Genomic DNA, 55,894 nt, shown 5'->3' on the forward strand with positions numbered 1-55,894 from the left:
ACTGCCGGCCCAGCTGCGCCGCTCCCTGGCCTGGGACCAGGGCCTGGAGATGCGCAACCACAAGAAGATCAGCATCGCCGCGGACTTGCCGATCTACTTCTGCGACCCGCACAGCCCCTGGCAGCGCGGCACCAACGAGAACACCAACGGACTGCTCCGCCAGTACCTGCCCAAAGGCACCGACCTCTCGGTGCACAGCGCCGAAGACCTCGCCGCCATCGCCGCCGAGCTCAACGATCGACCACGCAAGACCCTCGGCTGGCTCAAGCCCGACGAGGTCATCGGCCCACTACTGTCAGGCGATCAAACCGCGGGTGCTGCGTCCGCCCCTTGAATCCGCCGTCGCTGATCATGGCGGGGCGGGATCGTGGCGGGCGGCAGCCGGGCGGGGCGGGATCGTGGCGGGCGGGAGCGAGTGGCGGGGGCGCGACCCGGCGGCGACGATGGCCGGGTGACGATGCCCGACGAGGAGAACGCCGGTTCCGACCGGGACGCCGCTCCGCTCGGAGCCGACACCGCACCACCGGGGGACCCCCGATCGCAGGGTGGCGAGCCCGGGCCGGCCGACGGCGTCGCCGGGCCGAGCTACCCGCCGGCGGAGACCGAGCCCGACGCGAACTGATACCGGATCGACGCCGACCGGGTGCGCGCAGGTGCTGCGCGGACCGGCCCCGAGCAGCACACTCATGGCGTGAGCACCCCCGAACCGCGCCCCGCCGGAACGCCCGGATCCGACCCGACCCTCGGCTCGCCGGCGAGTGACCGGCCGAGCCCGCCGCCGGAGAACGGAGCGGGGCCGGACGGACCGGCGCCGGAGACCCGGCCCAGCCGGAGCCCCGGCCGCGCGATCGGGCGGACCCTCGCGCTCGCGCTGCTGCTCTTCGTCACCGTCGTCCTGGTGCTGTTCGTCGTGTTCAACACGCAGACGGTGGAGATCAGCCTGGTCTTCACCGACGTCCGGGCACCGCTGGTCGTCGCCCTGCTCATCGCCGCCGCCCTCGGCGGCGCGATCGTCGGGCTGCTCGACGCGGTGATGACCGTGCGGGGACGCCGCCGCAACCGCTGACCCGCAGGAGGGAGACGGGGTCGGCCCGGCGTGTTGCCGACCCCGGCTCTTGCCGTTGCTACCGGTGGGTAATAACGTTTGTTACTGGCGAGTAGGACTACGCCAGCCGCCGCACGGAGCACGGGAGCCAGCTCGATGACGCACTACACCGCCAACCTCCGGGACCTCGAGTTCAACCTGTTCGAGTTCCTGGACACCAAGGACCGTTTCGGCACCGGGCCGTTCGAGCAGATGGACGCCGACACCGCCCGCGGCGTGCTGGCCGAGATCCGCAAGCTCGCGGAGGGCCCGATCGCGGCCTCCTTCACCGACGCCGACCGCAACCCGCCGGTCTTCGACCCGGCCACGCACTCGGTGACGCTGCCGGAGTCGTTCAAGAAGTCCGTCGAGGCGCTCAACGCCGGCGAGTGGTACCGGCTGGACCTCTCCGAGGAGCTCGGTGGCTTCGGCGCACCCGCGGCGCTGACCTGGGCCGCCTTCGAGATGGTGCTCGGCGCCAACCCCGCCGTCTTCATGTACGGATCGGGTCCCGCGTTCGGCCAGACGCTCTACGACCTCGGCACCGAGGAGCAGAAGAAGCTCGCCCGCCTGATGATCGACCGGGGCTGGGGCGCGACGATGGTGCTCACCGAGCCCGACGCGGGCTCCGACGTCGGCGCCGGCCGCACCAAGGCCGTGCAGCAGCCCGACGGCTCCTGGCACATCACCGGCGTGAAGCGGTTCATCACCTCCGCCGAGCACGACCTCAGCGACAACATCATCCACCTGGTGCTCGCCCGTCCGGAGGGCGCGAAGGCCGGCACCAAGGGGCTGTCGCTGTTCGTCGTCCCCAAGTTCCACGTCGACGTCGAGACCGGCGAGCTGGGCGAGCGCAACGGCGCCTACGTCACCAACGTCGAGAAGAAGATGGGCCTCAAGGTCTCCACCACCTGCGAGGTGACCTTCGGCGACGGCCCGGTGCCCGCCCAGGGCTGGCTCGTCGGCGACGTGCACGACGGCATCGCCCAGATGTTCAAGATCATCGAGTACGCCCGCATGTTCGTCGGCACGAAGGCGATCGCCACGCTGTCGGCCGGCTACCAGGTCGCGCTGGACTACGCGAAGAACCGGGTCCAGGGCGCCGACCTCACCGCGACGAGCAAGGACGCGCCGCGGGTCACCATCACCCACCACCCCGACGTGCGCCGCTCGCTGATGCTGCAGAAGTCCTACGCCGAGGGCATGCGCGCGCTCTACCTCTACGCGGCGAGCTTCCGCGACCAGGTGACCGAGGCCGAGGCGGCCGGCACCGCCGACAGCGAGCAGGCCGTGCTGGCCGCCAAGGTCAACGACCTGCTCCTGCCGGTCGTCAAGGGCTTCGGCTCGGAGCGGGCCACCCAGCTGCTGACCGCCGAGTCGCTGCAGACCCTGGGCGGCTCGGGCTTCCTGCAGGACTACCCGATCGAGCAGTACATCCGGGATTCCAAGATCGACACCCTCTACGAGGGGACGACGGCGATCCAGGGGCAGGACTTCTTCTTCCGGAAGATCGTCAAGGACGGCGGGGTGGCGCTGACCTGGCTGGCCTCCCAGATCCAGTCGACGATCGAGGCGGAGGCGGGCAACGGCCGGCTCAAGGAGGAGCGGGCGCACCTGGCCGCCGCGCTGTCCGACGTCCAGGGCATGCTCACCGCGATGTTCGGCCACCTGTCGGCCGCGCAGGAGGACATGTCCAGCCTGTACAAGGTCGGCCAGAACACCTCGCGCCTGCTGCTGTCCGTCGGTGACCTGATCACGGCCTGGCTGCTGGTCCGCCAGTCCGAGGTGGCCCTGGCCGCGCTGTCGGGCGAGGTCCCGGAGAAGGACCGCCTCTTCTACGAGGGCAAGCTGGCCGCCACCCGCTTCTTCACCTCCCAGGTGCTGCCGCGACTGTCCTCCGAGCGGGCCATCGTGGAGAGCACCGACAACGCGCTGATGGAGATCGACGAAGCGGCGTTCTGAGCCCGGCACCGCGGTGGAGGCCGCCTTCCCGACCGTGGGGAGGCGGCCTCCGCCGTTCCACGGCGGGCCGGCTCGGCCGTTTCACGGGGAGGACGGCGGGCATGGCCACGGGGACGACCCGACCGAAGGAGGCCGGCATGACCGACCCGCAGGGCAGCGACCGCATCCAGCAGGACATCCCGACGTCGTCCGCCACCGGAGCCAACAGCGACCTGGACTCCTCGTTCGACGACGTCCCCCTCACCGCGGACGAGGCGGTCGAGCGCGACGCCGCGCAGGGCGACGACCTGCCCGCCGGCGCCGACGGTGACGTGGCCCGTGCCCGGCGGGCCGGCGCGTCGGGAGAGGTCCAGGCGCCGACCGACCGTTCCGGGGACGACGGCCGATGACCGAGTCGCAGCCGACCGGCTACCGCGAATCCCCCGACACCGCCGACGACGGGTCCACCGAGGACCGCCACGACGACGACGTCGCCCTGACCACCGACGCCGACGCGCAGCGCGAGGACTCGGTGACCCGGCCCGGGAACGAGCCGGACTGAGCCAGGCCCCTCCGCCCGCCGGCGCACCCGCGGGGCGCCGGGCGGAGGGCCCCTACCCTGGACGCCGTGCCGCCCCCGTCCCCGACCGTCCTGGCCGAGGGCGAGTGGCGGCCGCGCGCGCAGGCGCACGCCGAGCGGGTGGCCGTCTGGACCGTGCCGCACGGTGCGCGTCGCCGCGCCGGGGTGGCGCACCCGGTGCTGGACTTCCTGTTCACCTACTACTCCGAGCCGCCGGGCCGGCTGGCGCGCTGGCACCCCGGGCCGGGTGTGTCGCTGACCGGGTCGGCGCCGCACGCCGGCTGGCGCTGGTACGGCCCCGACGGCGGCGGGGTGCGCCTGGACGTCGACGCCTTCCTCGCCGACCGCGGCGACACGGTCCGCTTCGTCCGCGGGCTGCTGGCCGCCACGGCTTCGCGGCCGGCCTTCACCGGCTGCCTCGGGCTGCACGAGTGGGCGATGGTCTACCGGGACACGGGCACCCGGCACGCCGTCCCGCTCCGCCTCGGGCAGGAGGGCACCGACGCCGTCGTGGAATCCCACCCGATCCGGTGCACGCACTACGACGCGTTCCGCTTCTTCACCCCCGCCGCCGTCCCCCGCAACCGGGTGCGACCGACCCGCGAGACGCAGTCCCGGCTCGAGCAGCCCGGCTGCCTGCACGCCGGGATGGACCTCTACAAGTGGGCCTACAAGCTCAGCCCCGCGACGCCGGGTGAGCTGGTCGCCGACTGCTTCGAGCTGGCGGCGGAGATCCGGGTGCTGGACATGCGCGCCTCCCCGTACGACCTGCGCGACCACGGGTACGAACCGGTCGCGATCGAGACGGCGGAGGGCAAGGCCGAGTACGTCAGCGCGCAGCGCGGGTTCGCCGAGCGCGGCGCCGTCCTCCGCACCCGCCTCGTCGAGGTCTGCGACGACCTGCTGACCGCGGGACGTACCGTCGTCGGGTGACCTCCACGCGCACCGGCCGCTGGGTGCGGCTCGACGGCACCACCAACACCCGGGACCTGGGCGGGCTGCCCACGTCCGACGGCGGCCGCACCGCGGCCGGGCGCATCCTGCGCAGCGACAACCTGCAGACCCTGAGCGGCGACGACGTCGAGCGGCTGGTCCGCGGCGTCGGCCTGCGCCAGGTGATCGACCTGCGCACGACCGCGGAGATCCTGCTGGAGGGCCGCGGCCCCCTGCGCCGGGTCCCCGACGTCGAGCACCGGCACTTCAGCCTGCTCCCCGAGCGCGGGCACCACACGGACGTCTTCGCGGTGGAGGAGGACGACGTCGCCCTCGACCTCCCCGCCGGCTGGGCCGAGTCGCTGCTCCCCCGCCAGGTCGCCGAGCACGACGAGGGGGAGCACCCCGCCGTGCGCTCCTACCTGGGCTACCTCGGCCACCGCGCCGACAACGTGGTCGGCGCCCTGCGCGCCCTCACCCGCGCGCCCGGGGCGTCGGTCGTCCACTGCGCGGCGGGCAAGGACCGCACCGGCGTCGTGTGCGCGCTGTCGCTCGCGGTCGCGGGCGTGCCGCACGAGGAGATCGTCGCCGACTACGCCATGACCGCGGAGATCATCGACGCCCTGGTCGCGAAGCTCGCCGCGTCACCGACCTACGCCGACGACATGGTCTCCCGGGACGTCGCCAGCCACACGCCGCGGGCGGAGACGATGGACCGCGTGCTCACCCTGCTCGACGAGCGGCACGGCGGCCCGATCGGCTGGCTGCACGCGCACGGGTTCGGCGCCGACGAGCAGGCGGCGTTGCGCGCCCGCCTGCGCGACTGAGAGACACCCCCGGAAGGACCCCCCGTCCTCCTCCCCGCTCGCAGGCTCGCGTCGAGCCTCTGAACGGGGCCATCAGCCCTCGCCGGCTCGGGGCGAGCCTCTGGACGGGGCCGGGGCGCGGGCGGGCGACCTAGGGGGCTGCGCGGGTGGTCCGCCGACCGCGGCCGCCGCGCTGCTTGTGCCGGTACATCGCCGCGTCGGCCTCGCGGAGCAGCTGCTCGGCCGTGCGCGGTCCGCCGTCGCCGTGCACGGTGACGCCGACGCTCGTGCCCATCGTCACGTCGGTGCCCTCCAGGCGGAACGGCTCGTCGAAGCAGCCGGTCACGCGGGCGGCGAGCCCGTGCGCGTCGTCGGGGTGGACGAGGCCGGGCAGGACGACGGCGAACTCGTCGCCGCTGAGCCGGCCGACGGTGTCGCCCGGACGCACGGCCGACCCCAGCCGGGCCGCCACCTGACGGAGCAGCTCGTCACCGGCGGCGTGGCCCAGGGTGTCGTTGACGTCCTTGAAGCGGTCGAGGTCGCAGAAGAGGACGCCGAGGTGGGCCCCCTGGCTCGCGCCGGGCAGGGCGGCCTGGAGACGCTCCAGGAAGAGGACGCGGTTCGGCAGGCCGGTCAGCGCGTCGTGGGTCGCCTGGTGGCGGACGGTGTCCAGCAGCCGCGCCTTCTGCAGGGCGCTGGTCGCCTGGTCGCCGACACCCCGCAGCCGGGCGAGGACGTCGCCGTCCAGCCGGGTCGGCGCCTCCCCGGCGCGCCAGCCGGCCGTGGCCACGCCCAGGAACGTCGTCCCCGACAGCAGCGGCACGGCGACGACGTCCGCGGTGCCGGCGCCCCGCAGCAGGTCCCGCAGCGCCGGGCTGCTCGTGGCGGCGCTGATGATCCGGGGCTCCCGGTCGGTGAGCATGCCGACGAGCTCGGGGGCGTCCTCGGCCCGCAGCGTGGAGCCGAGCAGGAAGTCGGTGCCGTCGCCGGACAGCCCGACGGACGAGTGGGAGCGCAGCGAGGCGGTGGCGGCGTCCCAGAGCAGGATCCCGGCGCTGGTGCAGCCCACGATCCGCGGCAGCGCCTCGCTGACGACCTGCGTGACCGCGCCGGCGTCGGTGGTCGCGGCCAGCGCGTGGGCCAGCGACAGCAGGGCGCCCGCCCGGTCGGCCTGCTGGCGGGCGTCCTCCAGGGCGATGACCAGGTCCAGCGCGGCGGCCGCGTGGCCGGCGTAGGCGGCCAGCATCGAGGCCTCGTCACCCATCGCCCCGCCGTCGCTGGTGGGGTAGATCGCCGCGAGCCGGCCGTGGGAGTGCCTCGCGGAGGCGACGTCGACGACGACGGCGCCGGGGCCGAGGTCCCCGCCCGCGAGCAGCGTCGCCGCCATGCCGGCGACGTCCGCGGCCGGTAGCCCGGCACTGTGCACGTACGGCTCCCCGCGACCCGGCGGGCGCACGGCGAGGAGGTAGGCCGGCGCCAGGACCGCCTCGGCGGCCCGGGCCACGATGCGCTGCAGGGCGGTGGCGACGTCGTCACTGGCGACCAGTTCCGTGGCCGCGGACTGCAGGATGCGCAGCTGGCCGCGGAGGGCGTGCAGCTCCAGGCTCTGGGCGGCCCGGTCGCGGCGACGCCGGGGCAGCCGGGTGCGCCGGTCCCACGTGATGCGGTAGACGCACGCGCCGTGGCCGTCGGACTCGCACTCGTCGTGCTCGATCCGGGCGGCAGGCAGCCCGAAGACCGTGGGGACGACGCTGAACAGGCCCTGGGCGTAGCTGCAGTCGAGGCGGGAGTGCCGGTAGCCGGGGTGCAGCGTGTAGCGGATGGTGGCCGACGTGGCACCGGAGTCCAGCACCTCCATGGTGGACGTGGTGCTGAACTTGGCGACCGCCCGGGGCAACTGGTTGATCACCTGGCGCGGGCTGCCCAGCGCGCGCAGCAGGATGACGATCGAGTGGGCCAGACCGGTCTGCAGCGCCGCCGCGCCGACCTTGAACATCAGCGCCGGGTCGCCGACCACCTCGGTGGCCGCGGAGAACAGGCGGATCCGCGTCTCGTAGCTCCACCAGAGCGACTGGTCCTCGAGCTGCTCGGCCGTGTGCGGGACGCCGGACCGCGCCAGCAGGCGGTCGACCGCCTCGGGACCCGCGGTGGAACGGACGTAGCGCAGCAGTCCACCGGTGGTCGCTCCCGAGGTCTCCCGGGGCTCGGCGACGGGGGCGGTCATCGGGTCCGTCCGGCGGCGGGCGTGCCGGAGGGCGCCGGGGCGGGCCGCCGCTCAGGGGGCGCGCCGCAGCGGGTCGCCGTCCCTGCGAGGTGCACGTGGGGATGGTCGGCGGTCACGGCGTCCGACCTGAGCGCCGTGACCCGTTGTGATGAGCCGGTACACGCACCGCAGCAGCATGCCAGCACTGCCCGCCCCACCGGACGGGGCGCCCGCCCGGCTCCGGCGCGGACGGCCCCGGACAGCGAACGACCCCGGACAACGAACGACCCCGGACAGCCGCCGGCCCGGCTCCGGCGCGGACGGCCCCGGACAGCAGACGACCCCGGACAGCGAACGGCCCCGGACAGCGAACGACCCCGGCCTCCAGGGGGAGGTCGGGGTCGTGCGGGGCCGGGCCCCGGGGGTCAGCGGTTGGCGAGCGTCAGGAGCTCGTCGCGCATCGCCGGGCTGCTCGTGCGCGCCAGGGCCTGGTTCAGGGCGCGCCGGGTACGCGCGGCCTGCCGCCGCTGCTGCCACCGGGTCGTCACGCTGCTCATCTCGTACTGCCTCTTTCATCGGAGTGGTGCGCCTACACCCTTAGCAATGCAGGCTGACACCACTGTATTCCGACGAATCACAGGTAGAACTGAAGCTCGACCGACGTTCTCTCACCATTTCGGGTGAGAGTGGTCACCCGGCAAGGATGGTCCGGGCGGCCGCCCGAGCCGCCTGGGGGTCGTCGGTGGCCAGCGCCGCCTCCGCCGCGCGCTCGCACGCGGAGCGGTCGACGGTCGACAGCCGGGCGCCGACCCGCGCCACGGCGGACGTGGCGCACGACAGCGAGCTGATGCCCAGACCGACGAGGACGCAGCCCAGCAGCGGGTCCGCGGCCGCCTCCCCGCAGACGCCCACCGGCTTGCCCGCCCGGCGACCGGCCGCCGCCGTGAGGGCGACGAGCTCGAGGAGCGCCGGCTGCCACGGGTCGGTGAGCTCGGCCAGGTCGGCGGACAGCCGGTCGGCGGCCAGCGCGTACTGCGACAGGTCGTTGGTGCCGATGGACAGGAAGTCCACGTGCGCCAGCAGCCGCTCGGCGTGCAGCGCGGCCGAGGGCACCTCGATCATCACGCCGGGCACCAGCCCGCGGGCGCGGACGGCGGACGCGAAGCCGGCCGCCTCGGGGACCGTGGCCACCATCGGCGCCATGACCCACGGCGTCGACCCCGTCCGTTCCGCCGCCTCCGCCACGGCGTCGAGCTGGCGTTCCAGCAGCCCGGGATCCCGGCGGGCCACGCGCAGGCCACGGACGCCGAGCGCGGGGTTGGCCTCGTCGGGCGGCGTGGCGAAGGCCAGCGGCTTGTCCGAGCCGGCGTCCAGCGTCCGCACCACGACCTTGCGACCGGGGAAGGCGGCCAGGACCTCGGCGTAGCCGGCGGCCTGCTCCTCGACCGACGGCTCCTCCGGCCGCCCCAGGAAGGCGAGCTCGGTGCGGAAGAGCCCGACGCCCTCCGCGTGCGCGGCGACGGCCGCCCGTGCACCGGCGCCGTCCTGCACGTTGGCGAGCACCTGGACGACGTGCCCGTCCCGGGTGGCACCGGGGCCGCGGTAGCCGGCCAGCGCCTCGATGGCCACCCGCGCCGCCGCCACCCGCTCCTGCGCCTCCCCGGGGTCGGGATCCACGGTGACGGTGCCCTGCTCGCCGTCGATTAGCACCGTCGCCCCCGCCGGGACGTCGTCGAGGCCGCCGACGCCGACGACGCAGGGCAGCCCGAGCTGGCGGGCGATGATCGCGGTATGGCTGGTGGTGCCGCCCAGCCGGGTCGCCAGACCGAGGATGCGGGCCGGGTCCAGGCCGGCGGTGTCGGCCGGCGCGAGGTCGTCGGCGAGGAGCACGGAGGGGATGTCGGGGGCGGGGACGCCCGGCTCCCCCTGCCCGGTGAGCTCGGCGACGATCCGGTCCCGCACGTCGCGCACGTCGGGCACCCGCTCGGCCATGAGGCCACCCAGCGCCGCGAACATGTCCATGAACTGCGCGGCGGCCTCCACCGCGGCGACGGGGGCGGGCGTGCCGCCGTCGATCCGCTGCTCCGCCGCACTGCGCAGCGCCCGGTCGCGGGCGATGCCGGCCGTGGTGCTGAGCACCTCCGCGCTCACCCCCGTCGCGGCGGCCGCCCGCGCGGTCAGCCGTTCGGCGACGGCCTCGGCGGCTGCGCCGTAGCGCGCCTTCTCCGCCTCCCGCCGATCCTCGGGGATCGCGGCGCCCGGCTCGTCCGGCAGGCGCACCGCACCCGTGGGCCGCACGGCGGGACCGACGGCCGCACCGGGCACCACCGGGGTACCGGTGAGGACGGCCGGCCCGAGGGTCGCGGGCGGGGAGACGGTGCTCGACATGGGGACCTCGCTGCAGGGGCCGGGTGCGGAATGGCGGGCTGGTGGTGACCAGAGTCACGAACAGGTGTTGACTTGTCAACGGAACAGACGTAAAACAACACAAAAGCAATGGCAAGTCCACACGGTCGGACATCCCCCTCGCCGCGTCGGTCGGAGGACAGCGTGCTCTATCCCGAAGAACGCCAGCAGGCGATCGCGGCCCTGGCGAGCGACCGCGGGCGGGTCGCCGTCACCGCCCTCGCCGAGGAGTTCGGGGTCACCACCGAGACCGTCCGGCGGGACCTGGCGGTCCTGGAGCGGGCCGGGATGCTGCGCCGCGTGCACGGCGGCGCGGTGCCCTCCGGTGCCCTGACCCTGGCCGAGCCGGGACTCGGCGAGCGGCACCGGTCGCACGGCGAGCAGAAGCGGGCCATCGCCCAGGCCGCGCTCGACCTGCTGCCCGGCGCGGACGGGAGCATCGTCCTGGACGGCGGGACGACGACGGCCGCCCTCGCCGAACTCCTCGGCGCCGAGCACCGGCTGCTCGCCGTCACCTCCTCCATCCCGATCGCCTCCCGGCTCTCCGTCCCCGCCGGCGTGACCCTGCACCTGCTGGGCGGGCGGGTGCGCGGCGTCACCCAGTGCGCGGTCGGGGAGGCGACGGTCCGGACCCTGGCCGAGCTGCGGGTGGACGTGGCCTTCCTGGGCGCCAACGGCATCGCCCCCGACCACGGCTTCAGCACGCCGGACGACGCCGAGGCGTCGGTCAAGCGGGCGATGGTCCGGGCGGGCCAGCGGGTGGTGGTGCTCGCCGACAGCAGCAAGCTGGGCCGCGAGCACCTGGTCCGCTACGCCGCCCTGGAGGACGTCGACGTCCTGGTCACCGACCAGGGCGCCGATCCGGGGATCGTCGCCGAGATCGAGAAGGCCGGCGTCGAGGTCGTGCTCGCATGACCGCCCGGGGGATCCCGGGCCGGGTGGTCACGCTGACCGCGAACCCGAGCCTGGACCGCACGCTCGAGCTCCCCGCCCCGCTCACGGCGGGCGGCATCGTGCGGCTGGCCGGCAGCGGCACCGAACCCGGCGGCAAGGGGGTCAACGTGGCCCGCGCGCTGGCCGCGGCCGGCGGTGACGTGGTGTCGGTCCTGCCCGCCGCCGCGTCGGACCCGATCGTCTCGGCGCTGCGCGCCATCGGCCTCGAGCTGGCCACCGTGCCGGTACCGACCCCGGTGCGCACCAACTACACGCTGGTCGACCCGGCCGGCACCACGACGAAGCTGAACGAGCCCGGCGCCCCGCTGACCGAGGCCACGCGGGCGGCGCTCTCCGACGCCCTCCACCGGCACGCCGCCGGCGCACGGTGGGTCGTGCTCTCCGGTTCGCTGCCGCCGGGGACGCCGGTCGGCTGGTACGCCGACCTCGTCCGCTCGCTGCGCGACACCGGGGCGCGGATCGCCGTCGACACCAGCGAGGCACCGCTGCTCGCGCTGCTGGCGGCAGGGCCCGCCGCCGCCCCCGACCTGCTCAAGCCCAACGCCGAGGAGCTGGCCCAGCTGGCCGGCGTGCCCGAGGGCGACCTGCTGGGCGACCCCGCCGCGATGCTCTCGGCGGTGCGCTCGCTGCACGACCGCGGGGTCGCCGAGGTGCTGCTCACGCTCGGCGGCGACGGGGCGGTGCTCGCCACGGCCGACGGCCGGCTCTGGTCGGCCCGGCCGCCGGAGATCACCGTCCGCAGCACGGTCGGTGCCGGCGACTGCAGCCTGGCCGGCCACCTGCTCGCCTCCCTCGCCGGACAACCTCCCGCCGAGCGGCTGCGCAGCGCCGTCGCCTACGGAGCGGCCAGCGCATCGCTGCCGGGCTCCGCCGTGCCCGCCCCCGCCCAGGTGGACGGCTCCGCCGTCCGGATCACCGCCGGATTCCCCGGTTCCGCACCGACCGCTCCCGTTCCGGCCGCCGGCCGGGACGCCCGCTGACCCCTCCGGGAGAGGACCCCATGCCCGCACTCATCACCCCGGACCTCGTCGCGCTCGACGCCGATCTGGGCACCGACAAGGCCGCGGTCGTCGGCCGGCTGGCCCACCTGGTCGCCGCGGCCGGCCGGGCCACCGACGCCGCCGCCCTGCAGGCCGACGTCCTGGCGCGCGAGGCGCAGGCGGCGACCGGGCTCCCCGGCGGCATCGCCATCCCGCACTGCCGCTCGGAGGCCGTGACCGAGGCGTCCCTGGCGTTCGCCCGGCTCTCCCCGGCGGTCGACTTCGGCGCGCCGGACGGCCCGGCGGACCTCGCGTTCCTCATCGCCGCGCCGGCGCACGGCGACGCCGACCACCTGACCCTGCTGACCGCCCTGGCCCGGGCGCTCGTACGCCCGGAGTTCGTGGCCTCGCTGCGGTCGGCGAGCTCCGACGCGGAGATCGTGGCCCTGGTGGAGGACGTCGTCTCCCCCGCCCCGGCCGGGCCGTCCGCGGGAGCCACCGCAGCCACGGAGGCCGCACCGGCCGCGGAGGCCGCACCCGCCGGGCGCAGGAGCATCGTGGTGGTCAGTGCCTGCCCGACCGGCATCGCGCACACCTACATGGCCGCCGACAAGCTCGCCGCCGCCGGCGAGGCCGCCGGTGTGGACATCCACGTGGAGACGCAGGGCTCATCGGGGTCGACCCCGCTGGACCCGGCCCTCATCCGGACCGCCGACGCCGCGATCTTCGCCGTCGACGTCGGGGTGCGGGACCGGGAGCGGTTCGCCGGCAAGCCGCTCGTGCAGAGCGGCACCAAGCGGGCGATCAACGAGCCCGACGTGATGATCCGCGAGGCGCTCGCCGCGGCGGACGACCCGAACGCCCGCCGGGTGCCCGGCACGGCCGCCGCCGAGGCCCCGGCCGCCGGCGGTGGTGGCGGGGCGCGCACCGCCACGGAGATCCGCCGCTGGCTGCTCACCGGCGTCAGCTACATGATCCCGTTCGTCGCGGCCGGTGGCCTGCTGATCGCGCTGGGCTTGGCCCTCGGCGGCTACCAGATCGTCAACGGCAACCCCGACGTCGAGGGGCAGAGCTACGCCCTCAGCTGGGTGCTGAACAACTCGCTGTTCGACCTCCCGGCCGGCTCGAGCACCGAGGAACTGCGGTTCGGCATCCTCGGCTACCTGGGCGCGGTCTGCACGGTCCTGGGGCAGGCGGCGTTCGCGTTCCTCGTCCCGGCGCTGGCCGGGTACATCGCCTACGCCATCGCCGACCGGCCGGGCATCGCGCCCGGCTTCGTCATCGGCGCGGTCTCGCTGACCGTGGGCGCCGGCTTCCTCGGCGGCCTGGTGGGCGGCATCCTCGCCGGGCTCGTGGCGCTGTGGATCAGCCGCTGGCGGCTCCCCGCCGGCGTCCGCGGGCTGCAGCCGGTGGTGATCATCCCGCTGCTGGCCACGCTGATCTCCAGCGGCATCATGGTGATGGTGCTCGGCCGACCGCTGGCGGCGGCCCTCGAGGGCCTCGGCGACTGGCTCAACGGCCTCAGCGGCTCCTCCGCCATCCTGCTCGGGATCATCCTCGGCCTGATGATGTGCTTCGACCTCGGCGGCCCGGTCAACAAGGCGGCCTACCTCTTCGCCACGGCGGGCCTGGCCTCCCAGACCAGCGGTTCGTTCGTGATCATGGCGACCGTGATGGCGGCCGGGATGGTGCCGCCGCTGGCGATGGCCCTCAGCACCGCCGTCCGCGGACGTCTCTACACCGCCGCCGAGCGGGAGAACGGCAAGGCGGCCTGGCTGCTCGGACTCTCGTTCATCTCCGAGGGCGCGATCCCGTTCGCCGCGGCCGACCCGGTCCGCGTCATCCCGTCGATGATGCTCGGCGGCGCCACCACCGGGGCGATCGTGGCCGTCCTGGACATCGAGGCGCGGGCGCCGCACGGCGGGGTGTTCGTCTTCTTCGCGATCAGCAACGTGCTGCTGTGGCTGCTGGCGATCGCGATCGGTGCCGTCGTCGGGGGAATCGCGGTCACCGTCGCCAAGAGCATCGGCCGCAGCGACGCCGACGACGCCCCCGAGGACGCCGTCGACCTGCAGCACGCCCACACCCCGGGCGTCGTCCCGGCGCGCGCCGCCGGCGCGTGACGGGCATCCTTCCGCCCACACCCATCGTCCGGTCCCCCGTCCCAGCAGCGAGAAGAGGAACGATGCCCAGTCAGACCGTCCCCGTCGGATCACGGGTAGGGCTGCACGCCCGGCCCGCAGCGCTGATCGCCGAGGCCGTGGGCAAGGCCGGCGTGCCGGTCACCCTGGCCACGGTCGGAGGCAACCCGGTCGACGCCGGATCGCCGTTGATGATCATGACGCTCGGCGCCAAGCAGGGCATGGACGTCGTCGTCACCAGCGAGGACGAGGCCGTGCTCGACCGGATCGCCGGCATGGTCGCGCAGGACCTGGACGCGGAATGAGCTGAGCGACGACGACGGCGCCCGTCCCCTCGAGGGACGGGCGCCGTTTCCGCGCCATGATCAGCTGACCTGATCGTGGCGCGTCCTCCCTCACGGCAGACGGTGAGGGAGGACGCTCGATGATCAGGTCACCTGATCATCGAGGGGGGTCAGGACTCGTCGGGGCGCTGCACGTCCCCGCGCCAGGCGCCGGTCTCGGTGCCCTGGCTCTCGATGAACTCCTTGAAGCGCTTGGCGTCGGCCTTGACCTGGTGGTCGTCGATGCCCACGGCCGCGCCCGCCTTCTCGACCAGGCCTTCGGGCTCCCAGTCGATCTGGATCATGACGCGGGTCTTCGCGTCGTCGAGGCGGTGGAAGGTCACCACACCGGCGTGCTTGGCCTCACCGGTCGTGCTGGTCCAGGCGACGCGCTCCTCGGGGTGCTGCTCGGTGATCTCGGCGTCGAACTCCCGCTCGACCCCGCCGATCTTCGTCACCCAGTGCGTGTGCGTGTCGTCGAGCTGCGTGATGCGCTCGACCCCGCCCATGAACTGGGGGAAGGACTCGAACTGCGTCCACTGGTCGTAGGCGACCCGGATGGGGACGTCGACGTCGACGGACTGCTGCACGCTGGCCACGTTCTCACTCCTCTGTGTCGCGAACTCGATCGCGCACCACCTACCCCGGTGCCCGCCCCCCGACACCTGTACGGGCAGGTCAGCGGAGCGCGGCCGCCACGCTGCCCCGCACGGGGCGGCCGTCGAGCAACAGCATCTGGGCCAGGTGGTAGGCGTCCGGCTGACCCGCCCAGGTGCCGGTCGCGACCTGCCCGTCCGGCGTCAGCTCGTGGTGCCAGCTGCCCGTCCGCGGGTCGGCGAAGCGCCGCTCGCCGTGCTCCCGCCAGCTCCGCGCGAGCTCCCGGTACCGCGGCTCGCCGGTGACCTCCGCCAGCACGGCGGCGGCGGCCACGGCCTCGCACAGCACCCAGTGCATGCGCGCCCCGACGACCGGCCGGCCGTCCCAGCCGAGCGTGTACGGAAAGCCGTCATGCCCGTCCGCCGCCCAGCCGCGGGACGCCGCCGCGTCGAACAGACCCACCGCGTCGGGGAGGAGCCAGCCCGGCGGGTCGTCGACGACGGCGCGCAGGTGCAGGGCCAGCCGGGCCCATTCGAACTGGTGCCCCACCGTCACGCCGTACGGGCGGAACGGGTCTGCCGGGCGCTCGCGGTTGTAGTCGGGCAGCGGCTCCCAGTCAGCGGTGAAGTGCTCCGGCAGCCGCCAGTCGCGCTCGCGGGCCCAGCCGTGGACCACCCGCTCGGTCGCCCGGAGCGCCTGTCCGCGCAGCCGTCGGGCGGTCGCCGCGTCGTCCACCGCGTCGGCGGCGGCCAGCATCGCCTCGACGCCGTGCATGTTGGCGTTGGCGCCGCGGTAGTCCGCGCACGTGGTCCACGCCCGGTCCCACTCCTCGACCGCCAGGCCGGCGTCGTCGTCCCGGAACCGGCGCTGCCAGACCTCCAGCGCCTCGTCGAGAAGTGCGCGGCCGCCCGGGATGCACGCCGTGGTCGCCGTGGCGCCGGCCAGGACGACGAAGGCGTGCGCGTAGGCGGCCTTCGCGTCGTCGTCGGTGCTCCCTCGCCAGCCACCGTGCCCGGCGTCGTGCAACGGACCGTCGAGCAGCGCGCCGACCCCGTGCGCGGCGAGGTCGTGGGCGCCCGGTCGGCCCAGCAGGTGCGCCAGCCCGAAGACGTGCGTCATCCGCGCGACGATCCAGGTCTCCTGGGGCCGGTCGGGCAGCACCCGGCCGTCGGCCCCGAGGTAGCCGAAGCCCCCGCCGGCCAGCCGGGAACGGGCGGCGAAGGCCAGCAGCCCGTCCAGGTCGGTCACCGGGCGCGCTCCCCGGCGATCCCGAGGGCGAGCCGGATGGTGGCCACCATGATCACGACGAGCCCGACCAGCTGGACGAAGCCGGCCCCGATGTTCGGCCCGGGCTCGGCGAGGAGATCGAGCAGGACGAGGACGGCGAGCGAGCCGAGCACCACGCCGCCCAGCCGGCTGCCGTTGCGCTCGTCCGCCGAGGAGACGAGGAGCAGGCCGGCGACCAGCGCGAACCCGTAGCCGACGGACTGGACCAGCGCCGGCGCGAGGCCCTGCTCGAGCCCCGGCCGGCTCCCGCTCACCACGATCGCGACCCCGCTGCAGAGGACGAAGAGCAGCAGGAGCACGAGGGACGTGCGGCGTCGATCCATCAGGTCACCTTCGGTCAGGGCCCGGTCAGAACGCCAGTGCCGCCCCCGGATCGTGCAGCAGCGCGCCGATGTCGGCGAGGAACCGGGAGCCCAACTCGCCGTCGACGATCCGGTGGTCGAAGGACAGCGCCAGCTGGGTGACCTGCCGGGGCACGATTCTCCCCTTGTGCACCCAGGGCATCTCGCGGACCGCCCCGAAGGCCAGGATCGCCGACTCCCCCGGGTTGAGGATCGGCGTCCCGGTGTCGACGCCGAAGACGCCCACGTTGGTGATCGTGATCGTCCCGCCGGTCATGTCCGCCGGTGCGGTCCTGCCCTCGCGTGCCGTGGCGGTCAGGTCGGCCAGCGCCTGCGCCAGCTCGGGCAGGGTCATCCGCCCGGCGTCCTTGATGTTCGGGACGACGAGGCCGCGCGGGGTGGCCGCGGCGATGCCGAGGTTGACGTCGTCCTTGACGACGATCTCCTGCGCCGCCTCGTCCCAGGAGCTGTTGACCATGGGGTGCCGGCGGACGGCGAGCAGCAGCGCCTTCGCCACGAAGAGCAGCGGGCTGACCTTCACGTCGGCCAGCTCCGGGCGCGCGGCGAGCCGGGCGCGCAGCTTCATCGTCCGCGTCACGTCGACCGTGAGGAACTCCGTCACGTGCGGTGCGGTGAACGCGCTGGCCACCATCGCGGCAGCCGTGTGCTTGCGCACGCCCTTGATCGGGATCCGCTGCTCGCCGCCGGTCGAGCGGCTCTCCGCGCCGGACGTGCCCTGCGCGACGACCTCGGTGCCGCCGTCCGCAGCCGCCGCGTCGACGTCTGCCCGGGTGATCACGCCGCCGTTCCCGGTCCCGGCGACGGTGGTCAGGTCCACGCCGAGGTCCTTGGCGTACTTGCGCACCGGCGGCTTGGCCAGCGGGCGCGGCCGGCCGCGGCCGGGTGCGGCCGCGACGACCGGTGCGCCGGCGGCGCGGGCGGCGTCCGCGCGGAGGGCGGCCGCCTCCGCCTGCCGGCCGACCTCGAGACCGCCGTGCCGGACCGGCTTGGAGCCGGCGTCGGGCGCGGTGCTGAGCAGTGGCGGGCGGTCACCGCCGCCGGAGCCGTAGTCGGCGCCGGGCGCGGGCGCCTCCTCCGGCGCGGCCGCCGCCACCGGGGCGTCGGTGCGGCGGGGGCGGCGGCGGGCCTCGGTCGTGCGCGGGCCGTAGCCGACCAGCACGGCCGTCCGCCCGCCCGGGGCCGAGCCGCCGATCAGCCCGGCGGCCGGCTCGGCATCCGCTGCGGGCGGGGCTTCGGCCGCAGCGGGTTCCGCGGCGGGGGTTCCTCCGCCCTCGCCACCGACGTCGATGGTGATGATCGGCGTGCCGACGTCCACCATCGTGCCGGCCTCGAACAGCAGCTCGGTGACCGTGCCGGCGAACGGCGAGGGCAGCTCGACGGCGGCCTTGGCCGTCTCCACCTCGCACAGCGGCTGGTTCACCGTCACCGTGTCCCCGACGGCCACGAGCCACTGCAGGATCTCGCCCTCGGTGAGTCCTTCACCGACGTCGGGCAGCTTGAACTGTCTGGTGGCCATGGCTCAGAACCCCATCGAGCGGTCGACGGCGTCGAGGACCCGGTCCAGGTCGGGCAGGTACTCCTCCTCGAGCTTCGACGGCGGGTACGGGGTGTCGTAGCCGCCCACCCGCAGCACCGGCGCCTCCAGCGAGTGGAAGCAGGCCTCGGTGACGCGGGCGGCGATCTCCGCGCCCACACCGAGGGTCACGGCCGCCTCGTGCACGACGACGCATCGGCCGGTGCGGCGGACCGACTCGAACACCGGGACGAGGTCCAGCGGCGAGACGGTGCGCAGGTCGATGACCTCCAGCGACCGCCCCTCCTCCTCCGCGGCCTGGGCGGCCTGCAGCGCCGTCTTCACCATCGGCCCGTAGGCCAGGACCGTGACGTCGTCACCGCCGCGCAGCACGCGGCTGGCGAACAGCGGCTCGGGGGTGGCGTCGGTGTCGACCTCGGCCTTCTCCCAGTACCGGCGCTTGGGCTCGAGGAAGACGATCGGGTCGGGGTGGGCGATGGCCTGCTGGATGCCCCAGTAGGCGTCGACCGGGTTGCTGACGGCGACGACCTTGAGTCCGGCCGTGTGCGCGAAGTAGGCCTCGGGGCTCTCGCTGTGGTGCTCGACGGCGCCGATGCCGCCGCCCATCGGGATCCGGATGACGATCGGCATGGCCAGGGTGCCCTTGGAGCGGGCGTGGATCTTGGCGACCTGGGTGACGATCTGGTTGTAGGCGGGGAAGACGAAGCCGTCGAACTGAATCTCGCACACCGGGCGGTAGCCGCGCATGGCCAGGCCGACGGCGGTGCCGAGGATGCCGGCCTCGGCCAGCGGGGTGTCGACGACGCGGTCCTCGCCGAAGTCCTTCTGCAGGCCGTCGGTGATCCGGAAGACGCCGCCGAGCTTGCCGATGTCCTCCCCCATGAGCACGACCTTGGCGTCGTCCTCCATCGCCTTGCGCAGGCCCAGGTTGAGCGCCTTGCCGATGGTGAGGGTCTGGGTCACTTCTCCCCCTCGAAGCTCGCGTGGTAGGCCTCGAACTCGGCCTGCTGCGCGGCCAGCGGCGGGGTCTTCTCGGCGTAGACGTGCTCGAACATCGAGCTGGGCGCCGGGTCGGGCATGTCCACCGTGCCGCTGCGGATGCGCGCGGCCAGCTCGTCGCCCTCGGCGTCGACGGCGGTGAAGAAGGCCGCGTCGGCGATGCCGCTGCGCGCGAGGTGCGCCTTGAGCCGGGCGACCGGGTCGCGCAGCTTCCACTCCTCCAGCTCGCTGGCGAGCCGGTAGCGGCTGGGGTCGTCGGAGGTGGTGTGCGCGCCCATCCGGTAGGTGAAGGCCTCGATGAAGGTGGGCCCCTGCCCCTCGCGCGCGGCCTGCAGGGCGGCCCGCGTCACGGCCAGGACGGCGAGGACGTCGTTGCCGTCGACCCGGACCCCGGGGAAGCCGAACCCCGCGGCGCGCTTGAACAGCGGCACCCGCGACTGGCGCTCGAGCGGCACGCTGATGGCGTACTGGTTGTTCTGGCAGAAGAAAACCACCGGGGCGGAGAAGCTCGCGGCGAAGATGAGCGCCTCGTTGACCTCGCCCTGGCTGGTCGCGCCGTCGCCGAGGAAGGCGAGGACGGCGTTCTCGGCGCCGTCGCGCTGGATGCCCATGGCGTAGCCGGTGGCGTGCAGGCACTGGGAGCCGATGACGATCGTGTACAGGTTGAACGCGTGGTCGACCGGGTTCCACCCGCCGTTGTCGACGCCGCGGAACAGGCTCATCACGTGCAGCGGGTCCACGCCCCGGGTCCAGGCGACCCCGTGCTCGCGGTAGGTCGGGAAGGCCATGTCGCCGTCGACGAGCGCGCGGCCGGCCCCGACCTGGGCGGCCTCCTGACCCAGCAGCGAGGCCCAGATGCCGAGCTCGCCCTGGCGCTGCAGCGCCGTCGCCTCGACGTCCCACCGGCGGACGAGGGCGAGGTCGCGGTACAGGCCGCGCAGCTCCTCGTCGGAGATGTCGAGGGCGTAGTCGGGGTGCTCGACCCGCTCGCCCTCGGGGGTCAGCAGCTGCACCAGGTCCGGCTGCTGCGGGAGGTGGGGGGATGAGGCCCCCGGGACGGGATCGACCACTTCGGTGGCCTGACGCATCGCGGTCATGGGGCTCTCCTCGCCGTCTCCCGCGGCTGCCGGGGTCTCCGGCGGGTGCGGTCGGTGGACGTGTCGCGGACGCCGGGGTGTGGCGCCACTCACACATGGTGCACGTCACCCCGGTGCGAGGACAAGACCACCCCGATATCGATCTGCGCAAGATCCCGCGTGCTGATTGCGCACTTGTGGCACTACTAGGACGTCCACGCATGTCAGACTGAGCACCATGGCCGATGTGGACGCCACCGACGCCCGGTTGCTGCTCGCCCTGGGCGAAGACCCCCGGGCGAGCGTCATGGCCCTCTCCCAGCGGCTCGGCCTGGCCCGCAACACCGTGCAGAGCCGGCTCGCCCGGCTCGAGACCAACGGCGTCCTCGCCCCGCTGGACCGGCGGGTGCGGCCGGAGGCCCTCGGCTACCGGCTCAGCGCCTACGTCACGGTGCAGGTGGTGCAGCGCAGCCTGGCCGACGTCAGCGGCGCGCTGGCCCAGATCCCCGAGGTCGTCGAGGTCACCGGCCTGTCCGGGGTCGCCGACCTGCTGGTCGAGGTCGTGGCCACCGACGCCGACGACCTGTGGCGGATCACCGAGCAGGTGCTGGCCATCCCGGGCGTGCAGCGCACCGACACCGCGCTGGCCCTGCGCCGCTTCGTCGAGCACCGCGTGGCTCCGCTGCTGGAGCGGGCGGCGGGCGGGGCACGCGACGAGTGACGTCGGCCGTCGAGTCCTGCGAACTCGTGGCCATCAGCCGCTGATCACCACGAGTTCGCATGACTCGACACGCCCACGCCGTCGTCAGCCGGGCCGGCGGATGCGTACCGGCCCGCCGGCGGTAGCGACGCCGCCCGTGACCGGCGACCGAGGTGCGGGATGTGCCGGCCCCGGTGTGCTGGCGGGACACCACGGGTAGGCCAGGGCCCATGGCGAAGAAGACCCGGATCGGCACCGTGGGCAAGGGCAGGCGCGGGATCAGCACGGCGGGCTGGGCGCTGCGCGGAGCGGCGGCGGGCGCCGCGGGCACCACCGCCCTCAACGCCGTCACCTACCTCGACATGGTCGTGCGCGGCCGCGGCAGCAGCTCCACCCCCGAGGAGACCGTGGAGAAGCTGGCGGAGAAGGCGCACGTACCCATCCCCGGGGACGAGCAGACCCGGCAGAACCGGGTGCAGGGCCTCGGCCCCATGACCGGCCTGCTGGCCGGCGTCGGCGTCGGGGTGCTGACCGGACTGGTCCGCGCGGCGGGCTACCGCTCGGCGCCGCCGGTCGGCGTGCTGCTGACCGGCCTGGGCGCCATGCTCGCCGGCAACGGCCCGATGACCGTGCTGGGCATCACCGATCCGCGGAGCTGGTCGGGCACCGCCTGGGCCAGCGACGTGGTGCCCCACCTCGCGTACGGCGCCGTCGTCAAGGCCACGATGGACGCGTTCGACCGATGAAGGACCCCGTCCTTCTCACCCCTCGCGAGCTCGGGGCGAGCCTCGGGACGGGGCCCGTCAACTGCGCCACCCGGCCTCGTCCACCCCGCCGGGCACCGGCCCCTGCGGGTCGTAGGGCGTGCGGGTGAAGATGAACGTGCCCACGTCGAGGTGGTCCTCGGCGATGCGCAACCGCTCGCCGGCGTAGTACCCGTCCAGGCCGCGCCAGGTGCCGTCGTCCAGCGGGGCGAACCGGCTGGCGCGGCCGCCTCGACCCGGCAGCGGCCCGAGGTGCAACAGCCCGCCGGCGACGGCCCGCAGCATCAGCGGCGAGGGGCCCCAGAACCAGACACCGAGCCGGTCCAGCGGCACCGGCGACGGCGAGGGCGTCCACGGCTCGACGATCCGCGGCTCGGCCGCCCGCAGGTCGGCAAGCAGCCCGAACACCACCGCGTCCAGCCCGGACGTCGTGTTCGCCAGCGACACCGCGCCGGTCTGCTCCTCGCGGTCGACGAAGACCCCGGCGAGGAAGCCCGGCATCGACCCGCCGTGCCCGATCAGCGTCCGCCCGTCGACCCGCAGCACCTGGACACCCAGGCCGTAGGCCGACCAGCCCGGCGCCGAGGAGTCCACGCCCGCGGGCACCGTCATCTCCTCCAGCGTCCCGGCGTCCAGGACGTCGCCGGTGTCCCCGAGCAGGAACGCGGCGAACCGGCCCAGGTCGCTCAGCGGCGCCCAGAGCTGCCCGGCCGCGGCCATGACCCCGGCGTGGTGCTCGGGCTCCGGGAGGACGACGTCGGCCCACGGGTGCACCGCGCCGCCCTCGGCCGCGGGCCCGTCCGGACGGGGCGTCGTCCGGCTCATGCCGAGGGGCGCCAGCACCTCGGTGGCGACGGCGTCGTCCCAGGAGGTGCCGCGCAGCCGGGCGACCAGCTCGCCCAGCAGCCCGAACCCGAGGTTGGAGTAGTGGAAGCGGCGCGCGGCACCGAGGACGACGTCGTCGTGCCCGAGCGCGAGGTCCGCCAGCGAGCCGCCCGGGGTGCGCTCCCACCAGCCGCCTGGGCTCTCGGCCGAGGCACCGGCGAGGTGGGAGAGCAGCTGCCCGATGGTGCGGTCCCCGAACGGCGTGCCGGGCAGATGCCGGTCGAGCGGGTCGTCCAGGCCCAGCCGGCCCTCGTCGCGCAGCCGCATGACGACGACGGCGGTGACGGTCTTGCTGATCGATCCGAGTCGGTACTGGACGTCGGTGTGCGGCTCGGGCACGTTCCCGCGCCCGGCCGACCAGGCCAGCCCGCCGTCCCGCACGACGCCGGCGACCAGGGACGGCGCCCGGCCCTCGCGCTGGGCGCGTGCGGTCCGCGCGAGGAGGAGGCGGGCGGTCGTCGGCAGGACGGGCTCGGACATGACGGGGACCGTATCCAGCCGCCCGGGGGCACCGCAGGTCAGGCGGCGATGGCCTCGCTCCGCGGCAGCCGCCCCGTCCGGGTGGCCCGGCGCTCGAACCAGATGGTCGCCAGCGGCGGGATGGAGGCCAGCAGCGCCAGGAACGTCGTCCCCAGGGACCACCGCAGGACGCGGGCGGCCAGCAGCGCGACGACGACGTAGGCGACGAAGACCCCGCCGTGGATCGGGCCGAAGATCTGCACGCCCAGCTCGGTCGTCCCGAGCACGTACTTGACGAACATGCCGATGAGCAGCCCGATCCAGGAGAGGGCCTCGGCGACGGCGACGATGCGGAACGCGGTGGCGACGGTGCTCGGGTTCACGCCACCGATCCTCCCCGAGGCGTCAGCCGAGGTACGCCCGCCCACGGTGTGAGATCTCGTACCCCACGGCCCGGCTGACCGTGAGCCCCAGCTCCTTGAGCTTCCGGACGTCCCGCTTGAACGGCAGCGTCTCGCGTCCGAGCGAGGCCGCGAGGTCGGGCGCCCGCACCCCGGGGTGCTCGGCGATCAGCCGCAGCGCCTGCCGCGTCCACGGTGCGCCGCATGCGGCGTCCCAGCGGTCCAGCCGCTCGTCGATCGCCCGCCGGTCCGCCTCGGACAGCTCGCCCTGCTCGCGCAGCGCGACACGGGGATCCGCGCCCGCGAGGGACACCGTCATCCGGTACACGTGCGCGCCTTCTCGCCGGCCGAGCAGACGCAGCAGTTCCTCGAGCGAACGGACGCCGGCCCGCCGGGCGTCCTCCTCGGTCAGGGCCGCGGGATCGACCTCGTCGACGGTCCCGATCCGGACGACGCCGGCCCCCGTCCGCTGGGTGCTCCCGGGCCGCATCCGCGGCCGGTCCCAGCGCCGGAACGCGAGCGTGACGGAGCCGTCCGCTACGCCAGCGGCGGTGGCCGGCGGGATCAGCACGCTCGCATGGTGACAGGGTCGGCCGCGTGCGGGGACTGGCGCGGCGGGAGTTCTGCCTCGTCCTGCTGCGCCGCATGGCCGATCTGCGCCCCGACCTGGTGGCGGAGGCCCTCCCCCGGCTCGGTGCCACGCGGGCCGAGGCGCACGCCGCGCACACCCGCTGGCAGGCGCTGCACCACGCGCCGCGGGCGCCCCGAGGACTGGCGCTGCGGACGGCGGTGCTCGGCCCGCCCGACGAGCTGGAGGACCGCCGGTTCGGCGACCTGGACGTGCAGGTCCGGCGCTGGCCGCTGCCGCTGTGGCCGCACCTCTACTGGGAGGTGCTGAGCGGGCCGGGCGGCTCGGTGCTGCACGAGCACCTGGTGCCGATGCCCGGCTCCCCCGTGCCGCCGGCGTCCCCGACCGGGCTGCTGGTGTGGCAGCACGTGCTGGACGACGTCGTCGGGCTCCCGGGCGCGGTGGGCGTCGACCCCGGCGTGGTCACCCGCTGGGAGATCCACCTCCCCGGGGTGCGGGCGGTGTTCGTCTGGGGCCTGCTCCAGCAGGTCGTCCCTGTCCAGGACACCGCCCCGAACCCGTGAGGGCAGATGGCCCCGTCCAGAGGCTCGCCGCGAGCGTGCGAGCGGTGAGGAGGACGGGGTCCTTTCTCAGGCGGCGATGCGGCGGGCGCCGCTGTAGCCGCTCATCAGCGGGGCCACCTTCACCACGTCGCCGGAGGTGGGCGCGTGCACCATCTGGCCGTTGCCGATGTAGATGCCCACGTGGCTCACCGGGCTGTAGAAGAAGACCAGGTCGCCCGGCTGGAGCTGGTCGCGGGAGACCGCCTGCCCCATCCGCGACTGGAGCCGGCTCGAGTGCGGCAGGTTGATGCCGGCGGCCCGGAAGGCGTAGGCGGTCAGGCCCGAGCAGTCGTAGGCGTTGGGGCCGCCGGCCGCCCAGACGTAGGGCTTGCCACGCTGGGCCATGGCGGTGTCGATCGCGATCTGCGCCGCGTTGCCGTTGGCGACGACCGGGGCGTCGGCGGCTGCCGGCTCGCGGTCGGCCGACCGGCTGGCCCGGTCCTCCTCGCCGTGCGCGGCGACGGCTGCCTGCTGCTCCTGCGTGCTCAGCTGGGAGAACGCCGCCCGGTAGCTGTCGACCTCGGCCTGCAGCGCGGCCTGCTGGGCCGCCACCGCGTCGTACTGGGCCTGCGCCTCGGTCGTGGCCTGCGCCGCGGCGGCCTGCGCCTGGGCGGCGGCCACGTTGGCCGCGGCGGCCCGCTCGAGGATGCCGTTCTGGTGCCCGGCCACCATCTGCAGGGTGGCCATGCGGTCGACGAAGGCGTCCGCGGAGTCGCTGGTCAGCAGCGCCTGGACGGACCCGAGGCCCTCGCCCGTGTACGCCGTCCGGGCCAGCCCGCGCACGTACTGCTGTGCGGCGGCCAGCTCGGCCGTGGCCTGCTCCATCACCGCGGCGGCGGCCCGGGCGGCGTCCTGCTGCGCCGTCAGGGCGACCCGCGCCTCGTTGAACTCCTCGGTGATCACCTCGAGCTCGTGCCCGCGGGACGCGACCAGCTGGGCGGCCTCGGCGGACGTGGCCGGTGCGGCCTGCGCCGGGACGGCGACGAGGACGGTGCCCAGGACGGCGAGGAGGGCGAGCGCGCCCCGTGCGACGAGCGCCGGACGGCGGGGCGACGTGCGGTGCGCACGGCCGAGGGGGGACGCCATGATGCGGCGCTCTCCGTTTCTTCGGTTCTTCCACGGTCTGCCGCCGGGTCGTCTGACCGGTGCGGGCCCTCTGCCGGGCCCGGCTCGACGGTGTTCGGGGGGGGCCGGCGGCCTCAGTGACTGACCGCCCCTGCGAACACACAGACCGTAAGCGCCGTGACCGGGTCGTGACAATGACAAAGATGTTTTTTGTTTGCGTTTCGCCTATACCGGGCATGGCTCCGCCTCGGCCGTCGTCCCGTGCGCCCCAGGTGCCCCGACTGCCCCGTCCGCCGGCCGCTCCGCGCGGTGACCGGTGCGGGGGATGCGGGCACGGCCCAGCCATGGACGCCCGCACGATGACGGCGGACGGGCGGCTCGGTACCGTCCGCCGGTGACGCGCAGCAGGTACGACGTCGTGGTCGTGGGCGGGGGCCACAACGGCCTGGTGGCCGCCGCCTATCTGGCGGGAGCCGGGCGGTCGGTGCTCGTCCTCGAACGGCTCCCCCAGGTGGGCGGGGCCGCGGTGAGCCGGCAGGTCTTCGACGGCGTCGACGTCCGGCTGTCCGCCTACTCCTACCTCGTCAGCCTCCTGCCCGACCGGATCGTCGACGACCTCGGCCTCGACCTGCGCCTGGCTGACCGCGCGGTCGCCTCCTACACCGCGGCCGTGCGGGACGGGCGTCCCACGGGTCTGCTGGTCGAGCGCGACGAGGGGCCGGCCACCGCGACCTCCTTCCGGCAGCTGACCGGGTCCGACGCGGAGTTCACCGGCTGGCAGCGCTTCTACGGCCGGCTGTCGACGCTGGCCGAGGACCTCGCGCCCACGCTCACCGAGCCGCTGCTGTCCGCCGACGAGCTGACCGGGCGGCTCCGCGACCCCCAGCTGTGGCACGACCTGCGGGAGCGGCCCCTCGCCGACGTGGTGGCCGACCACCTCGCCGACGACGTCGTCCGGGGGATCGCGCTGACCGACGGGCTGATCGGGACGTTCGCCGACGTGCACGCCGCCGACGGGCTGGCCGGACGCTGCTTCCTCTACCACCTGGTGGGCAACGGCACCGGCCGCTGGCGGGTGCCGGTGGGCGGCATGGGCGCGGTCAGCGGCGCCATGGCGGCGGCCGCCCGCCGGAGCGGTGCCGAGATCGCCACCCGGGCCACCGTCACCGCGCTGGAGACGACGGCGTCCGGGGTGACGGTGCACTGGACCGACGAGGACGGCGGGGCGCAGGCCGTGGACGCCGGCCACGTGGTCTGCGGGACCGCGCCGAGCGTCCTCGAGGAGCTCACCGGCAGCGAGCCCGGGCCGCGCCCGTCCGGGTCCCAGCTCAAGATCAACATGGTCCTCTCCCGGCTCCCGCGGCTGCGGTCGGGCGCGGACCCGGCGACCGCGTTCGGCGGCACGTTCCACGTCGACGAGGCCGCCGCCCAGCTCGACGACGCCTACCGGCAGGCCGCCGCCGGGCGACTGCCCGAGGTCATCCCGTTCGAGGTCTACTGCCACTCCCTCAGCGACCCGTCGATCCTCGGCCCGGTCGAGCGGGCCACCGGTTCGCACACCCTGACCCTGTTCGGTCTGCACACCCCCGCCGAGCTCTACCGCGCCGACCCGGTGGGCACCCGCCGGGAGGCGGTCCGCCGGGTGGTCGCCCAGCTCGACGCCCACCTCGAGGAGCCGCTGCTCGACTGCCTCGCCCGCGACGCCGCCGGGGACCCGTGCCTGCAGGCCGCCTCACCGCTGGACGTCGAGGAGTCCCTCGCGATGCCGGGCGGGCACATCTTCCACGGGGACCTGGCGTGGCCGGTCGCCTCGACGACGGACGAGGTCGGCACCTGGGGCGTCGCCACCGCGCACCCGCGGATCGTGGCGGCGTCCTCCGGCGGGACCGTGCGTGGCGGCGCGGTCAGCGGCCTCGGGGGCTACGCGGCCGCCCGCCACCTGCTGGACGCGCGCTGACCGCGCGCCCCGCCGGTGCGCGCCGTCCCCGGGGCGCCCCCGCAGAGCTCCTGGCCGGCGTCCGCCGGCGGCTGGAGGGCCGCGATCTCGCGCTGATCGCCGCCGGTCTCACCTTCTACGCCGGCATCGCCGTCGTCCCCGTGCTCGTGCTGGCCTTCGCCCTCACCGCCTGGCTGACGTCCCCGGAGCGGGTGCAGGAGCTGGGCGGCCGGCTGGCCGAGCTGCTGCCGGCCGAGCTCGGCGCCCCGGACGCCGTCGAGGCCCTGGTCGCCGCGGGGGTCGGGCTGTCGCTGCTCAACGGGGCCCTGGCCGTGCTGCCCATGTCCTTCTACGGCGAGGGGCTGCGGCGCGCCCTGCTGCGGTTCGGCGGCCGCCCGGAGGGACTGACCGGGTGGAAGGGCCGGCTGGCGGCGGTGCCCGTGGTGCTGGTGACCCCGCTGCTGCTCTACCCGCTGCTGCTGACCGTGCCGGTCATGGCCGACCTGGCCGGGGCCGACGGGGCCGGCCCCCTGATCGGGCGGGTGGCCATCGGCTTCTACGGGGTCATGGCCGCCCTGACCGTGCCGCTCGCGTGGGGGTTCCGCGTCGTCGGGGCCGGGCGGGTGCGCTGGTCCTCGCTCGCGGTCGGCGCCCTGTTCACCGCGGCCTGCGTCTCGGGCTTCCTGCAGGGCTTCGTGCTCTTCCTGGCCCTGCCGCTGGACCTGGGCGCACCGTTCGGCGGTCTGGACGTCGTGGGCGGGGTGGTCGCGCTCGGCCTGTGGCTGTTCCTGCTGCACCTGGTGGTGATCGGCGGCTGGCTGGCCACCCAGTCGCTGGACGAGCTGCTCGCGCGCCGCTCAGCGGCCCGTGCCGGGGCCCGGCCGGAGGTGCGCCGCGGTCAGGCCGGAGCGCCCGGGGTGCCGGGCGGCGGGGGCTCCGGCGGCGGTGGGCCCGGTGGCGGCGGGACCGGCGGGGGCGGCGGCTCGGGGACGGGCTCCACGTAGTCGGCACCGTTGCTGATCAGGATGGACACCACCTGCAGCGGGACGGCCCGCCCACCGCGGCCCGGGCTGGTGCCCAGGAAGGTGCCGTCGGGGCGGTCGCTGTCGACCCGCAGCTGGACGCTCTGGAAGCCCGCCGCGGCCAGCACCTGGACGCAGTCGGACACCGAGCCGCAGCCGGGCACCGGCTTGGTGTTGCCCCGGACGACGGCGGGATCGGCGGGTGGGAAGGGACTGCTGCCCCGCGCCTGCAGGATCGGGGCCATCGCGTCCCGCCAGATGGTCGCGCCCTTGCCACCCCCGAAGCCGCCGACGTTCCGGTTCCGCTTCGGGTCGAACACCATGACGCTCGCGGCGATCTCCGGCGTGTAGCCGACGAAGGTCACCGAGACGTTGCCCTGGGTGGTCCCGGTCTTGCCGGCGATCTGGTGGCCGCTGACGTAGGCGCCGGGCGCGGTCTGGCCCGGGTTCCCCGGCTCGACGTCCTTGCGCAGCATCTGGTTGAGCGTGTTCGCCACGCCGGCCGGGATGGCCTCCGGCGTGCAGTTGTCGACCGGGACCAGCGGCTGGCCGTCCTCGCCGAGCAGGGGCCGGCCGAACCGGTCGAGGATCGCCGTCACGGGGACGACGTCGCACTGCGTCCCGCCCGCGGCCAGCGTGGAGTATGCGCTGGCCAGCCCGAGCGGGCTCGTCGCGTCCGGGCCGAGCGTGAACGACCCCCGGTTCTCGTCGATGATCTTCTGCGCGAAGCCGTCCGGGCTGAACTGGTAGAGGCCCATGCGCTCGGCCATCCGCACCGGCTCCTCGACGCTGCCCAGGGTGTCCTCGAGCGCGACGAAGTAGGTGTTCGAGGACTGGTAGAGCGCCGTCGTCAGGTCCAGCACGGAGCGGTAGGAGCCGGCGTTCTCGACGGTGTACGGGCCGCCCCGTTCCCGGTAGACGCGGGACCGGTAGGGGCTCGGCGCGTTCAGGGTGAACTCGCTGGAGAGTCCCCGGGCGAGCGCGGCGGCGGCCACGAAGACCTTGTACGTCGATCCCGCGCCGCGGCTGGGTGCGCGGTTGAGGTTGTAGGACTCCTGGGTCGGGTCGTCGAGGTCGTAGCCGAACGTCCGGTTGATGCTGAGCGCCAGCAGGTGGCCGGTGCCCGGCTGCACCGCGTTGAACGTGGCGACCCGCGGGTCGCCGAGGGGCAGCGTGTTCAGCACGGCGGCGTCACCGGCGCGCTGCAGCTCCGGGTCGAGCGTGGTCTGGACGACCAGGCCGCGGGTCTCCAGGTCCCGCTGCGTCAGGCCGAGCTCCTGCGTCAGGTACTGCTGGACGAAGTCGCAGACGTAGGGGCCGACGGTCGCCTCGACGCAACCCCGGCGGGGAGCGGGGGCCGGGGCCAGCCCCAGCGGTGCCGCGGACGCCTCCGCCTCCTGCTCCGGGGTGATGTAGCTCTGCTCGGCCATGCGGTCGAGCACCTGGTTGCGGCGGACGGTCGCGGCCTCGGGGTTGGTGAACGGGTCGTCGCGGGACGGGCTCTGCACCAGGCCGGCCAGCAGCGCGGCCTGCGGCAGCCCCAGCGCGGCGGCGTCCACGCCGAAGTAGGCCCGCGCGGCCGGCTGCACGCCGTAGGCGTTCTGCCCGAAGTAGACGATGTTGAGGTAGCGGGTGAGCAGGTCGTCCTTGCTGTACCGCTCCTCGAGGTCGAGGGCGAGCCGGGCCTCGCGGATCTTGCGGCCCACGCTCTCCTCGACGGCCGCGGCCCGCTCGGCCGGGTCGTCGGTCGACTGCAGCAGCGTCTGCTTCACCAGCTGCTGGGTCAGCGTCGACCCGCCCTCCATCACCTCGCCGGCCGCGAGGTTCCGGACCAGTGCACGCAGCGTGCCCTGGATGTCGACGCCACCGTGCTCGTAGAAGCGGGCGTCCTCGATGGCGACGATCGCCTGCCGCATCACCTCGGCGATCTGCTCGGTGGCGACCGGAGCGCGGTTCTCCCGGTAGAACGAGGTGATCAGCTCGCCGTTCCCGGCCAGCATGACGGTGTTCCCGGGCGGTGGCAGATCGGTCAGCTCCTCCGGCGGATCGCCCAGGAGACTGGTGGAGTGCGAGGCCGTGAGGGCGGGGCCGCCCACCCACGGCAGCAGGAGCCCGGCCAGGAGAGCGCCGGCGAGCACGATGCTGAGGGCCAGCGCACCCAGGGTGCGCACCGTGCCGGCGCGCTCGCGCATGGCCCTCCTCCCTCCGGATCGTTGATCACCCCAACAGAGAACGGCGCGGCCCACAATCCCCCGCGCCGGTCGTGTTCGGCCCGTGACAGAACGCGACGGACGGGTGGGAAGGCCGAGGTCAGGGCGCCGGGAGGTCCGCGAGGGGCGCCGGGAGGTCCTCCCGGTGGAGGACGACGAGGGTGCTCACGGCGCGGGTGAGGACGACGTAGAGCCGGTGCAGGCCGCGCGGCTCGGCCGCCACGATCGCCGCCGGTTCCACCACCACGACCGCGTCGAACTCCAGCCCGTGCGCCAGGCCGGCGGGCACGACGGCGATCCGCGTGACCTCCGCACCGTCGTCGGCCAGCACCGCCGCGGGCAGTCCCGCGCCGGCGAGCGCGGTCGCGACGTCGTCCACCGCGGCGTCGGCGCAGATGATCCCGACGGAGCCCGGGGCCTCGCTCAGCTCCGCGACGACCTGGACGACCGCACCGTCCGGATCCGTCACCCGGCGCACCCGCAGCGAACCCGGATCGGCGCGGACGGCCGTCGCCGGTGAGAGGTCGGGCGCGATGAGCGGCAGGAGCCGGTTGGCGAGGTCCAGCACCTCCCCGGGCACGCGGTAGCCCCGGGTCAGGGGACGGATCACCGTGTCGGGGCGCCCGAGAGCGGCGAGCGTGTCCCGCCAGTCCGCCGGCGACCAGGGGCTGGTGGCCTGGGCCAGATCGCCCAGCACGGTGAGCGAGCCAGCGGCCAGCCGGCGGGCGACGGCGCGGCACTGCATCGGGGAGAGGTCCTGCGCCTCGTCGACGACCACGTGCCCGTAGCCGGGCGTGCGCTCCAGCAGTCCGGCCAGCTCGTCGGCCAGCACCGCGTCGGCGGCCGTCCACGGCGCCGATCGGACCGAGCGCGGCGGCACCGGCCAGTGCAGCAGCGCCATTTCGCCGTCGTCCAGGATGCCCCGCGCCGCCCGGGCCAGCCGGACCGGATCGCGCCAGAGGTCGCCCAGGAGACCGGCCGCATCCCGGACCGGCCAGACCTCGTCGCAGAAGGCGCGCACCTCGGCGCTGCGCGCGGCCCGGTGCGTCTCGGCGTCGGTGGGTGTCCCGGCGGCCTCCTCGCTCTGCCGCCGGGCATCCTCGGCCACCAGCAGCATCAGCCGTTCCCGGCCCGCCACGTAGTGCAGCATCTGCTGGTCGTCGTCGGCCCGGGCCCGGCGCCGGACGTCGTCGACGTAGCGCTTGAGCCGCTCGACCGGAACGCGGTACCGGCGCCCGGCCAGCGGCACCTGCACCGAGTCGGCGGGCTTGCGGATCTCGCCCCAGAGCGCCCGGCGGAGCACCTCCGCCATGCGGGCGTCGCCCTTGAGGACCGCGGCCTCCGGGCCGTCCTCCGCGCGCACCGGCACGCGGGCGGTGAGGTCGGCGACCGTCGTCTGCTCGACGTCGACCTCCCCCAGCGTGGGCAGGACCTGCTCGATGTAGCGCAGGAAGGCACGGTTCGGCCCGACGACGAGGACACCGGTGCGGGCCAGCTGCCCGCCGTGCGTGTAGAGCAGGTACGCCGCCCGGTGCAGGCCGACGGCCGTCTTCCCGGTGCCCGGCGCCCCCTGCACGCAGATCGAGTCCGTGAGGGGTGCGCGGACGATGTCGTCCTGGTCGGGCTGGACGGTGGCGACGATGTCGCGCATCGGCCCCGACCGTGGCCGCTCGATCTCCTGCCGGAGGAACTCCCCGCCCTCCTGCCCCGCCCCGAGGAGCTCGTCCTCGTAGCCGGTCAGCTGCCCGTCGGCGAAGCCGAAGCGACGGCGGCGGACCAGGCCCTGGGGATCGGCGGCGGTTGCCTGGTAGAACGGCCGGCTCATCGGCGCCCGCCAGTCGATGACGACGGGGTCGCCGACGGCGTCCCGGACGTGCCGGCGGCCGATGTGGAAGGACTCCCGGGATCGGTCGATCCGGCCGAAGAACGGCGGGACGCCGGGATCGGCGGCCAGCGCGCGGAGCCGTTCCGCGCGGGCGGCACCGAGGCGTTCCGACGCCCAGGCGTCGACGCCGGCGTCGACGGCGGCCGACGCCGCGGTGCGCATCTGCGCGAGGCACTCGGCGGCCCGGGCGAGGTGGGCCCGCTCGGCGGTCAGGACGGGCTCGGCGGTGTCGGGCTCAGCGGGGGGAGACACGATCGGAGGACGCTACGCCGCAGGCGGCGCCCGGTCGACGCACTTCCCGCCCGGCTCTCCGGAACACGGCGGTATCGGTCCGGTCTCGGGGCTTGGCCGGCCGGGCCCGACGGTCCAGCCTGAGGCGGTGACCCGTAGGCGCCAGGTGCTGCTGCCGCTGGCGGGCGTCGTCCTCGTGGTGACCGGCTGCGCCGACCGGGCGTCCACCGCCGCACCGCCGTCGGTCTCGCTGCAGCCGATGCCACCCGCGCCGGGTCCCCTGCCGCACGGCCTGCTGCCCGAGGGCTCGCTCGCGCCGGAGGAGCTCGGGGCCGAACCGGCCCCGTACGAGCAGAGCGCGCTGAACGAGCGGCTGCACGCCCTCGTCGGAGGGTCGCCGGACTTCGGCGGACTCGATGCCCGGGACCGGGCCGTGCTCGTCGTGCGCTGGTTCGGGGACCCCCCTGCGGAGCTCCTGGCGCTCGTCGACGAGTACGCCGATGCCCCGTTCGACGTCCGGGTGGAACCGACGACGTTCCGCCCCGGGGACCTCGCGGACGAGGCGCGGCGGCTGCTCCAGGACCACCCCGGCGTCGTCACCGGAACGTTCCCGAGGACCACCGGCGACGGGATCGGCGTGGGAATCGACCCGTCGGTCGCCACGGATCCCGACCGGGCCGACCTGGACCGGCTCGGCGTCACCAGCCGCTTCCCGCTGTTCCCGGAGCCGATCGGCCGTCCGGTGCCGGCCACCGGCTGACCGGGTCAGGCGCGCGCCTCACCCGGTTCGGTGATGTGCACCTGGACGGCGCGGAACTGCGCCGGGGTCTCGAGCAGGACCGCCTTGGTCGGCTCACCCACGTCGAGGGCGGGCTCGCGGCGCAGCGCGGTCAGTGGCGCCAGGCGCGGATCGGCGAGGACGTCGTCGACCAGGCCACGGTCGCCGCCGGTGAACAGGGCGTCGACCGACCCCGCGTGCGGGAGCAGCACCCGCACCGCCGTCTCGACGGCATGGGCGACGACGGCGTCGGTCTGGTGGCCGCGGCGTCGGGCGAACCGCTGCTGGGACCAGCCCCCGGCCGCCGTCCGGCCCTGCACCTGCCGGGCGTCGACCTTGGAGACGACCAGGCCCGGCCCGTCGAACACGCCCACGGCCCAGCGGCCGCGGCGGACGAGGAGCACGGCGGCCCGGTGCGGCTGCCGCGCGGCGGCGGCGAACGTGCCCAGCAGCGGCGGCTGCGGTGTCCACGCGAACGGGGCCCGGAGGACGACGGTCGTGGTGTCGGTGCAGGCGATCCGGACCGCCGCCCCGTCGAGGCCGACGTCGGCGAAGCTGCCGTGCCGCTCGGCCACGCCGTCCAGCCAGCGGCCCAGCCGTTCCGGTGCGATCCCCAGGATGCGTCCTCCGCCGGCGGCCGGACGGGCGCGGGTCATCGGCGGGAGCTCAGGCCGTCAGCGGACGAGGGCGGGCGCGGCGGCGTGCTCGGCCGGGACGTGCAGCAGCCGCTGGAACGCGCCGACGACGACCGCGGCGATCACCGCGGCGACGGTGGCCACCAGGAAGGCGGTGTTGGCGCCGTAGACGTCGACCAGCTTGCCGGAGACGGAGGCGCCGACGGCCACGCCCAGGCCCAGGGCGGTCCCGATCCAGGTGAACGCCTCGGTGACCGCCGCCCGCGGGACGAGCAGCTCGGCGAGGGTGAAGGAGCTGATCAGCGACGGCGAGACCGCGATCCCGGCGATGACGACGAAGGGCACCATCAGCCACACGTCGGTGACCACGAGCAGCGGGAGGCTGCAGACGGCCAGGAGCGCCAGCGAGCCCACCAGCCGGTGCCGCAGCGGCATCCGCCAGTGCACCGTCCCCCAGCCGATGCCGCTGGCCATGGACCCCACGGCGAGCCCGGCGATGAGGACCCCGGACAGGGACTTGGCGCCCTCCTGGTCGGCGAAGGCGACCAGGGCGATCTCCAGCGTGCCGAGGACGGCGCCCACGGCGGCACCGACGACGAACAGCACCCGCAGCCCGCGGGTGCGGATCGCCGAGGGGCCGTTGCGGTGCTCGTGCGGGGTCACCGGCGGTTCCGTCCGCCGCTGGGCGGCGAACAGCAGGCTGCCGATGGTGGCCAGGGTGAACGCGGTGACGACGCCGCTCGTGGCGTGGCCGGTGGTCGAGAGGAACGTGACGAGCACCGGACCGACGATGAACACGAACTCGTCGACGACGGACTCCATCGCCAGCGCCGTCGGCAGGCGGTGGCTGCCGCGCAGCAGATGGGTCCAGCGCACCCGGATCATCGAGGAGACCGGGGGGATGCAGGCACCTGCGAGGCCGGCCGAGGCGAACACCGTCCACAGCGGCCAGTCCTGCTTCACCGCGGCCAGGAAGGAGCAGCCCGCCGCGACGAAGACGACGAGCACCGGCAGCAGGACCTTCCGCTGGCCGTGACCGTCGGCCCAGCGGCCCAGCAGCGGGCCCGCGGCGGCGGTGGTGACCGCGCCGGTCGCGGCGACCGCGCCACCGAGTCCGTAGGAGCCGGTCTCGTCGGCGATGAGCAGGACGCTGCCCAGGCCGACCATCGACAGCGGCAGCCGGCCGATGAACGCGGCGAGCACCATGGGCAGGGCATGCGGGGTCCGCAGCACCTGGAGGTAGGGATTCGCCACGAGCGGGGGAGCCTCCGTCACACGTAGGGGGGCACCGTCACGCTAACCGACACCCCGCCGGCCCGCCCCGGAGCGCCACCGCCACGCTGCCCCGGCGATGATCAGCTTCCCTGATCATGGAGCGTCCTCCCTCACGGTGTGCGGTGAGGGAGGACGCCGCACGATCAGGTTCCCTGATCGTCGCCGGGCGGGGCTCGGACGACGAGAGGCCCGGATCCGCCACGCTGCGGATCCGGGCCTTCGTCTGCCGGCAGTTACGCCAGGCGGCTCTTGAGGATCTCCAGCTCGTCCCACATGGTGCTGGGCAGCTTGTCCCCGAACTTCTCGAACCACTCGGTGATCTGCGGGACCTCCTCCCGCCACTCCTCGGGCTTGACGGCGAGGGCCTGCTCCACCTGCTCCGGGGTCATGTCGAGGCCGGAGACGTCGAGGGAGTCGACGGTCGGCACGTGGCCGACCGGCGTCTCGACGGCGGCCGCGGTGCCCTCGAGGCGCTCGACGACCCACTTGAGGACCCGGCTGTTCTCGCCGAAGCCCGGCCACAGGAAGCCGCCGTCCTCGTCCCGGCGGAACCAGTTGACGTAGAAGATCCGCGGCAGCTTGGTCGAGTCGTGCTGCTTGCCGGTGTCGACCCAGTGGGAGAAGTAGTCACCGGCGTTGTAACCGATGAACGGCAGCATCGCGAACGGGTCGCGGCGGACGACGCCGACGGCGCCGGTGGCCGCGGCCGTGGTCTCCGAGGAGAGCGTGGCGCCCATGAACACGCCGTGGTTCCAGTCCCGGGCCTCGCTGACCAGCGGGATCGTGGTCTTGCGGCGGCCACCGAAGAGGATCGCCGAGATCGGCACGCCCTTCGGGTCGTCGTACTCCGGCGCCAGGATCGGGCACTGGGTGATCGGCGTGCAGAACCGGCTGTTGGGGTGCGACGAGGGCTCGTCGCTCTCCGGGGTCCAGTCCCGGCCCTTCCAGTCGGTGAGGTGGGCGGGGGCGTCGTCGGTCATGCCTTCCCACCAGATGTCGCCGTCGTCGGTGAGGGCGACGTTGGTGAAGACCGAGTTGCCCTTCTCGATCGTGCGCATCGCGTTGGGGTTGGTGTCCCAGCCGGTGCCGGGCGCGACGCCGAAGAGGCCGAACTCGGGGTTGAGCGCGTAGAGCCGGCCGTCCTCGCCGAAGCGCATCCAGGCGATGTCGTCGCCCAGGGTCTCGACCTTCCAGCCCGGGATGGTCGGCTCCAGCATCGCCAGGTTCGTCTTGCCGCACGCCGACGGGAACGCGGCGGCGACGTAGTAGACCTTCTGCTGCGGGCTGGTCAGCTTGAGGATGAGCATGTGCTCGGCGAGCCAGCCCTCGTCGCGGGCCATCACCGAGGCGATGCGCAGCGAGTAGCACTTCTTGCCCAGCAGCGCGTTGCCGCCGTACCCGGAGCCGTAGGACCAGATCATCCGCTCCTCGGGGAACTGGACGATGTACTTGGTGTCGCTGCAGGGCCACGGCACGTCGGCCTGGCCGGGGTCCAGCGGGGCGCCGAGGGAGTGCATGGCCGGCACGAACGGCCGGTCCTCACCCATGGCGTCGAGGACGTAGCTGCCGATGCGCGCCATGACCCGCATGGAGACGACGACGTACTCGGAGTCGGTGAGCTCCACACCGAACATCGGGTTCTCGGCCTCGACGGGGCCCATGCAGAACGGGATGACGTACATCGTCCGGCCGCGCATGCACCCCCGGTACAGCTCGGTCATGACCGACTTCATCTCGGCCGGGTCCATCCAGTTGTTGGTCGGGCCGGCGTCGGCCTCGTCGACCGAGCAGATGTAGGTGCGGTCCTCGACCCGCGCGACGTCGCGCGGGTCGGAGGCGCACCAGAACGAGTTGGGCTTGGCGTCGAGGCGGCGGAAGGTGCCGGCGTCGACGAGCTGCTGGGTGAGCCGCTCCCACTCCTCGTCGCTGCCGTCCACCCACACGACCCGGTCCGGGGTCGTCAGCTCGGCCATCTCCCGCACCCAGGCCAGCAGGCGGGCGTGCGTGGTGGGGGCGTTCTCGAGACCGGGGGTGGCCACGGAAGTCACGGCGTCTCCATCCTCTGGGTAGCCGGGCGGGTCTGACACCGGCGTTGGTGCGAGCGACCCGGCATCGGTGCTGGTGCAACGATCCGGATCGGCTCAGGTTACCGGCGGTTCGCACCGCTGTAACCGTGAGAGATGTTACGTCTAGGACGTCTGGTTCTCAGGTCGGAAGACCCTGGTGACCAGCGGGGCAGGCCACGCGGCGGGATCTTCCGGGCGCCCGCACGGGCACCGCGCACGGCCACCCGGTCGCGGCCGGTGCTCGGAACTGCCCCGCGACGGCGGGCGCAGCCCTACGGTGCGCCGCCATGGGGAAGACCTCGGCGCTCGTCGGCGCCGCCACGCTGCAGCTCGCCGCCGGCCTGGCCGGCCAGGTGGTCGCCCTGCGCCGGAGACACCACTACGACGTCCCCTTCATGACGGGCAGCCCGGAGCACGTCGGCCGCGACTCCTGGTGGTTCGGGACGGCGATCAGCGCACCGTCCTCCATGCTCGCGACCCAGGCCTGGGCGATCCACCGGCTGCGCCGGGGCCCCGACGACCGCGCCCGGCGGGCGCTCCGCCGGCTCGGCACCGGGATGGTGTGCGGCTACCTGTCGGAGCGCCTCTGCCGGCACCGGCTGACCCCGGCGGGACTCGATCCCGTGGAGACGCCGATCGTGGCCGCCGGCTTCGCGGGCACGGTGGCGATGGCGCTGCTCAGCCGGCCGTGACCGGCCCTCCGGACGGCGGGCGGCCGTAGGCCGGGCCGACCCCGGCGGAGAAGGCGTCCCAGTCCTCGGGCGGGGCCGGGTCCCCCAGCTCGGCGCCGAGCTTCTCCAGGTACCAGTGCCAGCCCATCGCGAAGTCGACGACGTCGGCGTCGGCGGGGAAGACCTGGACGAAGCTCAGGTGGGTGCGGCCACCCTCCCTCCACAGGTCCAGGTCGACCCGCCAGTCCTCGGTGTCCTGCTGGGTCCACTCGACCACCAGCCGCCGCGGGGGGTCGCACTCGAGGATCGTCATGGGCTCGCCGACCGGTTCCCCCTCCTCGTGCGTCATGACGAACGTGCCCGTGGCGCCCACGCCCCGCTCGCCCTCGTAGCGGCCGATCCAGCGGGCGAGGCGGTCCGGTCCGGTCAGCGCCCCCCACACGTCCTCGATGGGATCGGGCCAGGAGCGGCGGAACTCCAGGCGTTGCCGCCCGTCCTCCAGCCGGGTCACCGAGCCGCGGCGGGTGGCGAGGTCCTCGGTCATGCGTCGTCTCCTGTTCGTCGCGCCCGCCGTCCGCGGGCGATCTCGGTGTCCAGTGCGTCCAGCCGCCGGGCCCAGAGGTCGCGGTAGGGCTCCAGCCAGTCGTCGATCTCCCGCAGGGGTGCCGGGTCGAGGGCGTAGAGCCGCCGCTTCCCCTCCGCCCGCGCGGTGACCAGGCCCGCCTCGCGCAGCACGCGCAGGTGCCGGCTGATCGCCGGCCGGCTGACGGGGAACCGTGCGGCGAGCTCGCCCGCGGCCAGCTCCCCCCGACGGGCGAGCAGCCCGACCAGCTCCCGGCGGACGGGGTCGGCCAGGGCCGCGAGGGCTTCCACGTCGCATGCGTAACGCATCGGTTACGGGTATGCCCAGAGGTTTCCGCGCGGTCCCGGCCGGGGCACTCGACCGGCATGACGGTCACCGACCCCGACGTCCCCGATCCGCTCAACGACCCGCGCACCCTGCAGGCCGACCCCGGCGCGCACGGCCAGGGCGCCGACCTCGCCTCGGCCGAGGACGACCCGGCGGCCACGGGCGAGGAGGAGCTCGCCACCAGCGAGAACCCGGCCGACGAGGCCGGTGGCGGTGACGTGACCGGAGGCGCGCTCTCCGAATCCTGATGTGAGGGAGCGGTCCGTCGCGGGTACGGCGACGACGTCCCCACCGCAACGGATCGAGGAGGACCGGATGGCCACCGGCGAGACCGGCTTCGAGGACGTCTACTACGACCTCATCTCCGTCCAGTACCACTCCCTCAAGGCCGGGCACGACTACGGCCAGTACGTCCGGGACGCCGAGAACGCCGGCCTGGACGACGTCGCGAACTTCTTCCGCCAGGTCATGGACGAGGACTCCGCGCGCGCCAAGCGCTGCCACGAACTCCTCGGCCGGCTGCAGGGCACCGACCAGGCCGGCCCCGCGGCGCAGTAGCCGACGGGGCACGATGGGCCGGTGATCCGGACCCCGCTGACCCGCTGGTTCGACCTGACGACGCCGGTCATCGGTGCGCCGATGGCCGGTGTCTCCGGCGGTGAGCTCGCCGCCGCCGTCTCTCGCGCGGGCGGGCTGGGGATGATCGGCGTGAGCGGCTCGCACCCCGCGTCGTTCGTCACCGAGCAGTGCGCCCTGCCGGTCGCCGAGCAACTCCCGTTCGGCGTGGGCCTCATGATCTGGGTCCTCGAGACCCGGCCCGACCTGCTCGAGGCCACGATCGCCGCCGAACCCAGCCTCGTCTCGGTGTCCTTCGGAGACCCGGCGCCCTACGTCGGGCCGCTGCACGACGCGGGGATCGCCGTCTGCGCCCAGGTCAACACCACCGCCGACGTCCATCGGGCCCTCGACGCCGGAGTCGACATCCTGGTCGCCCAGGGAACCGAGGCAGGAGGCCACACCGGCCACCGCGCGACCCTCCCACTGCTCCAGGAGGTGCTCACGCTGACCGACCGGCCGGTGGTGGCCGCCGGTGGCATCGCCACCGGCGCCGGGATGGCGGCCGCCCTCGTCGCCGGTGCGGCCGGCGTGTGGATCGGGACGCCGCTGCTGTCGAGCACCGAAGGCCTCAACGCGCCCGCACTGCGGGAGCGGGTCCGGTCCGCCTCGGGCGAGGAGACGGTGCTGACCCGGGCGTTCGACGTCGCGGAGGGCGCCGCCTGGCCGGAGCGGTGGCCCGGCCGGGCGCTCGTCAACGACTTCAGCCGGGAGTGGCACGGTCGGGAGGACGAGTTGCGCGAGACGCCGGAGGCACGCCGGCGGGTGGTCGACGGACGTCGCACCGGGAACCCCGGCGACGCCCCCGTCTATGCAGGCGAGTCGGTCGGGCTGGTGACCACCGAGCGATCGGCGACCGACGTCGTCCGGGACCTCGATGCGGAGGCCGAGAAGGCGCTGCGGAAGGTGCCGAAGCTCTTGGCCTGACCGGCCGACCGAGATCACTGTGCAGTTCGCGGCCCTTCGATCAGCCGAAGGGCCGCCAACCGCACAGCCGCGGTCTCAGACGGCGCAGCTGTCGTCGGTGCAGCCGTCGGCCGCGGGGACGGTGACCAACGGGTTCGCGTCGGCCCAGGCCCGCGCGAGGATCTGCAGGAGCAGCTCGGCGGGCTGGGCACCTGCCGCGCCGTACTTCCGGTCGACGACGAAGAACGGGACGCCGGTCGCGCCGAGCGCCTGGGCGGTGGCGCCGTCCTGCCGCACGGCCGCCAGGTAGCGGCGGTCGGCGAGCGCGGCGCGGACCTCGGCCTCGTCGAGGCCGGCCTCCACGGCGAACGGGACGAGGGAGTCGACGTCGAAGACCGGGCGCCCCTCCTCGAAGTAGGCGTGCAGGAGGCGCTCCTTGAGCTCGTTGCGCTTCCCGTGCTCGGCGGCGAGGTGCAGCAGCTCGTGCGCGAGCAGGGTGTTGCCGCTGACGGCGTCGGCCAGGTGATACTCCAGGCCCTCGTCGGCGGCGACCTGCTCGACCCGGGCCATGTTCGCGCGCATCGACTCGACGTCGGTGCCGTACTTGGCGGCCAGCGCCGGCAGCGTCGGGTGCGTCTGGCCCTCGGGGACCGACGGGTCCAGCTCGAAGGACCGCCAGACGACCTCGACGGAGTCCCGGTGCGGGAACTGCTCGAGGGCGCTCTCCAGGCGGCGCTTGCCGATGTAGCACCAGGGGCACACGACGTCGGACCAGACCTCTACCTGCATGCCCGGCCCAACGTCGTTGTCCGTTCGACGATTCCCACCGAGCGCGTCGTGCCGAGTGGGGCCCGGAGGGATCCGCGCAGGCGCGACGAAGCGGCTCAGCTCGACGGGGGACGGCTCGTGGCCGCGGTGCGATCCGGAGGATCGCAGTGTTACCGCACCCCGACCAGGTCCACCACGAACACCAGGGTCGCGCCGGGCTTGATCACGCCGCCGGCGCCGCGGTCGCCGTAGGCCTTGTGCGGCGGGATGGTGAGCCGGCGGCGGCCGCCGACCTTCATGCCGGCCATGCCCTCGTCCCAGCCCTGGATGACCATGCCGACGCCCAGCCGGAACTCCAGCGGGTCGCCCCGGTCCCAGGACGCGTCGAACTGCTCGCCGCCGTCGTGGGTGACGCCGACGTAGTGCGCGCTGATCAGGCTGCCGGCGGTCGCCTCGGGCCCGTCGCCGACGACGATGTCCTCGATGACGAGGTCGTCCGGGGCGGGCCCGGTCGGTGGCTCGACGTCCGGTCGGGTCAGCTCGGCCACGGGGTGCTCCCTCCTGCGCCGAGGCTCTCCCGGCACCGGCCCCATCCAAGCAGCGGACCCCCGGACCCGCGCGAGCCGCTCCTCGCCCGGATGCCGGGTGGCCCCGGTCGCCGCTAGCGTCGCGGGCATGCTCGATCACCTCGCCCTGCAGTGCACGGACGTCGGCGCCGCGTCGGACTTCTACACGCGGGTGTTCGCCCCGTGCGGGGTGCGCGAGCTGATGCGGCACGACGCACCGGGGACCGGTCCGATCATCGCCCTCTGCGGCCCGGACAGCTTCCCGCGGCTGTGGCTCGGCAGCGCCGTCGACACCGGGCACCGCCCCGTCCACCTGGCGATCACGGCCCCGACCCGCGAGGCGGTCGACGCCGTGTTCGGGGCCGCGACAGACGCCGGTGCCGAGGTGCTGCACGAGCCGCGGGTCTGGCCCGAGTACCACCCGGGCTACTACGCGGTCTTCGTCCGCGACCCCGACGGCAACAACGTCGAGGCCGTCCACCACACGTTCCCCGGCTGATGGCCACCGAGAACGCCCCGTGGTGGACCAGCGCCGTGGTCTACCAGGTCTACCCGCGCTCGTTCCAGGACTCCGACGGCGACGGGATCGGCGACCTCGGGGGGATCCTGCAGCGGATCGACCACCTGGCCGACCTCGGCGTCGACGTCCTGTGGCTCTCGCCGATCTACGCCTCGCCACAGGCCGACAACGGCTACGACATCAGCGACTACCAGGCCATCGACCCGCTGTTCGGCACGCTCGAGCAGCTCGACGAGCTGATCGCGGCCCTGCATGCGCGCGGCATGAAGCTGCTGATGGACCTCGTGGTGAACCACACCAGCGACGAGCACCCGTGGTTCGTGGAGTCACGGTCGTCACCGACGTCGGCCAAGCGCGACTGGTACTGGTGGCGGCCGCCGCGCGGCGGCTTCGCCGGCGGCGACCCCGGGGCGGAGCCGACCAACTGGCAGTCGTTCTTCTCCGGGCCGACGTGGGAGTACGACGAGGCCAGCGGTGACTACTACCTGCACCTGTTCGACCGCAAGCAGCCCGACCTCAACTGGGAGAACCCGGAGGTCCGGCAGGCGGTCCACGCGATGATGCGGTGGTGGCTCGACCGCGGGGTCGACGGCTTCCGGATGGACGTCATCAACATGATCTCCAAGGACGTCGCCGAGGACGGCCACCTGCACGACGGCCCGCCCATCCCGGGGACGTCGCTGGGCGACGGCTCGGCGTCCTACCTCTGCGGCCCGCGCATCCACGAGTTCCTGGCCGAGATGCACCGCGAGGTCCTCGCCGGGCGCGAGGGGACCTTCCTGACCGTCGGGGAGATGCCCGGGGTCACCGTCGAGCAGGCGCAGCTGTTCACCGACCCGGCGCGGGCCGAGGTGGACATGGTGTTCCAGTTCGAGCACGTCGGGCTCGACCACGGGACGTCGAAGTGGGACGTCCGCCCGCTGCTGATGCGCGACCTCAAGGCCTCCTTCGGCCGGTGGCAGGCCGGGCTGGCCGACGTCGGCTGGAACTCCCTCTACTGGGACAACCACGACCAGCCCCGCGCGGTCTCCCGGTTCGGCGACGACTCACCCCGGTACCGCCGCGACTCCGCCACCTGCCTGGCCACGCTGCTGCACCTGCACCGGGGGACGCCGTACGTCTACCAGGGCCAGGAGCTGGGGATGGCGAACTACCCGTTCCGGAGCGTCGAGGACTTCCGCGACGTCGAGTCGGTCAATCACTTCTCGGCGGCGACGGGGGCCGGCGAGGACCCGGCGCACCTGCTGGACACGATGCGCCGGATGAGCCGGGACAACGCACGCACCCCCGTGCAGTGGGATGCGTCGCCGCACGCCGGCTTCACCACCGGGACGCCGTGGCTGCCGGCCAACCCCGACCACGTCGAGTGGAACGCCGAGTCCCAGCGGGCCGACGCCGACTCGGTGCTCGCCCACTACCGGCGGCTGATCGCCCTGCGGCACGAGAACCCCGTCGTGGCCCTGGGGGACTTCGCGATGTTGCTGCCCGAGCACGACGACGTCTACGCGTTCACCCGCACCCTCGACGGCGAGGTGCTGCTCGTCGTCTGCAACGTCAGCGCGACCCCGTACCCGCTGACGGAGCTGTTGCCGCAGGCCCGCGACGGCCGGCTGGTCCTCGGCAACCTGCCCGACGAGGACCCCGACCGGCTGCGCCCGTGGGAGGCCCGCGTCCTGCAGATCCGCTGACGCGCGCGCCGCCCGTCGCCGGGGATCGCATACCCTGGCGGGTACCTGCTCCACGACCGGCCGAGGGGGTGCCATGCCGGGACGGCGCTTCTGGGCGGTACTCCTGCTCGCGGCCGTGTTCGCGATGCACGGCCTGCAGTGCGCGGCCGGGATGCTCCCCGCGGGCGGCGCCCACCACACCGCTCCAGCTCTGGCGGTTGCGGCCGTGGGCCCGGTGGGCCACGTCACCGCCGGGGCACCGACCCCGGACGGTCCCGAGCACCTCGGGACGACGGAGGCCGCGCGCGACACCCCGTCCCCCGCCCCCTCCGGGCATCTCGAGGCGCTCTGCCTGGCCGTCGCGGCCGCGGGCCTGGCCGTGCTCCTCCTCGCGCTCGGGCTGCCGTCCCGCGGCGTGCCCCTGTCGCCGCGGTGGCACCGCGCCATGCGGCGGCCCGGGTGGCTGCGGCCACCGCGCCCCCCGGATCTCCACGCTCTCTGCCTGCTGCGGACCTAGGCCGGCCCGCTGGCCGCCCCGCCCCGGTACGACCGGCTGCGGCGGCGGTGCACGGCCTGCCCGACGACCACCGCAGAGAGAGAAGCACGCCATGACCCGCACGACCGCACGCCTGGCCGGCGCCCTCGTCGCCGGCACCCTCGTCCTCGCCGGCTGCTCCGGCGACGACCGCCCCCGCAGCAGCATGGACGGCTCCATGATGGGCGGCTCGGAACGCGCGCCGTCCACCGGCCAGCCGGAGGACGGCGCCACGTTCAACGACGTCGACGTCACCTTCGCCCGGGACATGGTCCCGCACCACCGGCAGGCGATCGGAATGGCGCGGCTCGCGGAGGGACGGGCCGCGGACCCCCGCGTCCTCGACCTCGCCGACCGCATCGAGGCGGCCCAGGAGCCGGAGATCGGCATCCTCACCGGCCTGCTCGCGGAGTGGGGCGCGGGCGGCGGCGGAGGTCACATGGGCGGGGGCATGGGGCATCCCGGGGACGATCCCGGCGGGATGATGTCGCCGGAGGACATGCACGGCCTGATGGCCGCCTCGGGTGCCGAGTTCGACCGGCTGTTCCTGGAGCAGATGATCGACCACCACTCCGGCGCCGTCAGGATGGCCGAGACGGTGCTCTCCGACGGCCGCAACACCGAGCTGAGCGGGCTCGCCGAGACCATCCGGGACGCTCAGACGGCCGAGATCGCGGAGATGGAGCAGCTCCTCACCGAGCTCGGGTGACCCGTGCGCACCGTCCTGCTTGACTCTCGACCTGGTCGAGGCCGGAGGGTCGTCGGTGTGGAGGAACGCGTGCGCGGGATCGGTCGGATGGCCCGGGAGACCGGGCTGACCGTCAGCGCGCTGCGGTTCTACGACGGCGCCGGGATCCTCGTGCCGGCCCGCGTGGACCCGCACAGCGGCTACCGCTGGTACGGCGACGACCAGGTCGCCCCCGCCCGGCTCGTCGCCCGGCTGCGGCGGGTCGGCCTGCCGCTCGCCGACATCCGCCGGGTGCTCGAGCACCGTCGGGACCCCGCGGTGGTGGACGAGATCCTCGGGGCGCACCTGGTGCGCCTCGAGGACGGCCTGGCCGACGCCCGCCGCGAGCTCTCCGCAGCCCGAGCCCTACTCGACCTGGAGCTGCCCGTGCCCACCGTCCTGCGCACCACCACCACCGAGCTGGCCGCCGCCCTGCGCGCCGTCCGCTACGCCGTCGGCGCCGATCCCGGGCTGCCGATGCTCACCGGCGTCCTGCTGGACGTCGATGACGACGCCGTCCGGCTGGCGGCGACCGACCGGTACCGGCTCGCCGTCGCTACGCTCCCCGACGCGTCGGTCACCGGTCCGGCGTGCAGCGCCCTCCTCCCGGTCGACCTGGCCGACGAGGTGCTGGCCGCGCTCGGCACGGACGGATCCGTCACGGTCGCCGTCGACGGCCCGGTGATCACCGTCGAGCTCCCCGGGGGCACCGTGCGGGGGCGACGGCTGGACCACGACTTCCCCGACTACCGGCGGATCCTGCGCCCGAGCAGCGCGCACCGCATCGACACGGACGCCGCCGAGCTCCGGGCCGCGCTGGAGGCAGCGCCCACCCGCACGGTGCCGCACGGACCGGACGGAGCGGAGCAGACCGCCAGCGTGCTGAGCCTGGGCGAGGTGGAGATCGGCGTGAACCGCGAGTTCCTGCTGGAGGCGCTGGACGCCGGGGCCGCCGGGCAGCTGGTGCTCGAGCTCGACGGGCCGATCACCCCGCTGGCACTCCGTGACCCCGCGCGCCCGGGGAACGTCAGCATGCTGATGCCCGTCCGCCTGCCCGCGTGACCGGTGCGCGCGGCCCCGTGCAGGGGCCCGCGGCGAGCGTGTGAGCCGTGGGGGGCAGGGGGTGTTTCCTAACTCAGCGGGCTGCGCGGGAGCAGGCGGTCGCTGATGATCCGCTTCTGGATCTCGCTGGTGCCCTCGAAGATCGTGGTCAGCCGGGCGTCGCGCCAGTGCCGCTCGACCTGCCGCTCGGTGGTGTAGCCGTTGCCGCCGTGCAGCTGCATGGCCTGGTTGGTCACCCGCACCGACATCTCGGTCGCCTCGAGCTTCACCATCGAGGCCTCCTTGTGCACCGGCAGCCCCAGGTCGAGCAGGTGGGCGACCTGGCGGTAGAAGGCCCGCGCCTGCTCGATCTGCGCGGCCATCTCCGCGACGGCGAACCGCAGGGCCTGGAAGTCGCCGATCGGGTGGCCGAACTGCTCGCGCTCCTGCAGGTAGTGGATCGAGTCCTCCAGCGCCGCACGGGCCAGCCCGACGGCGCGCGCGGCGGTGTGCACCCGGGCGGTGTTGAGGAACTTCTGCGCCTCGGCGAACCCGGCCTGCTTCGCGGCCTCCCCCTCCTCCGCGCTCTCCTCCCGCGCGGCCCGTGCCTCGTCGATCACGTTCTCCCGGGGGATGCGGACGCCGTCGAACTCCAGGTCCCAGGTGAGGAAGCCGTGGTAGCCGACCTTGTCGATCGGGTAGCCGCTGAGCCCGGGCGGGAACGCCCCGCGCTCCTTCTCCAGCAGCAGGTTCACCAGGCCGGCCGAGCGCGACTCCCCTTCCTCCGGGTCGCGCTCGCGCACCAGCACCTGGATGAAGTCGGCCGCCTTGGCGTTGCCGCACCAGCGCTTGTGCCCGGTGACCACCCACTCGTCCCCGTCGAGGACGGCGCGGGTCTGCACCCCGGCCAGGTCGGACCCGGCGTCGGGCTCCGACAGCGCGATGGCGCCGATCCACTCGCCGCGGGCGCTGCGGCCCAGCAGCTCGTGCCGGCGGTCGGCGTCGGCCACCGCGGTCCCCAGGCCCTGGGAGCGGGCCAGGATGCTGGCCGTCGACATCCAGGCCCGGGCCAGCTCCTCGCTGACCATGCAGTACTCGAAGACGCCCAGCCCGAGGCCGCCCTGCTCCGCGGGCACGGTGAGGCCGAACCAGCCTCGCTCGGCCATGCCGGCCAGCAGCGACGCCGGGATCTCGCCCTTCTGCGGGTCGAGCTCGTTCGCGACGGGGAGGACCTCGTCCATGGCGAAGCGACGGGCCTGCTCCTGCAACTTCTCCCGCTCGGGCGTGTGCCACGGCGGCAGCAGCACCGGCGGTTCGGCCTGCCAGGTCTCGGTGCTGTCGGTCGACGTCATCGTCGGTCGTCTCCACTCTCGGGGCGAGATGATTCCGTACAACGTGGCCGGTGGTGGTTCCCCGCGCATGTCGTGGCCATCCGGAAGGTGAGCGGCCTCACCCGTCCGCCATAGCCGCTCGGCCCGACGTGCGGCCGCGCCGTGACGCGGCTGGACGTCAGCCGGGGCGGCTCCACCCACGCCGGCGCGCGAGCTCGATGTAGTGGTCGACGAGGCTCGCGTCGTCGACGGCGCCGGGGTTGACCGCCTTCGCCGGGGTCCACGCCCTGGAACAGCTTCTTCAGCGGCACCTCCAGCCGCTTGCCGGTGCGGGTGTGCGGCACCCCGGGGACGGCGATGATCTCGTCGGGCACGTGCCGCGGCGAGGCCTGCTCGCGGATCGCCGTCCGCAGTCGGTCCCGCAGCTCGTCGGTCAGCTCCTCCCCGGGCGCCAGCTGCACGAACAGCGGCATCCAGTAGCCGCCGTCGGACAGCTCCACCCCGAGCACGACGCAGTCGAGCACGGCGGGGACGGACTCGACCGCCGCGTAGATGTCCGCCGTCCCCATCCGGACCCCGCCGCGGTTGAGCGTGGAGTCCGACCGCCCGGTGATGAGGCAGGTGCCGCGCTCGGTGATCTCCAGCCAGTCGCCGTGCCGCCACACGCCGGGCCACGGCTCGAAGTAGGCCTCGCGGTACCGGGCGCCGTCCGGGTCGTTCCAGAAATGCAGCGGCATCGAGGGCATGGGCTCGGTGATGACCAGCTCCCCCAGCTCCCCGACCACCGGCTCGCCGTCCTCGTCCCACGCGGCGGCCGCCACCCCGAGCATCGGCCGCTGCAGCTCCCCGGTGGTGACGGGCAGCAGCCGCGAGGCCCCGATGAAGCCGGTCGCGACGTCCGTCCCGCCCGACAGCGAGCCCAGGAACACGTCGGGCTTCACCGCGTCGTAGACCCAGCGGAACGCCGAGGCCGGCAGCGGGGAACCGGTCGACCCGACGGCCTCCAGCGCCGAGAGGTCGTGGGTCTCCCCCGGCCGGATGCCGGCCTTCTCGCAGGCGATCAGGTATCCGGCGCTGGTGCCCAGGTAGGTCATCCCGGTGCGTGCGGCGAGGGCGAACTGCGCATCGACCGACGGGTAGGCCGGTGCCCCGTCGTAGACGATCACGGTGGCGCCGACGAGCAGCGCGCACGCGGAGATGTTCCACATGATCCAGGCGGTCGACGCGTACCAGAAGAAGCGGTCGCCGACGCCGATGTCCATGTGCAGCGCGGCCTGCTTGTGCTGCTCGACCACCACACCGCCGTGCCCGTGCACGATCCCCTTGGGCAGCCCGGTGGTCCCCGACGAGTAGACGATCCACAGCGGGTGGTCGAACGGGAGCTGCTCGAACTCCGGCTCCTGCTCCTCGGCGACGGCGTCGGCCCACGCCAGGGCACCGGAGGGCAGCTCGGTGGGGAACAGCCGCGGTACGGCGATCGTCGTCCGCACGCTCGGCATCGCGGCCCGCAGCTCGGTCACGACGTCCCGCCGGTCGTAGTCCCTGCCGTTGAACCGGTAGCCGTCGACGGCGACCAGCACGACCGGCTCGATCTGCACGAACCGGTCGAGGACGGCGCGGGTGCCGAAGTCCGGCGCGCACGAGGACCACACGGCGCCGATCGAGGCCGCTCCCAGGAAGGCGACGATCGCCTCGGGCACGTGCGGCAGGTAGCCCGCGATCCGGTCCCCCGGCTGCACGCCGAGCCGGCGCAGGGTCGCGGCGAAGGCGCCGACCTGCCGCCGGAGCGACGTCCAGGAGATCTCCACCGGGTCGCCGTCCTCCGCGACGGCGATGAGCGCCGGGTGATCGGGGGTCGCCTTCCGCAGGGCCTGCTCGGCGAAGTTGAGCGTCGTGCCGGGGAACCACTCGGCACCGGGCAGCTGCCGCCGGGGGAGCACCCGGTCGTCCGCGACGCCGGGCAGCGCACCCGACCACTCGGCGACGTCGGCCCAGAACTGGTCGAGGTGCTCGACCGACCAGCGCCACACGGCGTCGTAGTCGGTGGGTTCCCCGAAGGAGAGGCCACGCTTCGCGGTCACCCAGGCAGCGAACTGCGCGAGGTTGGTCTGCCCGATGCTGTCGGCTGTCGGGCTCCAGAGGATCTCGGGTTCGACGCTCACGGACGCACGATGCCATCCTGGGCGCGCGCCGACCACGTGCGCACCGACCGCCGAGGAGCACCGTGGAGCCCGACGAGCGCAACGTGCTGGACGGCCCGCTGGAACCGTGCGGGACGGAGCCGCTGACCGGCTTCTACCGGGACGGCTGCTGCAGCACCGGCCCCGAGGACCTGGGGTCGCACACCGTCTGCGCCGTCGTCTCCGCCGACTTCCTCCGGATGCAGCGCGACCTGGGCAACGACCTGTCCACGCCGCGCCCCGAGTACGGGTTCCCCGGCCTGCGGCCCGGCGACCGCTGGTGCGTGGTGGCGGTGCGCTGGCTGCAGGCCTACCAGGCGGGTGCGGCCGCCGGCGTCGTGCTGGCCGCGACCAACGCCCGCGCGCTGGAGATCGTGCCGATGGAGGCGCTGCGCCAGCACGCCGTCGACGTCCCCGACGACGTCAGCGGCCTGGAATGAACGTCCGCCCCGCGACGCTGCCGCCGGAATGGAGAAGGACCCCCCTGCCCCCCACCCCTCGCACGCTCGCGGCGGGCCCCTGCACGGGGGCCACCCGTCGCTCCTCGACGTCCCGCTGTCCACCCTCCAGGGCGAGCCGACGACGCTGCGCGACCTGACCGGCGGCCGGCCGGCGCTGGTCGTCAACGTGGCCAGCCGGTGCGGGCTCACCCCGCAGTACGCCGGCCTCGAGTCGCTGCACGAGGAGTACGCCGCCCGCGGCTTCACCGTCGTCGGGGTGCCGTGCAACCAGTTCATGGGGCAGGAGCCGGGCACCGCCGAGGAGATCGCCGAGTTCTGCTCCGCCACCTACGGCGTCACCTTCCCCATGACGGAGAAGGTCGAGGTCAACGGCCCCGCCGCGCACCCGCTCTTCCGGCAGCTCACGGCGATCCCGGACGTGGACGGGAAGGACGGCGAGGTCGCCTGGAACTTCGAGAAGTGGGTGCTCAGCGGGCAGGGCGAGGTCGTGGCCCGGTTCCGCCCCCGGACCGAGCCGGACGCCCCCGAGGTGCGCGCCGCGATCGAGTCCGTCCTGCCCTGACCCGAGGGGTGACCGGACCGCTCGCGGGTTACGTTCGGGACATGGCCGACGCCGATCTGCGCTTCTGGTTCGACCCGGTCTGCCCGTTCGCCTGGATGACCAGCAAGTGGGTCCGCACGGTGGCCGCCCGGAAGGACTATGCCGTCGAGTGGCGGTTCATCTCGCTGCGGCTGCTCAACGCGCACGTCGACTACGACGCGCACTTCCCGCCCGAGTACGAGGCCGGGCACACCGACGGCCTGCGTCTGCTCCGGGTGGCGGCGCGCGCCCGCGCCGAGCACGGCCGCGAGGTGGTCGGCCCGCTGTACGAGGCACTGGGCCGGCGGATCTTCGAGGTGGCGGCCGCACCGGGTGCGGGCGAGCGGAGCACGGCCGGGTTCCTGGCCCCCGCGCTGGCCGAGGCGGGCCTGCCGGCGGACCTCGCCGACGCCCTGGACGACGGGACGCGGGATCCGGAGCTGCGGGCGGAGACCGACGAGGCCCTGGCCCTGACCGGCAAGGACGTCGGCACCCCGATCCTGCACTTCCGCCCGCCGGACGGGGTGGCCTTCTTCGGTCCGGTCATCAGCCGGCTCCCCGACGAGGACGACGCCGTGGAGCTGTGGGACCACGTCGTCGCCCTGGCCGGCTTCCCGGGGTTCGCCGAGCTCAAGCGCAGCCTGCGCGAGCGTCCGCAGCTGCCCGCGTTCGGCGTCCGGCCGGGCGCCGCGGGCGTCGAGGAGGACTGGCACGGCGGCAGCCGCCGGCAGAAGCGGTGACCCCGGAACCCGTCGCGGCGGGTGGGCCGCCACCATCGTGATCGCGAGGACCCGGACGGACGCCCGAGAGGTAAGGTAAGCCTTTCTTTCTCGTCCGACGTCCCCCGGAGCCGCACGTGACCGCGACCGTCGCCCCCGTGCGGGGCTCCGGGGCAGCTGCGTCCGGACCGCGGCGGCTGGGACGGTCGTCCCGCTGGATCGCGCTGCTCGTCCTCGTCGTGCTGACGCTGGCCGCCTGCCTGGCGAGCATCGCGATCGGCACCCGCGCCATCGGGCTCGGCGAGGTCTGGCAGGTGCTGTTCGACAGCGGCCTGAGCAGCGAGGAGGCGGTGATCGTCCGGCAGCTGCGCGTACCGCGCACCGTGCTCGGGCTGATGGTCGGCATCGCGCTCGGCGTGGCCGGCGCCCTGATGCAGGGCCACACCCGCAATCCACTGGGCGACCCCGGCCTGCTGGGCGTCACGGCCGGGGCCAGCCTCGCCGTCGTCCTCTCGATCGTGCTCCTGGGCATCGGCACGCCGTCGGGCTACGTCTGGTTCGCCTTCCTCGGCGCCCTGGTCGGCACCGTCCTCGTCTACGCGATCGGATCCGCCGGCCGCGGCGGCGCCACCCCGGTCACGCTGGCGCTGGCCGGCGCCGCGCTGTCGGCACTGATGTACGGCCTGGTGCGGGCCGTGCTGGTCAGCGACCAGCAGACGCTGGACTCCTTCCGGTTCTGGGTGGTGGGCGCGCTGGCCGGCCGGGACGCCGACGTCGCGTGGCAGGTCGCGCCGTTCATCGCCCTGGGCCTGCTGCTGGCCCTGGCCAACGCCCCCGCGCTCAACCTGCTCGGCCTCGGGGAGGACGTCGCCCGCGGGCTGGGGCAGCGCATCTGGCTGGCCCGCACGGTGGGGCTGGCGTCGATCACCCTGCTGGCCGGCGCCGCGACCGCGGCCTGCGGCCCCATCGCCTTCGTCGGGCTGGTCGTGCCGCACGCCGTCCGGGCCGTCACCGGCCCCGACCACCGCTGGCTGGTCCCCGGGTCCGCCCTGGCCGGCGCCGTCCTGCTGCTGACCGCGGACGTGGTCGGGCGGATCGTCGCCCGCCCCGGCGAGCTGCAGGTCGGCATCGTGCTGGCCCTGATCGGCGCCCCGTTCTTCATCGCCCTGGTCCGCCGGCGGAAGACGGCCGGCCTGTGAGCGCCCCCGCCATCGACCCGCCGGCGACCACGGCGCGGACGGGCACCGTCGTCCGGATCGGCCGCGTCTCGGGCATCGTGCGCTGGCGGCAGCTGGTCGTGCCGCTGACCGCGGTCGTCGTCCTGGTGCTGCTGTCGGCGGTCAGCCTGGGCCGCGGCGACTTCCCGATCGGCGTCCCGGACGTGCTGCGCACCCTGGCCGGGCTGGGCGACGGCACGCAGGACTTCATCATCCTCGAGCTGCGCGCCCCCCGAGTCGTGGTGGGCCTCCTGGTCGGCCTGGCCCTCGGCGTCGCCGGCGCGCTCTTCCAGACCTTCGCCCGCAACCCGCTGGCCTCCCCGGACACGCTCGGCATCACGATGGGCGCCTCGGTGGGCGCGGTCGCGGCCATCGTGCTCAGCTCCGGCGGGGCCTTCGGCGGGGCGCTGGCCACCCTCGGCATCCCGCTCGCCGCGCTCCTGGGCGCGCTGCTGGTCGGGGTCCTGCTGTTCGGGCTCACCTGGCGGGCCGGCATCGACGGCTACCGGCTGGTGCTCATCGGCATCGCCCTGTGGTCGGTGAGCACCGCCCTGGTCGACTGGCTGCTGACCCACGCCGAGATCTACGACGCGGCGGCGGCCTACGTCTGGATCACCGGCTCGCTGAACGCCCGGACCTGGGACGACGCCGCCCCCCTCGCGGTGGCCCTGGTCGTGCTCCTCCCGCTCGCGCTGGGGGCCAGCCGGGCCCTCGGCGTCCTCCAGTTCGGCGACGACACCGCCCGCGGGCTCGGCGTGCGGCTGCAGACCGCGCAGGCCGCCGTCGTCCTGATCGCCATCGGGTGCGTCGCCTTCGCCGTGTCGGCGGCCGGCCCGATCACCTTCGTCGCGCTCGTGGTGCCGCAGATCGCCCTCCGCCTCACCGGGGGCTCCCGGCCGCCGCTGCTGGCCTCGGGGCTGCTCGGCGCCGTGCTGGTGGTCGGCGCCGACCTGGTCACCCGCACGGTGCTGCCCCAGGCCCTGCCCGTGGGCATCCTCACCGCCGTCCTCGGCGCCCCGTACCTGCTCTGGCTCCTCGTCCGCGGAAGGCGGCAGTTCACATGAGGACGATCCGGCTGTGACCCTCGACCACGTGCTCCGGGAGAACCCCGTCCTGGACCGGCCGGTGGCCCCGCCACCGGCCGGCCCGGTCCGGCTGGCCGCCGAGCAGGTCACCCTCGCCTACGACGACCGCGTCGTCGTCCGGGACCTGGACCTGCAGCTCACCGAGGGTTCGTTCACCGCGATCGTCGGCCCGAACGGCTGCGGCAAGTCCACGCTGCTGCGCGCGCTCGGCCGGCTGATGCGCCCCACCGGCGGGCGGGTGCTGCTGGACGGGCAGTCGATCGCGCGGACGCCGACCCGGGACGTCGCCAAGGTGCTCGGCCTGCTGCCCCAGGCCCCGATCGCGCCCGAGGGGTTGACCGTCGCCGACCTGGTCGCCCGTGGGCGGCACCCGCACCAGACCTGGCTGCGGCAGTGGTCCCGGGACGACGAGGCGGTCGTCGCCGAAGCGCTGGCCTGGACGGACATGGCGGGGCTGGCCGACCGGCCGGTGGACGAGCTCTCCGGCGGCCAGCGGCAGCGCGCCTGGATCTCCATGGCCCTGGCCCAGGGCACCGACCTGCTGCTGCTCGACGAGCCGACGACCTACCTCGACCTGTCGCACCAGATCGACGTCCTCGAGCTGGTCAGCCGGCTGCACGCCGAGCGCGGCCGTACCGTCGTCGTCGTCCTGCACGACCTCAACCTGGCCGCCCGCTACGCCCACCGGCTGATCGCCATGAAGGACGGCGACCTGGTCGCGTCCGGCCGCCCGGGCGAGGTGCTCACCGAGCGGTTGCTGGCCGACGTCTTCGACCTGGAGGCGCGGATCGTGCCCGACCCCGTGGCCGGCACGCCGATGGTCGTCCCGGTGCGCCGACTGCGCTGAACCGAGGGGCACCACCCCTCCTCACGCGGGGCCGGCGATGGCAGAGTCCGACCATGGCCGGCGACAGCGACAGCGACACGGACGTGGCGAGGTTCATCGCCGAGGTGCCCAAGTGCGAGCTCCACCTGCACATCGAGGGAACGCTCGAGGGCGAGCTCGTCTTCGAGCTCGCCCGGCGGAACGGCATCGAGATGCCCTACGCCCACGCCGAGGAGATGCGGCGCGAGAGCCCGTTCCACGACCTCACCAGCTTCCTGGTGGGCTACTACCGCAACATGCAGGTGCTGGTCACCGAGCAGGACTTCTACGACCTGGCGACCGCGTACTTCACCCGGGCCGCGGCGCAGAACGTGCGCTACGCCGAGATCTTCTTCGACCCCCAGGCACACACGTCACGCGGTGTGGAGTTCGGCACCGTCGTCCGCGGGCTGCGCCGGGCGGTCGTCGACGCACGGCGCACGCTCGACCTGCACGCGGAACTGATCATGTGCTTCCTCCGCGACTTCTCCGCCGAGTACGCCATGGCCACCCTGATGGAGTCGCTGCCGCACCGGGACTGGATCATCGGCGTGGGGCTGGACTCCGACGAGCGCGGCAACCCGCCGGTCAAGTTCGAGAAGGTCTTCGCCAGGGCGCGGGCCGAGGGCTACCTGCTCACCATGCACTGCGACCTGGACCAGCCCGGCACGCTGGACCACATCCGGCAGGCGCTGGACGTCATCGGGGTCGACCGGATCGACCACGGCGTGAACGTCCTGGACGATCCGACGCTGCTCGCCGAGGTCGTCGAGCGGGGCATCGGGCTCACGGTCTGCCCGATCTCCAACGGCTTCGTGCGC

The 55,894-nt window shown here is 74.3% G+C and carries 58 protein-coding genes (1 of these 58 cut by a window edge); 34 read left to right on the forward strand and 24 right to left on the reverse strand.

Going from position 1 to position 55,894, the window contains the following annotated elements; translation table 11 throughout:
- From BM142_RS13455 to BM142_RS13480, 8 genes are all read left to right on the forward strand, one after another.
- Nucleotides 1–334, forward strand: a 334-nt coding sequence (locus BM142_RS13455; protein ID WP_139228884.1) for an IS30 family transposase, incomplete at its 5' end; no start/stop codon positions are given.
- A gap of 117 nt (nt 335–451) precedes the next feature.
- Entirely contained in the window at nt 452–622 is a 171-nt protein-coding gene (locus tag BM142_RS24565; protein ID WP_175527265.1) for a hypothetical protein, read from the forward strand.
- A gap of 69 nt (nt 623–691) precedes the next feature.
- Entirely contained in the window at nt 692–1,066 is a 375-nt protein-coding gene (locus BM142_RS25195) for a LapA family protein (RefSeq protein ID WP_092199535.1), read from the forward strand.
- Between the two features lie 135 nt (nt 1,067–1,201).
- A complete protein-coding gene (locus tag BM142_RS13465; protein ID WP_092199538.1) occupies nt 1,202–3,046 on the forward strand; it encodes an acyl-CoA dehydrogenase in 1,845 nt (614 codons plus the stop codon).
- 137 nt (nt 3,047–3,183) lie between these two features.
- Entirely contained in the window at nt 3,184–3,435 is a 252-nt protein-coding gene (locus BM142_RS13470; protein ID WP_092200006.1) for a hypothetical protein, read from the forward strand.
- Nucleotides 3,432–3,587: a hypothetical protein gene (locus BM142_RS24575; RefSeq protein WP_175527266.1), complete on the forward strand. Its 156-nt coding sequence runs from the start codon at nt 3,432–3,434 to the stop codon at nt 3,585–3,587. The genes BM142_RS13470 and BM142_RS24575 overlap by 4 nt, the downstream gene beginning before the upstream one ends.
- 66 nt (nt 3,588–3,653) lie before the next feature.
- The gene (locus tag BM142_RS13475; RefSeq protein ID WP_254790904.1) at nt 3,654–4,538 is read left to right on the forward strand and encodes a 3-methyladenine DNA glycosylase; all 885 of its coding nucleotides are present in this window, start codon (nt 3,654–3,656) and stop codon (nt 4,536–4,538) included.
- Nucleotides 4,535–5,365: a tyrosine-protein phosphatase gene (locus BM142_RS13480; protein WP_092199544.1), complete on the forward strand. Its 831-nt coding sequence runs from the start codon at nt 4,535–4,537 to the stop codon at nt 5,363–5,365. Before BM142_RS13475 ends, BM142_RS13480 begins: the two co-directional genes overlap by 4 nt.
- A gap of 130 nt (nt 5,366–5,495) precedes the next feature.
- Here BM142_RS13480 and BM142_RS13485 read toward each other — a convergent pair whose 3' ends face one another.
- The 3 genes from BM142_RS13485 to BM142_RS13490 all read right to left on the reverse strand — a co-directional run bounded on the left by BM142_RS13485 (nt 5,496) and on the right by BM142_RS13490 (nt 9,935).
- Nucleotides 5,496–7,568, reverse strand: a complete 2,073-nt coding sequence (locus tag BM142_RS13485) for a GGDEF domain-containing protein (protein WP_092199547.1) — start codon at nt 7,566–7,568, stop codon at nt 5,496–5,498.
- A gap of 404 nt (nt 7,569–7,972) precedes the next feature.
- On the reverse strand, nt 7,973–8,104 hold the full coding sequence (locus BM142_RS25400; protein WP_256381300.1) for a hypothetical protein: 132 nt from the start codon (nt 8,102–8,104) through the stop codon (nt 7,973–7,975).
- Between the two features lie 133 nt (nt 8,105–8,237).
- Nucleotides 8,238–9,935 carry a phosphoenolpyruvate--protein phosphotransferase gene (locus tag BM142_RS13490; protein ID WP_092199550.1) on the reverse strand — a complete coding sequence of 566 codons (1,698 nt, stop codon included), beginning with the start codon at nt 9,933–9,935 and terminating at the stop codon, nt 8,238–8,240.
- Between the two features lie 162 nt (nt 9,936–10,097).
- Here BM142_RS13490 and BM142_RS13495 point away from each other — a divergent pair, with 162 nt between their 5' ends.
- The 4 genes from BM142_RS13495 to BM142_RS13510 all read left to right on the forward strand — a co-directional run bounded on the left by BM142_RS13495 (nt 10,098) and on the right by BM142_RS13510 (nt 14,333).
- Nucleotides 10,098–10,868: a DeoR/GlpR family DNA-binding transcription regulator gene (locus BM142_RS13495; protein ID WP_254790906.1), complete on the forward strand. Its 771-nt coding sequence runs from the start codon at nt 10,098–10,100 to the stop codon at nt 10,866–10,868.
- Nucleotides 10,865–11,887: a 1-phosphofructokinase family hexose kinase gene (locus tag BM142_RS13500; RefSeq protein ID WP_092199557.1), complete on the forward strand. Its 1,023-nt coding sequence runs from the start codon at nt 10,865–10,867 to the stop codon at nt 11,885–11,887. Before BM142_RS13495 ends, BM142_RS13500 begins: the two co-directional genes overlap by 4 nt.
- Nucleotides 11,888–11,907: 20 nt before the next feature.
- Entirely contained in the window at nt 11,908–14,010 is a 2,103-nt protein-coding gene (locus tag BM142_RS13505; protein WP_092199560.1) for a PTS fructose transporter subunit IIABC, read from the forward strand.
- A gap of 62 nt (nt 14,011–14,072) precedes the next feature.
- Nucleotides 14,073–14,333 carry an HPr family phosphocarrier protein gene (locus BM142_RS13510; protein WP_092199563.1) on the forward strand — a complete coding sequence of 87 codons (261 nt, stop codon included), beginning with the start codon at nt 14,073–14,075 and terminating at the stop codon, nt 14,331–14,333.
- A 149-nt stretch (nt 14,334–14,482) separates the two neighbouring features.
- Here the strand turns inward: BM142_RS13510 and BM142_RS13515 are convergent, their stop codons facing one another.
- The 6 genes from BM142_RS13515 to pdhA form a co-directional block, all read right to left on the reverse strand.
- A complete protein-coding gene (locus BM142_RS13515) occupies nt 14,483–14,950 on the reverse strand; it encodes an SRPBCC family protein (protein ID WP_092199566.1) in 468 nt (155 codons plus the stop codon).
- Between the two features lie 79 nt (nt 14,951–15,029).
- Nucleotides 15,030–16,196: an AGE family epimerase/isomerase gene (locus tag BM142_RS13520; RefSeq protein WP_092199568.1), complete on the reverse strand. Its 1,167-nt coding sequence runs from the start codon at nt 16,194–16,196 to the stop codon at nt 15,030–15,032.
- Entirely contained in the window at nt 16,193–16,558 is a 366-nt protein-coding gene (locus BM142_RS13525) for a hypothetical protein (RefSeq protein WP_092199571.1), read from the reverse strand. Before BM142_RS13525 ends, BM142_RS13520 begins: the two co-directional genes overlap by 4 nt.
- A 25-nt stretch (nt 16,559–16,583) precedes the next feature.
- Nucleotides 16,584–18,113 carry a dihydrolipoamide acetyltransferase family protein gene (locus BM142_RS13530; RefSeq protein ID WP_092199574.1) on the reverse strand — a complete coding sequence of 510 codons (1,530 nt, stop codon included), beginning with the start codon at nt 18,111–18,113 and terminating at the stop codon, nt 16,584–16,586.
- A 3-nt stretch (nt 18,114–18,116) separates the two neighbouring features.
- Nucleotides 18,117–19,094 (reverse strand): alpha-ketoacid dehydrogenase subunit beta, encoded by a 978-nt coding sequence (locus BM142_RS13535; RefSeq protein ID WP_092199577.1) that lies wholly within the window; start codon nt 19,092–19,094, stop codon nt 18,117–18,119.
- A complete protein-coding gene (pdhA, locus tag BM142_RS13540) occupies nt 19,091–20,227 on the reverse strand; it encodes a pyruvate dehydrogenase (acetyl-transferring) E1 component subunit alpha (protein WP_092199580.1) in 1,137 nt (378 codons plus the stop codon). Before pdhA ends, BM142_RS13535 begins: the two co-directional genes overlap by 4 nt.
- 217 nt (nt 20,228–20,444) lie before the next feature.
- Between pdhA and BM142_RS13545 the strand changes: the two genes are divergently transcribed.
- Together BM142_RS13545 and BM142_RS13550 are read left to right on the forward strand one after the other, a co-directional pair.
- The gene (locus tag BM142_RS13545; protein WP_092199583.1) at nt 20,445–20,927 is read left to right on the forward strand and encodes an Lrp/AsnC family transcriptional regulator; all 483 of its coding nucleotides are present in this window, start codon (nt 20,445–20,447) and stop codon (nt 20,925–20,927) included.
- Between the two features lie 209 nt (nt 20,928–21,136).
- Entirely contained in the window at nt 21,137–21,652 is a 516-nt protein-coding gene (locus BM142_RS13550; RefSeq protein ID WP_175527267.1) for a hypothetical protein, read from the forward strand.
- Between the two features lie 57 nt (nt 21,653–21,709).
- Here BM142_RS13550 and BM142_RS13555 read toward each other — a convergent pair whose 3' ends face one another.
- Genes BM142_RS13555 through BM142_RS13565 form a run of 3 tightly spaced genes read right to left on the reverse strand, consistent with a single transcriptional unit; the run spans nt 21,710 to nt 23,986 of the window.
- Nucleotides 21,710–23,035 (reverse strand): serine hydrolase domain-containing protein, encoded by a 1,326-nt coding sequence (locus BM142_RS13555; protein WP_092199586.1) that lies wholly within the window; start codon nt 23,033–23,035, stop codon nt 21,710–21,712.
- Nucleotides 23,036–23,073: 38 nt separating this feature from the next.
- Nucleotides 23,074–23,397 carry a DUF3817 domain-containing protein gene (locus tag BM142_RS13560; RefSeq protein ID WP_092199588.1) on the reverse strand — a complete coding sequence of 108 codons (324 nt, stop codon included), beginning with the start codon at nt 23,395–23,397 and terminating at the stop codon, nt 23,074–23,076.
- A 22-nt stretch (nt 23,398–23,419) separates the two neighbouring features.
- Nucleotides 23,420–23,986, reverse strand: a complete 567-nt coding sequence (locus BM142_RS13565; protein ID WP_092199591.1) for a hypothetical protein — start codon at nt 23,984–23,986, stop codon at nt 23,420–23,422.
- A gap of 26 nt (nt 23,987–24,012) precedes the next feature.
- Between BM142_RS13565 and BM142_RS13570 the strand changes: the two genes are divergently transcribed.
- Entirely contained in the window at nt 24,013–24,567 is a 555-nt protein-coding gene (locus tag BM142_RS13570; protein WP_092199594.1) for a hypothetical protein, read from the forward strand.
- A gap of 66 nt (nt 24,568–24,633) precedes the next feature.
- Here the strand turns inward: BM142_RS13570 and BM142_RS13575 are convergent, their stop codons facing one another.
- Complete coding sequence (locus BM142_RS13575) at nt 24,634–25,692, reverse strand: C40 family peptidase (protein ID WP_092199597.1); 1,059 nt, start codon at nt 25,690–25,692, stop codon at nt 24,634–24,636.
- 373 nt (nt 25,693–26,065) lie between these two features.
- On the opposite strand from BM142_RS13575, the gene BM142_RS13580 reads away from it, so the two are divergent.
- Nucleotides 26,066–27,628, forward strand: a complete 1,563-nt coding sequence (locus BM142_RS13580) for a phytoene desaturase family protein (RefSeq protein ID WP_217640712.1) — start codon at nt 26,066–26,068, stop codon at nt 27,626–27,628.
- 140 nt (nt 27,629–27,768) lie between these two features.
- Nucleotides 27,769–28,611 (forward strand): YhjD/YihY/BrkB family envelope integrity protein, encoded by an 843-nt coding sequence (locus BM142_RS13585; protein WP_254790908.1) that lies wholly within the window; start codon nt 27,769–27,771, stop codon nt 28,609–28,611.
- Here BM142_RS13585 and BM142_RS13590 read toward each other — a convergent pair.
- The gene (locus tag BM142_RS13590) at nt 28,506–30,821 is read right to left on the reverse strand and encodes a transglycosylase domain-containing protein (protein WP_092199604.1); all 2,316 of its coding nucleotides are present in this window, start codon (nt 30,819–30,821) and stop codon (nt 28,506–28,508) included. The two genes, BM142_RS13585 and BM142_RS13590, sit on opposite strands and share 106 nt — an antisense overlap.
- Before the next feature lie 118 nt (nt 30,822–30,939).
- Nucleotides 30,940–32,976 carry a HelD family protein gene (locus tag BM142_RS13595; protein WP_254790910.1) on the reverse strand — a complete coding sequence of 679 codons (2,037 nt, stop codon included), beginning with the start codon at nt 32,974–32,976 and terminating at the stop codon, nt 30,940–30,942.
- Between the two features lie 127 nt (nt 32,977–33,103).
- On the opposite strand from BM142_RS13595, the gene BM142_RS13600 reads away from it, so the two are divergent.
- Complete coding sequence (locus BM142_RS13600) at nt 33,104–33,715, forward strand: hypothetical protein (protein WP_139228885.1); 612 nt, start codon at nt 33,104–33,106, stop codon at nt 33,713–33,715.
- A gap of 5 nt (nt 33,716–33,720) precedes the next feature.
- Here the strand turns inward: BM142_RS13600 and BM142_RS13605 are convergent, their stop codons facing one another.
- The 3 genes from BM142_RS13605 to BM142_RS13615 all read right to left on the reverse strand — a co-directional run bounded on the left by BM142_RS13605 (nt 33,721) and on the right by BM142_RS13615 (nt 37,691).
- On the reverse strand, nt 33,721–34,389 hold the full coding sequence (locus BM142_RS13605) for an acVLRF1 family peptidyl-tRNA hydrolase (RefSeq protein WP_092199613.1): 669 nt from the start codon (nt 34,387–34,389) through the stop codon (nt 33,721–33,723).
- Between the two features lie 18 nt (nt 34,390–34,407).
- Nucleotides 34,408–35,622: an MFS transporter gene (locus tag BM142_RS13610; RefSeq protein WP_092199617.1), complete on the reverse strand. Its 1,215-nt coding sequence runs from the start codon at nt 35,620–35,622 to the stop codon at nt 34,408–34,410.
- Nucleotides 35,623–35,876: 254 nt separating this feature from the next.
- Nucleotides 35,877–37,691 (reverse strand): phosphoenolpyruvate carboxykinase (GTP), encoded by a 1,815-nt coding sequence (locus tag BM142_RS13615; protein ID WP_092199620.1) that lies wholly within the window; start codon nt 37,689–37,691, stop codon nt 35,877–35,879.
- Nucleotides 37,692–37,996: 305 nt separating this feature from the next.
- Between BM142_RS13615 and BM142_RS13620 the strand changes: the two genes are divergently transcribed.
- Entirely contained in the window at nt 37,997–38,401 is a 405-nt protein-coding gene (locus BM142_RS13620) for a hypothetical protein (RefSeq protein ID WP_092199623.1), read from the forward strand.
- Here BM142_RS13620 and BM142_RS13625 read toward each other — a convergent pair.
- Nucleotides 38,388–38,924, reverse strand: coding sequence for an SRPBCC family protein (locus tag BM142_RS13625; protein ID WP_092199626.1), 537 nt, complete (start codon nt 38,922–38,924; stop codon nt 38,388–38,390). The two genes, BM142_RS13620 and BM142_RS13625, sit on opposite strands and share 14 nt — an antisense overlap.
- Entirely contained in the window at nt 38,921–39,253 is a 333-nt protein-coding gene (locus BM142_RS13630) for an ArsR/SmtB family transcription factor (RefSeq protein ID WP_217640713.1), read from the reverse strand. Before BM142_RS13630 ends, BM142_RS13625 begins: the two co-directional genes overlap by 4 nt.
- 75 nt (nt 39,254–39,328) lie before the next feature.
- On the opposite strand from BM142_RS13630, the gene BM142_RS13635 reads away from it, so the two are divergent.
- From BM142_RS13635 to BM142_RS13645, 3 genes are all read left to right on the forward strand, one after another.
- Nucleotides 39,329–39,538, forward strand: coding sequence for a hypothetical protein (locus BM142_RS13635; protein WP_092199632.1), 210 nt, complete (start codon nt 39,329–39,331; stop codon nt 39,536–39,538).
- A gap of 67 nt (nt 39,539–39,605) precedes the next feature.
- Nucleotides 39,606–39,848, forward strand: a complete 243-nt coding sequence (locus BM142_RS13640) for an acyl carrier protein (protein WP_092199635.1) — start codon at nt 39,606–39,608, stop codon at nt 39,846–39,848.
- Between the two features lie 21 nt (nt 39,849–39,869).
- Nucleotides 39,870–40,832 (forward strand): NAD(P)H-dependent flavin oxidoreductase, encoded by a 963-nt coding sequence (locus BM142_RS13645; RefSeq protein WP_092199638.1) that lies wholly within the window; start codon nt 39,870–39,872, stop codon nt 40,830–40,832.
- Nucleotides 40,833–40,907: 75 nt separating this feature from the next.
- On the opposite strand, the gene BM142_RS13650 is transcribed toward BM142_RS13645, so the two are convergent.
- On the reverse strand, nt 40,908–41,600 hold the full coding sequence (locus BM142_RS13650; protein ID WP_092199641.1) for a DsbA family oxidoreductase: 693 nt from the start codon (nt 41,598–41,600) through the stop codon (nt 40,908–40,910).
- Nucleotides 41,601–41,749: 149 nt separating this feature from the next.
- Complete coding sequence (locus tag BM142_RS13655; protein WP_092199644.1) at nt 41,750–42,127, reverse strand: FKBP-type peptidyl-prolyl cis-trans isomerase; 378 nt, start codon at nt 42,125–42,127, stop codon at nt 41,750–41,752.
- Between the two features lie 127 nt (nt 42,128–42,254).
- Here BM142_RS13655 and BM142_RS13660 point away from each other — a divergent pair, with 127 nt between their 5' ends.
- From BM142_RS13660 to BM142_RS13680, 5 genes are all read left to right on the forward strand, one after another.
- Nucleotides 42,255–42,644, forward strand: coding sequence for a VOC family protein (locus BM142_RS13660; protein WP_092200016.1), 390 nt, complete (start codon nt 42,255–42,257; stop codon nt 42,642–42,644).
- Entirely contained in the window at nt 42,644–44,353 is a 1,710-nt protein-coding gene (locus tag BM142_RS13665; RefSeq protein WP_092199647.1) for a glycoside hydrolase family 13 protein, read from the forward strand. Before BM142_RS13660 ends, BM142_RS13665 begins: the two co-directional genes overlap by 1 nt.
- 73 nt (nt 44,354–44,426) lie before the next feature.
- The gene (locus BM142_RS13670; protein WP_092199651.1) at nt 44,427–44,849 is read left to right on the forward strand and encodes a DUF6153 family protein; all 423 of its coding nucleotides are present in this window, start codon (nt 44,427–44,429) and stop codon (nt 44,847–44,849) included.
- A 91-nt stretch (nt 44,850–44,940) separates the two neighbouring features.
- A complete protein-coding gene (locus BM142_RS13675; protein ID WP_092199655.1) occupies nt 44,941–45,576 on the forward strand; it encodes a DUF305 domain-containing protein in 636 nt (211 codons plus the stop codon).
- A gap of 69 nt (nt 45,577–45,645) precedes the next feature.
- Nucleotides 45,646–46,656 (forward strand): DNA polymerase III subunit beta family protein, encoded by a 1,011-nt coding sequence (locus tag BM142_RS13680; protein WP_217640714.1) that lies wholly within the window; start codon nt 45,646–45,648, stop codon nt 46,654–46,656.
- 68 nt (nt 46,657–46,724) lie between these two features.
- Here BM142_RS13680 and BM142_RS13685 read toward each other — a convergent pair whose 3' ends face one another.
- On the reverse strand, nt 46,725–47,987 hold the full coding sequence (locus tag BM142_RS13685) for an acyl-CoA dehydrogenase family protein (RefSeq protein ID WP_092199658.1): 1,263 nt from the start codon (nt 47,985–47,987) through the stop codon (nt 46,725–46,727).
- Nucleotides 47,984–50,128: an acetoacetate--CoA ligase gene (locus BM142_RS13690; RefSeq protein WP_254790911.1), complete on the reverse strand. Its 2,145-nt coding sequence runs from the start codon at nt 50,126–50,128 to the stop codon at nt 47,984–47,986. Before BM142_RS13690 ends, BM142_RS13685 begins: the two co-directional genes overlap by 4 nt.
- A gap of 62 nt (nt 50,129–50,190) precedes the next feature.
- Here BM142_RS13690 and BM142_RS13695 point away from each other — a divergent pair, with 62 nt between their 5' ends.
- From BM142_RS13695 to add, 7 genes are all read left to right on the forward strand, one after another.
- The gene (locus tag BM142_RS13695; protein WP_092199661.1) at nt 50,191–50,586 is read left to right on the forward strand and encodes a DUF2237 family protein; all 396 of its coding nucleotides are present in this window, start codon (nt 50,191–50,193) and stop codon (nt 50,584–50,586) included.
- 28 nt (nt 50,587–50,614) lie between these two features.
- Complete coding sequence (locus BM142_RS13700; protein ID WP_092199664.1) at nt 50,615–51,169, forward strand: glutathione peroxidase; 555 nt, start codon at nt 50,615–50,617, stop codon at nt 51,167–51,169.
- A gap of 41 nt (nt 51,170–51,210) precedes the next feature.
- The gene (locus BM142_RS13705; protein WP_092199667.1) at nt 51,211–51,927 is read left to right on the forward strand and encodes a mycothiol-dependent nitroreductase Rv2466c family protein; all 717 of its coding nucleotides are present in this window, start codon (nt 51,211–51,213) and stop codon (nt 51,925–51,927) included.
- 116 nt (nt 51,928–52,043) lie between these two features.
- Nucleotides 52,044–53,105, forward strand: coding sequence for a FecCD family ABC transporter permease (locus BM142_RS13710; RefSeq protein ID WP_254790913.1), 1,062 nt, complete (start codon nt 52,044–52,046; stop codon nt 53,103–53,105).
- Nucleotides 53,102–54,187, forward strand: a complete 1,086-nt coding sequence (locus BM142_RS13715) for a FecCD family ABC transporter permease (RefSeq protein ID WP_092199670.1) — start codon at nt 53,102–53,104, stop codon at nt 54,185–54,187. Before BM142_RS13710 ends, BM142_RS13715 begins: the two co-directional genes overlap by 4 nt.
- 13 nt (nt 54,188–54,200) lie before the next feature.
- Nucleotides 54,201–55,055: an ABC transporter ATP-binding protein gene (locus BM142_RS13720; RefSeq protein ID WP_254790915.1), complete on the forward strand. Its 855-nt coding sequence runs from the start codon at nt 54,201–54,203 to the stop codon at nt 55,053–55,055.
- 53 nt (nt 55,056–55,108) lie between these two features.
- Nucleotides 55,109–55,894: the 5' portion of an adenosine deaminase gene (gene add / locus BM142_RS13725; RefSeq protein WP_092199673.1), read on the forward strand. The gene runs 246 nt beyond the window's last position; only the first 786 of its 1,032 coding nucleotides appear in the window; the start codon lies at nt 55,109–55,111; the stop codon falls past the right edge of the window.

This window comes from Blastococcus tunisiensis, from assembly GCF_900112815.1.
GTDB lineage: Bacteria > Actinomycetota > Actinomycetes > Mycobacteriales > Geodermatophilaceae > Blastococcus_B > Blastococcus_B tunisiensis.

Bases quoted from the DNA above. Each gene is read 5' to 3' on its own strand.
- BM142_RS13465 (WP_092199538.1), top strand. From the start codon at position 1,202: ATGACGCACTACACCGCCAACCTCCGGGACCTCGAGTTCAACCTGTTC.
- BM142_RS13470 (WP_092200006.1), top strand. From the start codon at position 3,184: ATGACCGACCCGCAGGGCAGCGACCGCATCCAGCAGGACATCCCGACG.
- BM142_RS24575 (WP_175527266.1), top strand. From the start codon at position 3,432: ATGACCGAGTCGCAGCCGACCGGCTACCGCGAATCCCCCGACACCGCC.
- BM142_RS13485 (WP_092199547.1), bottom strand. From the start codon at position 7,568: ATGACCGCCCCCGTCGCCGAGCCCCGGGAGACCTCGGGAGCGACCACC.
- BM142_RS25400 (WP_256381300.1), bottom strand. From the start codon at position 8,104: ATGAGCAGCGTGACGACCCGGTGGCAGCAGCGGCGGCAGGCCGCGCGT.
- BM142_RS13490 (WP_092199550.1), bottom strand. From the start codon at position 9,935: ATGTCGAGCACCGTCTCCCCGCCCGCGACCCTCGGGCCGGCCGTCCTC.
- BM142_RS13500 (WP_092199557.1), top strand. From the start codon at position 10,865: ATGACCGCCCGGGGGATCCCGGGCCGGGTGGTCACGCTGACCGCGAAC.
- BM142_RS13505 (WP_092199560.1), top strand. From the start codon at position 11,908: ATGCCCGCACTCATCACCCCGGACCTCGTCGCGCTCGACGCCGATCTG.
- BM142_RS13510 (WP_092199563.1), top strand. From the start codon at position 14,073: ATGCCCAGTCAGACCGTCCCCGTCGGATCACGGGTAGGGCTGCACGCC.
- BM142_RS13525 (WP_092199571.1), bottom strand. From the start codon at position 16,558: ATGGATCGACGCCGCACGTCCCTCGTGCTCCTGCTGCTCTTCGTCCTC.
- BM142_RS13530 (WP_092199574.1), bottom strand. From the start codon at position 18,113: ATGGCCACCAGACAGTTCAAGCTGCCCGACGTCGGTGAAGGACTCACC.
- pdhA (WP_092199580.1), bottom strand. From the start codon at position 20,227: ATGACCGCGATGCGTCAGGCCACCGAAGTGGTCGATCCCGTCCCGGGG.
- BM142_RS13545 (WP_092199583.1), top strand. From the start codon at position 20,445: ATGGCCGATGTGGACGCCACCGACGCCCGGTTGCTGCTCGCCCTGGGC.
- BM142_RS13550 (WP_175527267.1), top strand. From the start codon at position 21,137: ATGGCGAAGAAGACCCGGATCGGCACCGTGGGCAAGGGCAGGCGCGGG.
- BM142_RS13555 (WP_092199586.1), bottom strand. From the start codon at position 23,035: ATGTCCGAGCCCGTCCTGCCGACGACCGCCCGCCTCCTCCTCGCGCGG.
- BM142_RS13575 (WP_092199597.1), bottom strand. From the start codon at position 25,692: ATGGCGTCCCCCCTCGGCCGTGCGCACCGCACGTCGCCCCGCCGTCCG.
- BM142_RS13590 (WP_092199604.1), bottom strand. From the start codon at position 30,821: ATGCGCGAGCGCGCCGGCACGGTGCGCACCCTGGGTGCGCTGGCCCTC.
- BM142_RS13605 (WP_092199613.1), bottom strand. From the start codon at position 34,389: ATGACCCGCGCCCGTCCGGCCGCCGGCGGAGGACGCATCCTGGGGATC.
- BM142_RS13620 (WP_092199623.1), top strand. From the start codon at position 37,997: ATGGGGAAGACCTCGGCGCTCGTCGGCGCCGCCACGCTGCAGCTCGCC.
- BM142_RS13625 (WP_092199626.1), bottom strand. From the start codon at position 38,924: ATGACCGAGGACCTCGCCACCCGCCGCGGCTCGGTGACCCGGCTGGAG.
- BM142_RS13635 (WP_092199632.1), top strand. From the start codon at position 39,329: ATGACGGTCACCGACCCCGACGTCCCCGATCCGCTCAACGACCCGCGC.
- BM142_RS13640 (WP_092199635.1), top strand. From the start codon at position 39,606: ATGGCCACCGGCGAGACCGGCTTCGAGGACGTCTACTACGACCTCATC.
- BM142_RS13650 (WP_092199641.1), bottom strand. From the start codon at position 41,600: ATGCAGGTAGAGGTCTGGTCCGACGTCGTGTGCCCCTGGTGCTACATC.
- BM142_RS13660 (WP_092200016.1), top strand. From the start codon at position 42,255: ATGCTCGATCACCTCGCCCTGCAGTGCACGGACGTCGGCGCCGCGTCG.
- BM142_RS13665 (WP_092199647.1), top strand. From the start codon at position 42,644: ATGGCCACCGAGAACGCCCCGTGGTGGACCAGCGCCGTGGTCTACCAG.
- BM142_RS13670 (WP_092199651.1), top strand. From the start codon at position 44,427: ATGCCGGGACGGCGCTTCTGGGCGGTACTCCTGCTCGCGGCCGTGTTC.
- BM142_RS13675 (WP_092199655.1), top strand. From the start codon at position 44,941: ATGACCCGCACGACCGCACGCCTGGCCGGCGCCCTCGTCGCCGGCACC.
- BM142_RS13685 (WP_092199658.1), bottom strand. From the start codon at position 47,987: ATGACGTCGACCGACAGCACCGAGACCTGGCAGGCCGAACCGCCGGTG.
- BM142_RS13700 (WP_092199664.1), top strand. From the start codon at position 50,615: ATGGAGAAGGACCCCCCTGCCCCCCACCCCTCGCACGCTCGCGGCGGG.
- BM142_RS13705 (WP_092199667.1), top strand. From the start codon at position 51,211: ATGGCCGACGCCGATCTGCGCTTCTGGTTCGACCCGGTCTGCCCGTTC.